This window comes from Actinacidiphila sp. bgisy145 (genome assembly GCF_057708125.1).
The window spans coordinates 1-41556 of record NZ_JBYIRL010000058.1 but is presented as its reverse complement, the minus strand read 5'-3'; the positions used below and the strand labels follow the sequence as shown (position 1 = coordinate 41556).

39 protein-coding genes are annotated in these 41556 nt (G+C 72.4%); 27 read left to right on the top strand and 12 right to left on the bottom strand.

Features of this window, described 5'->3' with window-relative positions:
• The first annotated feature begins 76 nt into the window (after positions 1-76).
• From AC3ERT_RS33890 to AC3ERT_RS33855, 8 genes are all read left to right on the top strand, one after another.
• Positions 77-724 (top strand): HAD family hydrolase, encoded by a 648-nt coding sequence (locus AC3ERT_RS33890; RefSeq protein WP_435125524.1) that lies wholly within the window; start codon positions 77-79, stop codon positions 722-724.
• A 103-nt stretch (positions 725-827) separates the two neighbouring features.
• On the top strand, positions 828-2060 hold the full coding sequence (locus AC3ERT_RS33885) for an MFS transporter (RefSeq protein WP_335978510.1): 1233 nt from the start codon (positions 828-830) through the stop codon (positions 2058-2060).
• Positions 2029-3216: an acetoin utilization protein AcuC gene (locus tag AC3ERT_RS33880; protein WP_435125518.1), complete on the top strand. Its 1188-nt coding sequence runs from the start codon at positions 2029-2031 to the stop codon at positions 3214-3216. Before AC3ERT_RS33885 ends, AC3ERT_RS33880 begins: the two co-directional genes overlap by 32 nt.
• A 90-nt stretch (positions 3217-3306) precedes the next feature.
• A complete protein-coding gene (locus AC3ERT_RS33875) occupies positions 3307-4107 on the top strand; it encodes a phosphatase (RefSeq protein WP_435125516.1) in 801 nt (266 codons plus the stop codon).
• 129 nt (positions 4108-4236) lie between these two features.
• Positions 4237-4449 carry a helix-turn-helix domain-containing protein gene (locus AC3ERT_RS33870; protein ID WP_202235362.1) on the top strand — a complete coding sequence of 71 codons (213 nt, stop codon included), beginning with the start codon at positions 4237-4239 and terminating at the stop codon, positions 4447-4449.
• A 29-nt stretch (positions 4450-4478) separates the two neighbouring features.
• On the top strand, positions 4479-4694 hold the full coding sequence (locus AC3ERT_RS33865) for a 30S ribosomal protein bS22 (RefSeq protein ID WP_435125512.1): 216 nt from the start codon (positions 4479-4481) through the stop codon (positions 4692-4694).
• 172 nt (positions 4695-4866) lie between these two features.
• Entirely contained in the window at positions 4867-5955 is a 1089-nt protein-coding gene (locus AC3ERT_RS33860; protein ID WP_435178794.1) for an NAD-dependent epimerase/dehydratase family protein, read from the top strand.
• Positions 5952-7193, top strand: a complete 1242-nt coding sequence (locus tag AC3ERT_RS33855) for a lysophospholipid acyltransferase family protein (protein WP_435178792.1) — start codon at positions 5952-5954, stop codon at positions 7191-7193. The genes AC3ERT_RS33860 and AC3ERT_RS33855 overlap by 4 nt, the downstream gene beginning before the upstream one ends.
• Before the next feature lie 25 nt (positions 7194-7218).
• On the opposite strand, the gene AC3ERT_RS33850 is transcribed toward AC3ERT_RS33855, so the two are convergent.
• The 3 genes from AC3ERT_RS33850 to AC3ERT_RS33840 all read right to left on the bottom strand — a co-directional run bounded on the left by AC3ERT_RS33850 (position 7219) and on the right by AC3ERT_RS33840 (position 10912).
• Positions 7219-8541, bottom strand: a complete 1323-nt coding sequence (locus AC3ERT_RS33850) for a DUF5667 domain-containing protein (protein WP_435178790.1) — start codon at positions 8539-8541, stop codon at positions 7219-7221.
• A gap of 198 nt (positions 8542-8739) precedes the next feature.
• Positions 8740-9537, bottom strand: a complete 798-nt coding sequence (locus AC3ERT_RS33845; RefSeq protein WP_335978498.1) for an ECF subfamily RNA polymerase sigma factor, BldN family — start codon at positions 9535-9537, stop codon at positions 8740-8742.
• 448 nt (positions 9538-9985) lie between these two features.
• A complete protein-coding gene (locus AC3ERT_RS33840) occupies positions 9986-10912 on the bottom strand; it encodes an HAD family hydrolase (protein ID WP_335978496.1) in 927 nt (308 codons plus the stop codon).
• An 83-nt stretch (positions 10913-10995) separates the two neighbouring features.
• Here AC3ERT_RS33840 and AC3ERT_RS33835 point away from each other — a divergent pair, with 83 nt between their 5' ends.
• The 8 genes from AC3ERT_RS33835 (at position 10996) to AC3ERT_RS33800 (ending at position 18947) form a co-directional block, all read left to right on the top strand.
• Complete coding sequence (locus AC3ERT_RS33835) at positions 10996-11241, top strand: glutaredoxin family protein (RefSeq protein ID WP_435178788.1); 246 nt, start codon at positions 10996-10998, stop codon at positions 11239-11241.
• 192 nt (positions 11242-11433) lie between these two features.
• Positions 11434-12108, top strand: a complete 675-nt coding sequence (locus AC3ERT_RS33830; RefSeq protein WP_435125499.1) for a 3'-5' exonuclease — start codon at positions 11434-11436, stop codon at positions 12106-12108.
• A 131-nt stretch (positions 12109-12239) separates the two neighbouring features.
• Complete coding sequence (locus tag AC3ERT_RS33825; RefSeq protein WP_335978491.1) at positions 12240-12950, top strand: redox-sensing transcriptional repressor Rex; 711 nt, start codon at positions 12240-12242, stop codon at positions 12948-12950.
• Between the two features lie 67 nt (positions 12951-13017).
• A complete protein-coding gene (locus AC3ERT_RS33820) occupies positions 13018-14382 on the top strand; it encodes a glutamyl-tRNA reductase (RefSeq protein WP_435178786.1) in 1365 nt (454 codons plus the stop codon).
• Positions 14375-15496 (top strand): hydroxymethylbilane synthase, encoded by a 1122-nt coding sequence (gene hemC, locus AC3ERT_RS33815; protein WP_435125491.1) that lies wholly within the window; start codon positions 14375-14377, stop codon positions 15494-15496. The genes AC3ERT_RS33820 and hemC overlap by 8 nt, the downstream gene beginning before the upstream one ends.
• Positions 15493-17172, top strand: a complete 1680-nt coding sequence (locus tag AC3ERT_RS33810; RefSeq protein ID WP_435178784.1) for a bifunctional uroporphyrinogen-III C-methyltransferase/uroporphyrinogen-III synthase — start codon at positions 15493-15495, stop codon at positions 17170-17172. Before hemC ends, AC3ERT_RS33810 begins: the two co-directional genes overlap by 4 nt.
• Positions 17173-17368: 196 nt before the next feature.
• On the top strand, positions 17369-18355 hold the full coding sequence (gene hemB, locus AC3ERT_RS33805; RefSeq protein WP_435178782.1) for a porphobilinogen synthase: 987 nt from the start codon (positions 17369-17371) through the stop codon (positions 18353-18355).
• A gap of 43 nt (positions 18356-18398) precedes the next feature.
• On the top strand, positions 18399-18947 hold the full coding sequence (locus AC3ERT_RS33800) for a L,D-transpeptidase (RefSeq protein WP_335978482.1): 549 nt from the start codon (positions 18399-18401) through the stop codon (positions 18945-18947).
• Positions 18948-19034: 87 nt separating this feature from the next.
• Here AC3ERT_RS33800 and argS read toward each other — a convergent pair whose 3' ends face one another.
• Positions 19035-20810, bottom strand: a complete 1776-nt coding sequence (gene argS / locus AC3ERT_RS33795) for an arginine--tRNA ligase (RefSeq protein ID WP_435178780.1) — start codon at positions 20808-20810, stop codon at positions 19035-19037.
• A gap of 267 nt (positions 20811-21077) precedes the next feature.
• Here argS and lysS point away from each other — a divergent pair, with 267 nt between their 5' ends.
• On the top strand, positions 21078-22808 hold the full coding sequence (lysS, locus tag AC3ERT_RS33790) for a lysine--tRNA ligase (protein ID WP_435178778.1): 1731 nt from the start codon (positions 21078-21080) through the stop codon (positions 22806-22808).
• 107 nt (positions 22809-22915) lie between these two features.
• On the opposite strand, the gene AC3ERT_RS33785 is transcribed toward lysS, so the two are convergent.
• The 3 genes from AC3ERT_RS33785 to AC3ERT_RS33775 all read right to left on the bottom strand — a co-directional run bounded on the left by AC3ERT_RS33785 (position 22916) and on the right by AC3ERT_RS33775 (position 26504).
• Positions 22916-24577 carry a DUF2637 domain-containing protein gene (locus tag AC3ERT_RS33785; protein WP_435178776.1) on the bottom strand — a complete coding sequence of 554 codons (1662 nt, stop codon included), beginning with the start codon at positions 24575-24577 and terminating at the stop codon, positions 22916-22918.
• Positions 24578-24753: 176 nt separating this feature from the next.
• Positions 24754-25500, bottom strand: a complete 747-nt coding sequence (locus tag AC3ERT_RS33780) for a DUF3558 domain-containing protein (protein ID WP_435125479.1) — start codon at positions 25498-25500, stop codon at positions 24754-24756.
• 89 nt (positions 25501-25589) lie between these two features.
• Complete coding sequence (locus tag AC3ERT_RS33775; RefSeq protein WP_435178774.1) at positions 25590-26504, bottom strand: DUF3558 domain-containing protein; 915 nt, start codon at positions 26502-26504, stop codon at positions 25590-25592.
• 228 nt (positions 26505-26732) lie between these two features.
• Between AC3ERT_RS33775 and AC3ERT_RS33770 the strand changes: the two genes are divergently transcribed.
• Positions 26733-27926 (top strand): RtcB family protein, encoded by a 1194-nt coding sequence (locus tag AC3ERT_RS33770; RefSeq protein ID WP_435178772.1) that lies wholly within the window; start codon positions 26733-26735, stop codon positions 27924-27926.
• A gap of 51 nt (positions 27927-27977) precedes the next feature.
• Here AC3ERT_RS33770 and AC3ERT_RS33765 read toward each other — a convergent pair whose 3' ends face one another.
• From AC3ERT_RS33765 to AC3ERT_RS33750, 4 genes are all read right to left on the bottom strand, one after another.
• Entirely contained in the window at positions 27978-28742 is a 765-nt protein-coding gene (locus AC3ERT_RS33765; protein ID WP_335978470.1) for an SDR family NAD(P)-dependent oxidoreductase, read from the bottom strand.
• 48 nt (positions 28743-28790) lie between these two features.
• The gene (locus AC3ERT_RS33760) at positions 28791-29321 is read right to left on the bottom strand and encodes a hypothetical protein (protein ID WP_435178770.1); all 531 of its coding nucleotides are present in this window, start codon (positions 29319-29321) and stop codon (positions 28791-28793) included.
• Between the two features lie 139 nt (positions 29322-29460).
• Positions 29461-29853: a group I truncated hemoglobin gene (locus tag AC3ERT_RS33755; RefSeq protein ID WP_435125468.1), complete on the bottom strand. Its 393-nt coding sequence runs from the start codon at positions 29851-29853 to the stop codon at positions 29461-29463.
• 147 nt (positions 29854-30000) lie between these two features.
• Positions 30001-30612 carry a hypothetical protein gene (locus tag AC3ERT_RS33750; RefSeq protein WP_335978464.1) on the bottom strand — a complete coding sequence of 204 codons (612 nt, stop codon included), beginning with the start codon at positions 30610-30612 and terminating at the stop codon, positions 30001-30003.
• Between the two features lie 106 nt (positions 30613-30718).
• On the opposite strand from AC3ERT_RS33750, the gene hemL reads away from it, so the two are divergent.
• The 7 genes from hemL to ccsB all read left to right on the top strand — a co-directional run bounded on the left by hemL (position 30719) and on the right by ccsB (position 38587).
• Complete coding sequence (gene hemL, locus AC3ERT_RS33745) at positions 30719-32026, top strand: glutamate-1-semialdehyde 2,1-aminomutase (protein WP_435125464.1); 1308 nt, start codon at positions 30719-30721, stop codon at positions 32024-32026.
• The gene (locus AC3ERT_RS33740; RefSeq protein WP_435125461.1) at positions 32023-32700 is read left to right on the top strand and encodes a histidine phosphatase family protein; all 678 of its coding nucleotides are present in this window, start codon (positions 32023-32025) and stop codon (positions 32698-32700) included. Before hemL ends, AC3ERT_RS33740 begins: the two co-directional genes overlap by 4 nt.
• A 199-nt stretch (positions 32701-32899) precedes the next feature.
• Complete coding sequence (locus AC3ERT_RS33735) at positions 32900-34258, top strand: polysaccharide deacetylase family protein (protein ID WP_335978458.1); 1359 nt, start codon at positions 32900-32902, stop codon at positions 34256-34258.
• 93 nt (positions 34259-34351) lie between these two features.
• The gene (locus AC3ERT_RS33730) at positions 34352-34963 is read left to right on the top strand and encodes a TlpA family protein disulfide reductase (RefSeq protein WP_335978456.1); all 612 of its coding nucleotides are present in this window, start codon (positions 34352-34354) and stop codon (positions 34961-34963) included.
• Between the two features lies 1 nt (position 34964).
• Positions 34965-35732, top strand: coding sequence for a cytochrome c biogenesis CcdA family protein (locus AC3ERT_RS33725; RefSeq protein ID WP_335978454.1), 768 nt, complete (start codon positions 34965-34967; stop codon positions 35730-35732).
• Positions 35733-35735: 3 nt separating this feature from the next.
• Positions 35736-37508, top strand: a complete 1773-nt coding sequence (resB, locus tag AC3ERT_RS33720; RefSeq protein WP_435125454.1) for a cytochrome c biogenesis protein ResB — start codon at positions 35736-35738, stop codon at positions 37506-37508.
• Positions 37505-38587, top strand: coding sequence for a c-type cytochrome biogenesis protein CcsB (gene ccsB / locus AC3ERT_RS33715; protein WP_335978453.1), 1083 nt, complete (start codon positions 37505-37507; stop codon positions 38585-38587). Before resB ends, ccsB begins: the two co-directional genes overlap by 4 nt.
• A 55-nt stretch (positions 38588-38642) precedes the next feature.
• On the opposite strand, the gene AC3ERT_RS33710 is transcribed toward ccsB, so the two are convergent.
• Entirely contained in the window at positions 38643-39035 is a 393-nt protein-coding gene (locus tag AC3ERT_RS33710; protein WP_335978451.1) for a PLD nuclease N-terminal domain-containing protein, read from the bottom strand.
• 132 nt (positions 39036-39167) lie between these two features.
• Here AC3ERT_RS33710 and AC3ERT_RS33705 point away from each other — a divergent pair, with 132 nt between their 5' ends.
• Both AC3ERT_RS33705 and mqnP read left to right on the top strand, forming a co-directional pair.
• Complete coding sequence (locus tag AC3ERT_RS33705; protein ID WP_435178767.1) at positions 39168-40619, top strand: menaquinone biosynthesis decarboxylase; 1452 nt, start codon at positions 39168-39170, stop codon at positions 40617-40619.
• Positions 40616-41533 carry a menaquinone biosynthesis prenyltransferase MqnP gene (mqnP, locus tag AC3ERT_RS33700; protein ID WP_435178765.1) on the top strand — a complete coding sequence of 306 codons (918 nt, stop codon included), beginning with the start codon at positions 40616-40618 and terminating at the stop codon, positions 41531-41533. Before AC3ERT_RS33705 ends, mqnP begins: the two co-directional genes overlap by 4 nt.
• Positions 41534-41556: the final 23 nt, after the last annotated feature.

Sequence of the window (41556 nt, the reverse complement as noted above, 5' to 3'; positions counted from 1 at the left end):
TTTCAGCTCGGGTTCCCCGGATTTATTCGGGGGACCCGAGCTTTTTTGCGTTGTACCGTCCGGGTAGCGTGAGCCCGTGCAGTACGACCTGGTGATCTTCGACAACGACGGCGTCCTCGTGGACAGCGAGCCGATCTCCAACCGCATCCTCGCGGAGCGCCTGACCGCGGCCGGGCACCCCACCACGTACGAGGACTCGCTCCGCGACTTCATGGGTGCCGCGATGCACCGGGTGCACGACCTGGTGCGTGAGCGGTCGGGGGCCGTGCTGCCGGCGGACTTCGACGACGCGTTCCACGCCCAGGTCTTCGCCGCCTTCGAACGGGACCTGGAGCCCGTTGTCGGCGTCGCCGCGGTGCTGGACCAGCTCGCCGCGGACGGGGTGCCGTACTGCCTCGCCTCCTCCGGCGGGCATGACCGGATTCGGGTCGCGCTGCGGAAGACCGGCCTGTACGAGCGGTTCGGGGAGGAGCGGATCTTCTCCGCGCAGGACGTGGGGCGTGGCAAGCCGGCCCCCGACCTGTTCCTGCACGCCGCCCGGGAGATGGGTGTCGCGCCGGGCCGCTGTGCGGTGGTGGAGGACAGCCGGCTGGGCGTACAGGCGGCGGTCGCGGCCGGGATGGACGTGTACGGGTTCACCGCGATGACGCCGCCCGGGAACCTGGCGGGGGCGACCGCGCTGTTCGAGCGGATGACGGAGCTGCCCGCGCTGCTGACCGGCTGAGCTGCCGACCGACCGAGCTGCCGACCCGCCGACCGGCTGACCGTGCGGAATCGTCCGCACAGACCCTACTCATCCGTAGCTCCCGCGCTTAGCCTGCTCGCTTATGGATGTCGCTCGCCCGCAGGCTCTGCGGCAAGGCCGAGCTGCCCTCGCGGTCAGCTTCTTCGCGCAGGGCGCGCTCTTCGCGCTGCTCGTGACCCGTATCCCCGCGATCCAGGACCGCTACGGGATCAGTGACGGGCTGCTGCCGGTGTTCCTGGCGGCCGTGCCGATCCTGGCGGGCGTCGGGAGCGTGCTGACCGAGCAGTTGGTGAAGCGGGTGCGGCCGAGCGTGGTGCTGCGCTGGGTGCAGCCGGTGGTGGGGCTGGTGCTGGCGGGGCTGGGCGCCGGGGACCGGGTGTGGACGGCGGCGGTGACGCTGGCGTTGTTCGGGGTGTGCGTCGGCGGGCTGGACGCGTCGATGAACATGCTGGGCGTCAGCCTCCAGCGGGAGTGGGGCCAGAGCATCATGCTGGGCTTCCACGCGGCTTACAGCCTGGGCGGCATCGTCGGTGCGTCGCTTGCCTGGTCGGGCGCGCACTGGCACTTCGCGCTGTTCTCGCTGTACGGGCCGGCGGTGCTGGTGCTGATCCCGCTGACGCTGACGGCGAGCCGCTGGTACCGCGACCAGCAGCCGGGCGGTGTGTCGGCCGACGTGGCGGAGGGACGCAGCCCGGATGGGGGCGGGGCCGCCCAGCAGGTCGTCATGCGGATGCTGCTGCCGCTGTGCCTGGTGATGGCCTTCGCGTACATCGGCGACTCGACGGTCTCCAACTGGAGTGCGAAGTACCTCCAGGACACGCTGCACAGCTCGGACCAGCTCTCCACGGTGCCGTACGCGGTGTACATGGTGACCACGCTGGTCGGGCGGGCGGTCGGGGACCAGGGGGTGCGGCGGTTCGGGGCGGTCGCGGTGGTGCGGGTGGGCGCGGTCGTCGCCATGGCCGGGTTCGCGGTGGTGGCGGTGGCTCCGGGGCCGTGGGTGGGCATGCTCGGCTTCACCCTGCTCGGGTTCGGGCTGTGCGTGATCGTGCCGCAGACGTTCGCGGCGGCCGGGCGGATGTTCCCCGAGGCGTCGGACTCGGCGATCGCGCGGCTGAACATCTTCAACTACGTGGGGTTCCTGGTCGGATCGCCGCTGGTCGGGGCGCTCGGCGACGCGTGGAGCTACCGCGGTGCCATGGTCGTACCGATGGTCCTGGTGGGAGCCACGCTGCTGTACGCGCGATCTTTCGCGGCGGGTCCCGGCGGGTACGGTGTCGGCCATGAGCGGCCGCGCGCAGTTGATGTGGGATGACCGGGTAACGGCGTACGACTTCGGGGACGGGCACCCGATGGACCCGGTGCGGCTGAAGCTGACCTGGGCCCTGGTGCGGGCGTTCGGCCTGGACGCGGGGCTCAAGGTGGTGGCGGCTCCGGCGGCGGGGGAGTCGACGCTGGAGCTGGTGCACCGGTCGGACTACGTGGCGGCGGTGCGCCGCGCCTCGGCGGACCCGGCGGCGGCCCAGGCCGGGACCGAGGCGGCGTACGGCATCGGCAGCATGGACAACCCGGCGTTCGCGGCGATGCACGACGCCTCCGCGCTCATCGCCGGGCAGTCGGTGGGCGCGGCGGAGGCGGTGTGGCGGGGCGAGGCCGACCATGCGGTCAACTTCGCCGGCGGGCTGCACCACGCGATGCCCGGCCAGGCGGCGGGGTTCTGCGTCTACAACGACGCGGCGCTCGCGGTGGCGCGGCTGCTGGAGCTGGGCGCGGAGCGGGTGGTCTACGTGGACACGGACGTACATCACGGGGACGGTGTGCAGACGGCGTTCTGGGACGACCCTCGGGTGCTGACGATCTCGCTGCACGAGACGCCGCGCACGCTCTTCCCGTACGCCACCGGGTGGCCGGAGGAGACCGGCGGGGCGGACGCGGAGGGCGGCGCGGTGAACGTGGCGCTGCCGGCGGGCACGGGGGACGAGGGCTGGCTGCGGGCGTTCCACGCGGTGGTGCCGGCGCTGGTGGCGGCGTTCCGGCCGCAGGTGCTGGTGTCGCAGCACGGCGCGGACAGCCATGTGGAGGACCCGTTGGCGCACTTGGCGGTGTCGCTGGACGCGCAGCGGGTGGTGGCGGAGGCGTGCCACCGGCTGGCGCACGAGCACGCGCAGGGGCGTTGGGTGGCGCTGGGCGGTGGCGGGTACGCCGTCGCCGACGTGGTGCCGCGGGCGTGGGCGCATCTGGTGGGCATTGCGGCGGGGACGCCGGTCGAGCCGCGGACGGCGGTGCCGCGGGAGTGGCAGGACCAGGCGTACGCGCTGACGCGGACGTCGGTGTCGGCGCGGATGACGGACGGTGCGCCGGGGCGGTGGGCGGAGTTCGACGACGGGGGGTACGACCCGGCGTCGCGGTTGGACCAGGCGGTGCTGGCGACGCGGCGGGCGGTCTTCCCGTTGCACGGGCTGCTGCCGTAGGGCCGTGGCGGGGTTCGACGGCCCACCCGTGGGGGTGATTTCGGAAGGTTCGTTATGTACCGGCCGCGGGGCCCGTGCAGGATCGGGCGCGTGGTGAGTGTGGGTGCGCTGCGCGCACATCTGGTGGCGGTGGGGCTCGCAGGCGAGGTGGCCACGGCGCGGGAGCAGAGCCTGGTGAACTACGGGTTGTTCGCGGCGCGTGATCCGCGGCAGACCTGCGGACTGGAGCCGGAGGGGGCGTGGGACCGGGCGGAGTTGCTGCGGTTGATGGCGGACCGGTGCGGGGTGTCGGCCGATCCGTGCCGGACGTCGGGGCCCGACGCGATCGATCCGGACCGCACGGTGGCGGCGCTGGACGCGTTCGCGGAGCGGTTGGCGCGTGCGGCGCATGACCGGCTACCCGTCCTGTTGGGCACAGGACATCCACATCGTCTCCTTGGTTTCTACGCAACTTTGGCCGCCGCGCTGTCGGCGGCCGGGTGCCAGGTGCTCACCCCGCACTACGACCACTGCATGCGGATGCCCACTCATTTCGGCGTACGCGTACACCGCCTCGGCTACGTCGGCGGGGTCGCGGTGGTGCGGGCGGAGGGGGCCGAGCGGGGCGCGCACACCCACTCGCCGCTGCCGGTCAGGGCGGCCCTCGCGGCGGCCGCGCAGCAGGCGGGAATTCTGCCGAAACTCGTGGTGGGGGACCATGGATTCGTCTGCGGGGCAGGGCAGTTGGGCATCGAGGCGATCGGTATCGGGGACTGCGACGACCCGGCGGTTTTCGTGGCGGAGGCGGAGGGCAGAGTGTCGGTGGCCGTACCACTCGACGACACCGCTCGGTCGGATTACTACCGGCCGGTCACCCGTTACGTCCTGAAGAGCGCATGGCTCGGGCAGTAATCCTCCCTTCGCAACTCCTCTTCCCCACTTGCATCATCCGCCCCTAATCTGAGGGGGAGCGCACATGCCTGTTTGGAGTCGCCGGAGGGGAAGCCGGTGGCCGTCATGTGCGGAAGGTTCAGGTGTGTCATGGCTGTAACTGAAAGTCGGCCTCTCAACGAGGTCGTGTTCCTCACTGTCGCCGAAGTAGCGGCGGTCATGAGGGTGTCGAAGATGACCGTGTACCGCCTGGTGCACAGCGGTCATCTGCCGGCGATTCGCGTGGGTCGGTCCTTCCGGGTTCCGGAGCAGGCCGTGCACGAATACCTGCGGGAGAGCTATGTGGGGGTGGAGTCTGCCTGAGCTGCCGTGAGCGGTCCGGTAACGGGCCGGTGACGGGCCGCGTGGGCCTCGGTTACGTTCGTCCGCTCGGGGCGGGTAGGCTAGGCCGACGTAGGTCGTGTGGGCTCGGACGCCCCGCACCGAGTGAAACCGAAGCGAGGGTTGTCGTGGGCTCTGTCATCAAGAAGCGGCGCAAGCGTATGGCGAAGAAGAAGCACCGCAAGCTTCTGAAGCGGACGCGTGTCCAGCGCCGCAACAAGAAGTAAGCGGGCTGCTTGCCGCTCTCCTGCCCCCTTCGACCGCCCGATCCAGGGTGGTGGAAGGGGGCAGTGGCGTGTCCGGGCCGTTCGGCGGCCGCCCGCGGGCGGGGGCGTTGCGTCACCGCGGTGACACGGCGGCGGGGTACGGTGACAGCATTCCCTCAGGAAGGCGCTGAACGTGGGCAAGGTGGTGCTCGTCACCGGAGTCGCGCGGCAGCTCAGCGGGCGGTTCGTCCGGCGGGTGCAGCGCGAGCCCGAGGTGGACCGGGTGGTCGCGGTCGACGTGGTGCCGCCCGACCACGACCTGGGGGACGCGGAGTTCGTCCGGGCCGACATCCGGCAGCCGGTGATCGGAAAGGTGCTGGCGCGGCACGCGGTGGACACCGTGGTGCACCTGGACGTCAGCGGCACCCCGCTGGGCGCCGGCGGTCGTACCCAGGCCAAGGAGACCAACGTCATAGGCACCATGCAGCTGCTGGGCGCGTGCCAGAAGGCGCCGACGGTCCGGCGGCTGGTGGTGAAGTCCACCACGAGCGTCTACGGTTCCGCGCCGCGCGACCCGGCGGTCTTCACCGAGACCACCCCGGTCAAGTCGCTGCCCAGCGGCGGCTTCGCGAAGGACGCGGTCGAGGTCGAGGGCTTTGTGCGCGGCTTCGCCCGGCGCCGGCCCGACGTGGCGGTGGCGGTGCTGCGCTTCGCCAACATCCTCGGGCCGCGCGCGGACACCCCGCTCGCGGAGTTCTTCGACCTGCCGGTGCTGCCCACGGTGTTCGGATACGACCCCAGGCTCCAGTTCGTGCACGAGGACGACGTCGACGAGGTGCTGGTGGTCGCGGCCACGGAGCCGCGGCGCGGGACGCTGAACAGCGGCACGTTCAACATCGCCGGGGACGGGGTGCTGCTGCTGTCGCAGACCGCGCGGCGGCTGGGGCGCCCGACGGTGCCGGTGCTGCTGCCCGCGGTGACCTGGGTGGGGCGGATGCTGCGCACCGCGGGTGTGACGGACTTCTCCGCCGAGCAGATCCGGCTGCTCACCCACGGCCGGGTGGTCGACACCCGGCAGATGCGGGAGACGCTGGGCTTCCACCCCGTCCACACCACCGCGGAGACCTTCCAGGACTTCGCCCGCTCCCGGGCCGGCGGCCTGCTGCCGCCGGCCCGGCTGGCGGCAGCGGTCGACGGGGTGGCGGCGCGGGTGCGGCGGGCGGCGGCCGCGGGGCCGGGAACGAAGCGGGGGCCGGAGCGGCAGGAGGAACGGCAGTCATGACGGACGCGAAGGTCATCCCGTTCGGGGACGACGGCCGCCGCCGCGGCGCGGGTGCCGGCGGCGCCGGCAGCAGCAGCGGCAGTGGTGGCGCGCGGCGGTCGCGGGGCCGGGAGCGCAAGGCGGGTGCGGCGGGGTCCGGGCAGAAGGCCGCGGGTGCCGCCCAGGCGCCGCTGGCGGCCGTTCCGGAGGACGGTCCGGGCATTCCGGCGCAGGCGGACGGAACACCGCCGGCAGGCGCCGGACAGGGCCCGCACGGCGGCGGTGGAGGCGCCGCCGACGGTGTCCGCCCGGAGGCGGCCGGCGATCCGGCGGCGGAGGGCGGCGGCCCGGGCGGTGCGGAGGACCTCGGGGCGTCGCTGTCCGCGGCGTTCGGCGCTGTCGCCGACCGGCTGCTCGGCGGCCCGTGGGAGCGGAAGGTCGCCGGCGGCCTGTCCTTCCTGCGGCGGCGGGTGACCGGGGACTACGACGTCGACGAGTTCGGCTTCGACGCCGAGCTGACCGACCAGGTGCTGCTGTCGCTGCTGCGCCCGCTGTACGAGGGGTACTTCCGGGTCGAGGTCAGGGGCATCGAGAACATTCCCGCCGAGGGCGGCGCCCTGGTGGTGTCGAACCACTCCGGGACGCTGCCGATCGACGCGCTGATGACCCAGGTCGCGGTGCACGACCACCATCCGGCCGGCCGCCACCTCCGGCTGCTCGCCGCGGACCTGGTGTTCATGATGCCGGTCGTCAACGAGCTGGCGCGGAAGGCCGGCCACACCCTCGCCTGCGCGGAGGACGCGCAACTGCTGCTGGAGCGGGGCGAGGTGGTCGGGGTGATGCCCGAGGGCTTCAAGGGCCTGGGCAAGCCCTTCTCGGAGCGGTACAAGCTCCAGCGGTTCGGGCGGGGCGGGTTCGTGGCGACGGCACTGAAAACGAAGGTGCCGATCGTGCCGTGCTCGGTGGTGGGCGCCGAGGAGATCTACCCGATGGTGGGCAACTCCCGCACCCTCGCCCGGGTCTTCGGCTTCCCGTACTTCCCGCTCACCCCGACCTTCCCCTGGCTCGGCCCGCTCGGACTGGTTCCGCTTCCGACGAAGTGGACGATCCAGTTCGGCGAGCCGATCCCCACGGACTCCTACGCTCCGGAGGCCGCGGACGACCCGATGCTCGTCTTCAACCTGACCGACCAGGTGCGGGAGACCATCCAGCACACGCTGTACGAACTGCTGGTGGAGCGCCGCTCGGTGTTCTTCTGACCGGGCGGCGCCGCACGGTGCCGCGTCAGCTGTCGTCGGTGCTGCTGGTCAGGCCGAGGCCGGGGAGCAGCCCGGGGAGCAGCGGGGGCAGCTCGACGGAGTGCTGGGTGGGGCTGGGGGTCGGCGTCGGGGTCGTCTCCGGCAGGTCCGGGAGCTTCGGCGCGGTGCCGAGCAGGTTGCCCGAGCCGCCGATCAGTCCGTCGGCGGTGCTGCCCGAGGGCGAGGGGCTGGGGCTCTGCCCGCTGTCGTCTCCGGCCGTGTCCTTCGACGTGGCCGTCGCGGACGGGCCGCTCGAGGGGGAGCCGCCGCGCGGGCCGCCGTCGTGACCGGTGCCGGAGTCCGCGCCATGGGTGGCGGAGGCGCCGGAGTGGTCCTTCTGCGGCAGCGACAGCGGCGCGACCTCCGCGTCTATGGCGTCGAAGAGCGAGGTCACCTGGTCGGAGACGTCGGTGAGCTGGCTGGGCAGCTTGCCGCTCAGGTCGGTCCAGCCCTGGCGGTGGCTCTCCGCGAAGCTGTTGAGCAGCTCCATCGGCTGGAGCGAGCCGTTCTTGCGGTAGGCGTCGGTGAGCAGACGGTGCCCCTCGGCCACCTCCTGGTGCATCCCGGACAGCGCCCTGCGCACCTCGGCGACGGACTCGGGGTCGAGCTGCCCGCCGCGGCCGCGGTCCATCAGCCGGCGCGCCTCCTGCATGCGGGTGGACGCCATGTCGAGGTAGACCTTGCCCCGGGAGGCGTCGCTGCCCGCCATGTCCAGCTTGATGTCCTCCATGCTGCGCTTGAGGCCGTACAGGCTGTCGCCGGGCAGGGCGTTGGTGCTCGCCGCGGCGACACCGCCCAGGGCGCCCGCGGCGACCCCCATCGTCAGCCCGCCGACCGCGAGCCGGCGGGACAGCCGGGAGCGCGGGGCGAACCGGCGCAGGGCGGCGGCCGGTGCGAGCCGGCCGCTCTCACCGCGCTGCTCGGGCACGCGGGTGGCGGGGCGGAAGCTGCCGTCGGCGATCGCCTGCTCCATGGCGGCGATCAGCTGGGCGCGCTGCACCGTCTTGCGCGCGGGGTCCATCGCGGGGCGCGGGCGCCGGCCGATGGCACCGGCGAGGGCGACCATCGCACCCTGCTCGGGGTCGGCGTGGCGGTCGGCGGCGTGCGTGCCGTGCGTCTCGCCGGCGCTGTGCGCACCGCTGGACGCGCCCCCGGGCGTACCGCCGCCGCGGCTGTCCGCTGCGCCGTCCGTGCCGGCACCGGCGCCGTGTCCGCCGGTGCTGTCCTCGCGGCCGCCGTCGAGCCCGGCGTCCTCGACCGCCTGGGCGAAGGCGTTCGCCCGACGGTGTGCCGTTGCCTGTCCGATCACGGGCGGCACCTCCTCTCGTCTCCACACTCGACTCCACCCGCCGTCCGGAAGGTTGCCCTCTCCGAAGCCGTCCACCCGATCGGGTGAAAAGCGGTGAGCGGCGTGCGGCGCGGAAGTGTCTGCATGTGTTGCAACGAGTGCCGGTCCGGTTGGGTTACGCAGGTCTGATGATCGGGCAGCGTACGCCCTGGGCGCCACTCATCGGGCGTCTTCGGGCAGCAGCCGGGCCAGGGTGCGCACCGCGCGGTACTGGAGCGTCTTGATGGCGCCCTCGTTCTTGCCCATCACCCGGGCGGTTTCGGCCACCGACAGGCCCTGGAGGAAGCGCAGGGTGATGCACTCCTGCTGCTGCGGGTTGAGCTTGCGGACGGCGGTGAGCAGCGCTTCGTTGGAGAGCTGTTCGAGCACCGATTCCTCGGGGCTGCGGGCCACTTCGTTGGCGTCCAGCATTTCACCGGTGGTCACTTCGAGCCGGAACCTGCTCGACTTGAAGTGGTCGGCGACCAGGTTGCGGGCGATCGTGACCAGCCAGGCGCCGAAGTCGCGGCCCTGCCAGGTGAAGGTGCCGATACGGCGCAGGGCGCGCAGAAACGTCTCGCTGGTGAGGTCCTCGGCCGTCGCCTTGGAGCCCACCCGGTAGTAGATGTACCGGTAGACGGTGTCGCTGTAGTGGTCGTAGAGCCGGCCGAAGGCTTCGGTCTCGCCGCTCTGCGCGGCTTCGACCAGGTCCATCATGCGGCCGCTGTCGGTGTCCGACGCGGGCCGTCGGGCCGGGGCGGCCTTGTCGGCGGCCTGGCCGCGCTGCGGGCTGCTGTTGCGGGTGCGTCTGCCTGCGGCGGTGCTGATTTCGGCCAGGGCGTAGGCGGGGCCGGGGACGGTGGGACCGGACGTGGCGAGGGCGGGCGCGGCGTACGCGGGGACACGCGGCAACTGGTCGGTGACCAGAGCGCGCAGCGCAGCCAGGCCGGAGGTGACAACCCCGTCGTGTGGGTACACGGGACTCCCAGAGGCAGAACTTCCATCACGTGCAGTACGGGACCGTTCACCCGTCGTGGCGACGTGCGGGTACCGGAATGCGTCTGAGGAGAATAACGCTTCGTACAGGCGGCGCTACACCGAGTTGTGGAAATCGCCGTTTCCGGCACTTCCTGTGCGGAATCGTGATCGACCAATTATCGAACGGGGCGCCCGAGTTGACCACTTCGAGTCGTGAAGCGCTCGTGTGAAGCGCGTGTTGTGCTCGTGTCGAAGTCGCGGATGCGAGCCGCTCGTCCGGCCGAACGAGCCGTGCGCGCCGTGCGGGGCGCGTGTTCCGGTGCACCGGCGCGAGCCGTCCGCGCGGGCGGGCGCGGGCGCGCGGAATCGTACGGAGCGCGCCGCACGCGCTTCCGTACAGCGCCGCGCGCCTCTCCGCCGTGTCGGGGTGTTGGGCTCGCCCGGGCGGCTAGCGGTAGCGCCTGCGGGCGGCCAGGGCCGCCAGGACGCCGCCGGCCACCGCACCCATGCCCGCGGCCGCGGGAATCCCGATCTTCGCGGCCTTCCGCCCGGTGCGGTAGTCGCGCAGCCGCCAGCCCTCGGCCCGCGCGTGCTTGCGCAGCCCGCTGTCGGGGTTGATCGCGTAGGGATGGCCGACCAGCGAGAGCATCGGGATGTCGTTGGTGGAGTCGCTGTAGGCCGCGCACCGCGACAGGTCGAGGTCCTCGGCCGTCGCCAGCGCCCGTACCGCCTCGGCCTTGGCCGGGCCGTGCAGCGGCTCGCCGACCAGCCGGCCGGTGTAGACGCCGTCGACCGACTCCGCGACGGTGCCCAGCGCCCCGGTCAGCCCGAGCCGGCGGGCGATGATCGCGGCGGTCTCCACCGGCGCGGCCGTCACCAGCCACACCCGCTGCCCGGCGTCGAGGTGGGCCTGGGCGAGGGCGCGGGTACCGGGCCAGATCTTCCCGGCCATGTACTCGTCGTAGATCTCCTCGCCGATGGCCGTCAGTTCCGCCACCCGGTGCCCCTTGACGATGGACAGCGCGCTGTCGCGGGCGTCCTGCATGTGCTCGGGGTCCTCGGCGCCGGCCAGCCGGAAGTACGCCTGCTGCCAGGCGAACCGCAGCAGGTCGCGCTTGTCGAAGAACTTCCGCTTGTACAGGCCGCGGCCGAAGTGGAAGAGCGCGGCGCCCTGCATCACGGTGTTGTCGAGGTCGAAGAAGGCGGCGGCCCGCGGGTCGCCCGCCACCGGGAACTGCTGCTCCGCCGGTTCGGCGGCCGCGTCGCCGGCCTGCGTCCGGTGGTCGAGCGCGGCCTCCGCGGCGGCCTCTCCTGCCAGCACGCTCCGCTCGGTGGCGGACTGCCTACGGGGGGTGAGCCATTTGAGAGCGGCCATGCCGCGAGCATAACGAGGTCCGGGGGCGGGCCCGCTGCGGCCGGGATGCGGGCGCGTGAACGGAGCGGGACACAATGGCGGGCATGACGACGACCCCGAAGACGGTGACCCTGATCGGCCGGCCCGGCTGCCACCTCTGCGACGACGCCCGCGCCGTGATCGCGAAGGTCGCGGCCGAGACCGGCGCGGTCGTGACCGAGCAGGACATCACCCAGGACGCCGCGTTGCACGACCGCTACTGGGAGCAGATCCCGGTGGTGCTCGTCGACGGCGAGCAGCACACGTTCTGGCGGGTCGACGAGCGGCGGCTGCGGGCGGCACTCGCCTGACCTGATCGGAATGTGACCGCCGCCCGACCTCGGCGCCCCACCTTGGCGCCTGACCGTCGCCGGCCCGTCCGGCGGTGCCCACGGCCCGGCGGCGGTGGGTGCTTTTGGGCGGATTGCCTGCGTAGCCGCGTGTTCGACTACCATCGGGGGCGTTTTGTACACCCGGGGGCGATGCGTGAGGAGCGTGGGCGCGTGCTTCCGGGCCGGAGCCAGGGTTCGTACGGCTATGCCGTCGTGGACGTGGAGGCGACGGGCTCGTCCTCGCACCGGCACCGGGTGGTCGAGCTCGCGGTGCTGCTGCTGGACCGGGACCTGGTGCCGCAGGGCGAGTTCACCACGCTGATCGACCCGCAGGGCCCGGTCGGCCCCACGCACATCCACGGCATCGAGGCGGAACACCTGGCCGGAGCCCCGCGGTTCGCCGCGATCGCGGCGCGGCTGCTGGCGCTGCTGCGCGGCCGGGTGCTGGTCGGCCACAACGTCGGCTGCGACCGGGCCTTCCTGGCCGCGGAGTACGCCCGGCTGGGACTGCGGCTGCCCGCGGCGCCCGAGGTGTGCACCATGCGGACCGCGGCGGCGCTGGGCCCGTCGGCGCCGTACGGACTGTCGCTGCGCGCTTGCGCGGCGCGCATCGGCGTCACCGACTGGAGCCCGCACACCGCGCTCGGTGACGTCCGCGCCACCGCCGCGCTGTTCGCCCACCACGCCCCGCAACTGCCGGGCCTGTCCGACCTGCTGGCGGCCGCGGCCGGGCTGCCCTGGCCGGAGCCGTCCGGCCTGCTCGCGGCGGCGGACGGCCTGTGGCTGCGGCGCGGCAACGATTCGGCCCGCCGAACAGTGCCGCATGCCCGCCACGGGCACGCGTGATGCCCATCACTTCCGCCGGGCAAATCGGACACCATCTTTGTGCACGCGTTCACAAAGACATAGCCTGGCGTCCACGGGGCGTCCCCAAAGACCGCGGTCGCCCTCAGCCCAGCTCTACCCGCAGGAGCACCGTGGCAACTGGCCGAACACACCGACCGGCGACCCGCGGCCGAGGAATTCCCGAGGCCACCGTCGCCAGGCTTCCGCTGTATCTGCGGGCACTGACAGCACTCTCGGAGCGCTCGGTGCCCACCGTCTCCTCGGAAGAACTCGCCGCCGCCGCCGGAGTCAACTCCGCGAAGCTGCGCAAGGACTTCTCCTACCTGGGCTCCTACGGGACCCGGGGAGTCGGATACGACGTGGAGTACCTCGTCTACCAGATCAGCCGTGAACTCGGCCTCACCCAGGACTGGCCCGTGGTCATCGTCGGTATCGGCAACCTGGGCGCCGCACTCGCCAACTACGGCGGGTTCGCCTCCCGCGGCTTCCGCGTCGCCGCGCTGCTGGACGCCGACGCGGCCCTGGCCGGCCGGCTGGTCGCGGGCCTGCCGGTGCGGCACATCGACGAGCTCGAGACGATCGTCGCGGACAACCAGGTGTCCATCGGCGTGATCGCCACCCCGGCCGGCGCCGCCCAGGAGGTCACCGACCGCCTCGTCACGGCCGGTGTGACCTCCATCCTCAACTTCGCGCCCACGGTGCTGTCGGTGCCCGACGGCGTCGACGTGCGCAAGGTCGACCTCTCCATCGAGCTGCAGATCCTCGCCTTCCACGAGCAGCGCAAGGCCGGTGAGGAACGCCAGGACCCGGACGGCGACGTACCCGCCGTGATGCCGGCATGAACGAGCGCAGCGCCATGCGGCGAGGTGGGTCCGGCGCCGTCCGGTCCGCGGGCGACGGGGAGTGTTCATGAGTCTTCTGGTCGTCGGGCTGAGCCACCGCACCGCCCCCGTCAGCGTGCTGGAGCGCGCCGCCCTGCCCGAGGGCGCGCGGCCCAAGCTGCTCCAGGACACCGTCGCCTGCGAACCGGCCGCCGAGGCCGTGGTGCTGGCCACCTGCAACCGGATAGAGCTGTACGCCGACGTCGACAAGTTCCACGCCGGGGTCGCCGAACTGTCCACGCTGCTCGCCCAGCACAGCTCGGCCGGCCTGGACGAGCTGACCCCGCACCTCTACGTGCACTACGAGGACCGCGCCGTCCACCACCTGCTGTCGGTGGCCTGCGGGCTGGACTCCATGGTGGTCGGCGAGGGCCAGATCCTCGGCCAGATCAAGGACGCCCTGGCCCTCGGCCAGCAGCAGCACACCGCCGGCCGCCTGCTCAACGACCTGTTCCAGCAGGCGCTGCGGGTCGGCAAGCGCGCCCACTCCGAGACCGGCATCGACCGAGCCGGGCAGTCCCTGGTCACCTTCGGGCTGTCCCAACTCGCCCCGGCCACCGGCCCGCTCGCCGGCCGCCGCGCCCTGGTGGTCGGCGCCGGCTCGATGTCCTCGCTGGCCGCGGCGACCCTCGCCCGCGCCGGGGTGCGCGAACTGGCCGTCGCCAACCGCACCGTCGAGCGCGCCCAGCGGCTGGCCGCCATGCTCGGCGAGCAGCACCCCGGGCTGAGCGCCCGCGCCCTGACCATCGACGAGGTGTCCGGCACGGTCGCCGACGCCGACCTCGTCGTGTCCTGCACCGGCGCCACCGGCCTGGTGCTGACCGCCGACGACCTGCGCGGCGCCGTACGCCGCCGCACCGCGGACGGGCCGCTGGCCGTACTGGACCTGGCGATGCCGCGGGACGTGGACGCGGCCGCCCACCACATCGACGGGCTGCACTTCGCCGACATCGAGTCGCTCGCCGCGGCCTCCGCCGACGCGCCCATGGCCGCCGACGTCGACCAGGTCCGGGCGATCGTCTCCGAGGAGGTCGCCGCCTTCGGCGCGGCCCAGCGGGCGGCCCGGATCACCCCGACCGTGGTCGCGCTGCGCGCGATGGCCGCCGATGTCGTGGCGGGTGAACTCGCCCGCCTCGACGGTAGGCTGCCCGGCCTGGACGACAAGCAGCGCGCCGAGATCACCCAGACCGTCCGCCGCGTGGTGGACAAGCTCCTGCACGCGCCGACCGTGCGGGTCAAGCAGCTGGCCGGCGAGCCCGGCGGCGCCGGGTACGCCGACGCGCTGCGCGAACTCTTCGACCTCGACCCGCAGGCGGTCGCCGCCGTCAGCCGGGCCGACACCCGGCCGCCGACCCGGGTGGCACCGAACCGAATCGAGGCGGGCAATGAGTAACCCTGCGGGGCCGGAGCCGGAAACGGTGCGGCCGCCGGCCGCGGCCCCCGGAACGACCGGCGCGGACCAGCCGCCGTCGCCGACGGACCAGCCGTCGGACCAGCTCTCGGACCAGCCGGCGGACCCGGCCGCACGCGCCGCGCGGCGCGGCTCCACCGACAGCGCGGCGCCACTGCGGTTGGGCACCCGCCGCAGCAAACTCGCGATGGCGCAGTCCGGCATGATCGCCGACCAGGTCCGGCAGCTGACCGGCCGGGCCGTCGAACTCGTCGAGATCACCACCTACGGCGACGTCTCCAAGGAGGAGCTCGCCCGCATCGGCGGCACCGGGGTCTTCGTCTCCGCGCTGCGCGACGCGCTGCTCGCCGGTGACATCGACTTCGCCGTGCACAGCCTCAAGGACCTGCCCACCACGGCGCCCGACGCCCTGGTACTCGCCGCGATCCCGGTCCGCGAGGACCCGCGCGACGCGCTGGTGGCCCGCGACGGGCTCACTTTCGCCGAACTGCCGCCCGGCGCCAGGGTCGGCACCGGCTCGCCGCGCCGGATGGCCCAGCTCAACGCGTGGGCACGGTCACACGGACTGGAGATCGAGACGGTCCCGATCCGTGGCAATGTTGACACCCGAATCGGGTACGTTACTTCAGGCGAACTCGACGCGGTCGTCCTGGCCGCCGCCGGGCTGAACCGTATCGGCAGACTCGCCGAGGCGAGCGAGCTCATCGACACCGGCGTCAGCCTGCCCGCTCCCGGGCAGGGCGCGCTCGCCGTCGAATGCGCCGCCTCCAACCAGGAGTTGGCCGCACAGCTCGCCGAACTCGACGACCCGTTCACCCGGGCTGCCGTGACCGCCGAGCGATCCCTGCTCGCCGCCCTTGAGGCCGGTTGCTCCGCCCCTGTGGGCGCGCTGGCCGACCTCGTGGCCGACGGGCAGTTTACCGAGCTGCGCCTGCGCGGCGTCGTCGGCACCACCGACGGCACCACGCTGGTGCAGATGTCCACCACCGGTCCCGTACCGGCGTCGGACGACGAGGCGCGGGCCGTTGGCCGCGAACTCGCCGTGGCGATGCTCGCCAAGGGCGCGGCCGGTCTTATGGGGGAGCGCACATCTTGAACCCCGCCGCCGTCGTTACAACCAACCCGGCCGGCACCGCCGCCGGTCCGGCCGCCCCAGCCGCCGGGCACGTGACCTTCCTCGGCGCCGGGCCCGGTGACCCGGGCCTGCTGACCCTGCGCGCCGTCGAGGCCCTGGGCCTCGCCGACGTGCTGATCGGTCCCGGCGACGTGCTCGACGTCGTCCGCGGCCACGCCCGCGCCGACGTGGGCACGGCCGAACCCTCCCCCGGAGCTTCGCCCGGGAGGGACCCCCAGGACGGCGAGGTGTTGGACGCCGCCGCTGCTGCGACACAGCTTGTCATGTCGTCCGCGCGCACCGGTAAGCGGGTGGTCCGCGCGATCGCCGGCGACCCCGGACTGGACGCCTCCGCGGCCGAGGAGATGCTCGCCTGCGCCCACGCGGGCATCCCGTTCGAGGTCGTCCCCGGCGTCGCCGCCGCGCTCGGCGTGCCCGCGTACGCCGGTGTGCCGCTCAGCGGCGACGTCCGGTTCGTGGACGCGGCCACCGCCTCCGACCAGTGCTGGGGCGAGGTCGGCGCCAGCTCCGCGACGCTGGTGGTCTCCACCACCCTCCAGACAGTCGCCTCGGCCGCCGCCGAACTCGTCGCCGCCGGGCGCAAGCCCGACACCGCGCTGACCGTCACCGTGGCCGGCACCACCACCCGTCAGCGCACCTGGAGCGCGACCCTGGCGACCATCGCGGCCGAGCTGAAGGCGACCAAGGCGCTGCCGACGCCGGAGGGCCCGATCGCCGCGATAGCCGTCGTCGGCGAGCCCACCGCGCACAGGCGGCAGCTGTCCTGGTTCGAGACCAAGCCGCTCTTCGGCTGGCGGGTGCTGGTGCCGCGCACCAAGGAGCAGGCCGCGTCCCTGTCGGACCAGCTGCGCTCTTACGGCGCGGTGCCCCACGAGGTGCCGACCATCGCGGTCGAACCCCCGCGCACCCCGCAGCAGATGGAGCGCGCGGTCAAGGGCCTGGTCACCGGCCGCTACGAGTGGATCGCGTTCACCTCGGTCAACGCGGTCAAGGCGGTCCGCGAGAAGTTCGAGGAGTACGGCCTCGACGCCCGGGCGTTCGCCGGGATAAAGGTCGCCGCCGTCGGCGAGCAGACCGCGCAGGCGCTGGTCGAGTTCGGCGTCAAGCCGGACCTGGTGCCCAGCGGCGAGCAGTCCGCCGCCGGGCTGCTGGAGGACTGGCCGCCCTACGACCCGGTCTTCGACCCGATCGACCGGGTGTTCCTGCCGCGCGCCGACATCGCCACCGAGACGCTCGTGGCCGGTCTGGTCGAACTCGGCTGGGAGGTCGACGACGTGACCGCCTACCGGACGGTGCGCGCCTCGCCGCCGCCGGCCGAGACCCGCGAGGCGATCAAGGGCGGCGGGTTCGACGCGGTGCTCTTCACGTCGTCCTCGACGGTGCGCAACCTCGTCGGGATCGCCGGGAAGCCGCACAACGTGACGGTCATCGCGTGCATCGGGCCCGCGACGGCGAAGACGGCGGAGGAGCACGGGCTGCGGGTGGACGTGATGGCCCCCGAGCCGTCCGTGCACGCGCTGGCGCAGGCGCTGGCGGAGTTCGGGCGGGCGCGGCGTACGGCGGCGGAGGCGGCGGGCGACCCCGTCACGCGGCCCAGCGAGCGCCGTCCCGGGGCGCGCCGCCGCTCCCGGGTGTAGCCGGCGCGGAAGTGCCGGGGGCGGGTGGTCCTGTCGGTTCGGGGGCCGCCTGCCGAGGGGTCCGGGGCGTGGCGCCGGGGGTGCCCGGGGGCGCCTGAGGGTACCTGGGGCACCGACTGATCGTCGGCAACTGCACCCTGTGCGCGGGCGTACCGTGGAAAACGGCCCTGTTGTCCACAGAAAGGCGGCGCAGCCGATGAGCAGCCGGTACGGCGAGTTCCCCGGAGCGCGGCCGAGGCGCCTGCGCACCTCACCCGCGATGCGCCGCCTGGTCGCCGAGACCCGCCTGGACCCGGCGGAGCTGATCCTCCCGATGTTCGTCCGCGAGGGCATCAGCGCCCCCGTCGACGTCGCCTCGATGCCCGGTGTGGTGCAGCACACCCGCGACACCCTCCGCAAGGCCGCCGTGGAGGCGGCCGCGGCCGGCGTGGGCGGCCTGATGCTCTTCGGCGTCCCGGAGACCAAGGACGCGGTGGGCAGCGCCGGCACCGACCCCGACGGCATCCTCCAGCAGGCGATCCGCGACGTCGTCTCCGAGGTCGGCGACGACGTCATCGTGATGTCCGACCTGTGCCTGGACGAGTTCACCGACCACGGCCACTGCGGTGTGCTGGACGACCAGGGCCGGGTCGACAACGACGCGACGCTGGAGCGCTACGCGGAGATGGCCCAGGTACAGGCCGACGCCGGTGTCCATGTGGTCGGCCCGTCCGGGATGATGGACGGCCAGGTCGGTGTGGTGCGCGACGCACTGGACGAGATCGGCCGCCAGGACGTGGCGATCCTCGCCTACACCGTGAAGTACGCCTCCGCCTTCTTCGGCCCCTTCCGGGAGGCCGTCGGCTCCTCGCTCAAGGGCGACCGCAAGACCTACCAGCAGGACCCGGCGAACCTGCGCGAGTCGATGCGCGAGCTGGCGCTCGACCTCGCGGAGGGCGCGGACATGGTGATGGTCAAGCCCGGCTTGCCGTATCTTGACGTGCTGAGGAAGGTCGCGGACACCGTCGACGTGCCGGTCGCGGCGTACCAGGTCTCCGGGGAGTACGCGATGGTCGAGGCCGCCGCCGAGAAGGGCTGGATCGACCGGGACCGTACGATCATGGAGACGCTGACGTCGATCCGGCGGGCGGGCGCGAACATGATCCTGACCTACTGGGCCACGGAAGTCGCCCAGCGGCTCTGACGGCCGCCGGGCGGGTGCTTGTTGAGGAAGGGGAGGGGGTCCGATGAGTCGGGGCATACCCTCGTGGGCCACGGTCAGTGGCCTGACGGCCGGGGCGATGGCCGTGGTGTCGGTGCTGGCGATCCAGGCCAGCGGATCGGCCCCGGGCGGCAAGCCGGCCACGGCGGCGCCCGCGCCGCACCCCTCGGCGAGCAAGCAGTCCCCGCAGACCCCGCCGCCGGTGCCCGCGCACTCCGACACCGGTAAGCGGATCGTCTACTCGATCTCCCAGCACCGCGTGTGGGTGGTCCCGCGCTCCGGGCCCACCTCCACCTTCCTGGTGCAGCCCGGCACCGTGCCCGCCCAGGTCGGCACCCACTACGTGACCGGGCGCAACGCCACCGGCACCGGCTCCGACGGCGTCCACGTCGAACACGTCGTCTTCTTCGAGTACACCGCCGAGACCTGGGTGGCCTTCTCCGCCCCGATCGACGACAAGGTCACCGCCCCCTCCTCCGCACTGCGTACCGGCGCCATCCGCGTCCACCGCGCCGACGAGACCAAGATCTGGAACAACACCGTCATCGGCTCCACGGTCGTGGTCCTGAAGTAGCACCGGCCGCCCGGAGCGGAGCATCACAAGCGGGGCCGTCCACCGGGACGGCCCCGCTTGTGCCGCTGGTGGGAGCGGCGGGAGGGGTCAGAGGCGCTCGGGGCTGCGGATGCCGAGGAGTTCCAGGCCCTTGCTGAGGGTCCGGCCGGTCAGCTCGCACAGCAGCAGGCGGTTCTCCACCTGGGCCGGGCCGCCGTCGGCGGTCAGCACCGGGCACTGCTCGTAGAACGTGGTGAACAGCGAGGCGAGCTGGAAGAGATACGAGGCGAGCCGGTGCGGTTCGTAGCTCTCGGCGACCTCCGCCAGAGCGTCCCCGAAGGCGTCCAGGTGCAGCCCCAGCGCCCGCTCGGCCGGCTCCAGGGCCAGCTCGGGGTGGGCGACGGGGCGCTGGCCGGCCACCGCCTTCCGGAAGATCGACCGGGTCCGGGCGTAGGCGTACTGGAGGTAGACGCTGGTGTCGCCGTTGAGCGAGACCATCCGGTCCAGGTCGAAGATGTAGTCCCGGCCCAGCGACGTGGACAGGTCGGCGTACTTCACCGCGCCGATGCCCACCTGCCGGCCGTTGTCCACGATCTCCTGCTCGGACAGGCCGATCTTCTCGCCCTTCTCCCGCACCACCGCGGTGGCCCGCTGGACCGCCTCGTCGAGCAGGTCCTCCAGCTTGACGCTGGCACCGGCCCGGGTCTTGAACGGCTTGCCGTCGGCGCCGAGCACGGTGCCGAACGGCAGGTGGCGCGCCACCACGCCGTCGGTGAGCCAGCCGGCCCGCCGCGCGGTCTCGAAGACCATCCGGAAGTGCAGCGACTGCCGGACGTCCACCACGTAGAGCAGGGTGTCGGCGTGCAGGTCGCCGGTGCGGTTCCGGATCGCGGACAGGTCCGTCGCCGCATACCCGAAGCCGCCGTCGGACTTGCGGACGATCAGCGGTACCAGCTCGCCGTCCTTGCCCTTGATGTCGTCGAAGAAGACGCACAGCGCGCCCTCCGAGCGCACCGCCACCCCGGACTTCTCCAGCAGCTCGCACGTCTCGACCAGCATGTCGTTGTACCCCGACTCGCCGACGATGTCCTCGTCGGCGATCGCGATGTCCAGCTTGTCGTAGACGGAGAAGAAGTAGATCTTCGACTCGTCGACGAAGCGCTGCCAGGTCGCCAGGGTCTCGGGGTCGCCGGCCTGGAGGTCGACCACCCGGCGCCGCGCCCGCTCCTTGAACGCCTCGTCGGTGTCGAAGAGCGCCCGGGACTCCTTGTAGAGCCGGTCGAGCCGGGACATGGACGCCTCACCGGCGTCCGTGCCGGCCGCCTCGGTGTGGTCCAGCGCGTGCGGGTGCTCCAGCAGGTACTGGATCATCATGCCGAACTGGGTGCCCCAGTCGCCGATGTGGTGCCGCCGCACCACCTTCTCGCCCTCGAACTCCAGGATCTTCGCGATCGCGTCGCCGATCACCGAGGACCGCAGATGGCCGACGTGCATCTCCTTCGCCACGTTCGGCTGCGCGTAGTCGATGACGGTGGTGCCCGGGGCGGCCTTGCCGGGCACGCCGAGCCGCTCGTCGGCCGCGCGCAGGGCGAGGTTGGCGGTGATCGCCGCGTCCGGCACCGTGATGTTCAGGAAGCCGGGGCCGGAGACCTCGACCTCGCCGACCACCTCGTCCGCGGGCAGCGCGGCGACCACGGCCGCGGCCAGCTCCCGCGGATTGGCCTTCGCCCGCTTGGCCAGGCCCAGCACCCCGTTCGCCTGGAAGTCCGCCCGGTCGCTTCGTCGCAGCAGCGGGTCGGCGTCGACGGCCGACGGCACCGCGGCCGCGAGGGCTGCGGAGACGCGCTGCTGGAGCGAGGCGGAGAGGGAAGCGACCGAGGCCATGGAGGTGCCGTTCCGTGTGTCGGGAGATCGGACGTGCCACGCGACCGTGGCGACATCATTGTCCCACGGGCCCCGCGACCCCCTCACCGGGTTATCCACAGGCGGAAGCGGCCGCGCCGGGTTGTCCACAGGCGGATTATTCGCTGGCCGCCGCACGCGCCGGGTCTGGGAGAATGAAGGTGCCGGGCAGGTCCCGGCCCGCCGGTCCCGCGGACGCTTCGCGGCCGGCGGCGAGCACCGTCGAAGGCCCCCAGGAAGAAGAGGACCGTGGCAGCAAGCACCGAGGCCGACTGGGTCTCCCGTTTCGCGGACGACGTCATCGCCGAGTCGGAGCGCCGCGCCCCCGGGAAACCCGTTGTCGTCGCGTCCGGGCTCAGCCCCTCCGGCCCGATCCACCTGGGAAACCTCCGCGAGGTCATGACCCCGCACCTGGTGGCCGACGAGATCCGGCGCCGCGGCATCGAGGTGCGCCACCTCATCTCCTGGGACGACTACGACCGGTACCGCAAGGTGCCCAAGGGCATCCCCGGCGTCGACGACTCGTGGGCCGAGCACATCGGCAAGCCGCTGACCTCGGTGCCCGCCCCGGTCGGCTCCCCGTTCCCGAACTGGGCGGAGCACTTCAAGTCCGCCATGGTCGACGCCCTGGGCGCCCTCGGCGTGGAGTTCGACGGCATCAGCCAGACCGCGCAGTACACCGCGGGTGCCTACCGTGACCAGGTGCTGCACGCCATGCGGCACCGCGCCGACATCGACGCGATCCTCGCGCAGTACCGCACGAAGAAGGCCGCCCCCGCCGCCAAGCAGGGCCAGAAGCCGGTCGACGAGGCGGAGCTCGCCGCCGCCGAGGGCTCGGGCGCCGCGGCGGAGGACGACGGCAGCGGCGCCGGCGCGGAGTACTACCCGTACAAGCCGTACTGCGCGCGCTGCGGCAAGGACCTCACCACCGTCACCAGCTATGACGACGAGAGCACCGAGCTCAGCTACACCTGCGCCTGCGGCCACTCCGAGACGGTCCGGCTCAGCGAGTTCAACCGCGGCAAGCTGGTCTGGAAGGTCGACTGGCCGATGCGCTGGGCGTACGAAGGCGTGGTCTTCGAGCCCTCCGGCGTCGACCACTCCTCGCCCGGGTCGTCCTTCCAGGTCGGCGGGCAGATCGTCGGACCGATCTTCGGCGGCAAGCAGCCGATCGGGCCGATGTACGCGTTCGTCGGCATCTCCGGCATGGCCAAGATGTCCTCGTCCAAGGGCGGCGTGCCCACCCCCGGCGACGCCCTGCGGATCATGGAGCCGCAGATCCTGCGCTGGCTGTACGCCCGCCGCCGGCCCAACCAGTCCTTCAAGATCGCCTTCGACCAGGAGATCCAGCGGCTGTACGACGAGTGGGACGCGCTCTCCCGCAAGGTCGCCGACGGCACCGTGCTCCCCGCCGACGCGGCGGCGTACGCCCGGGCGGTCGGCACCGCCCGCGGTGAACTCCCGCGCACCGTCCACCCGCTGCCGTACCGCACCCTCGCCTCGGTCGCCGACGTGACCGCGGGCGCCGAGGAGCAGACGCTGCGCATCCTCTCCGAGCTGGACCCGGAGCACCCGCTCACCTCGCTCGCCGAGGTGCGGCCGCGGCTGGACCGCGCCGAGGACTGGATCGCGACGTACGTCCCGGCCGAGCAGCGCACCGTGGTGCGCGACCAGCCCGACACCGACCGCCTCGCCGCGCTCGACGACGCCGACCGCGGCTCCCTGAAGCTGCTGCTGGACGGCCTGGACAGCCACTGGTCGCTGGACGGCCTGACCACCCTGGTCTACGCGGTCCCGAAGATCCGGGCCGGCCTGACGCCCGACGCGAAGCCGACGCCCGAACTCAAGGCGGCCCAGCGGTCGTTCTTCGTGCTGCTGTACGAACTGCTGGTCGGCCGGGACACCGGTCCGCGGCTGCCGACCCTGCTGCTGGCCGTGGGCCAGGACCGGGTGCGGTCGCTGCTGGGCGGCGGTTCCTGACTGTCTGCTGACGGCCGGCTCCCGGCCGCAGGAGCGGGGCGCCGTGCGGCAGTGCGGCGCCCCGCCGGATCGGCATCAGGGGCGGGGCGGGCCGGATCGGCGCCCGATCAGGGGATGTACTCGGCCTCTGCCTCGGAGGTGTAGCGGTAGCGCAACTCGCGGTGGGCGGCGACCAGTTCGCGCTGCTCGGGTGCGTTGCCGCCGTACGCCTCCTCCAGCAGCCGGGCGAGCTGGCGGGTGTTGGGGAAGCTGCCCTGCTCCCGTACGTACTGGCGGTAGGCGGCGAAGTAGGCGTCGGCGACCGGCACGTCGTCGGGCAGGCGCAGGGTGCCGGACGGGTAGGTGGCGAGGTCGGACTCCGGTTCCGGTGCGGGGGCCGCCTCGGCCGCCGGCTCGGGAGTGGGAGCGGCAGCGGGCGCCTCGGTGCGCTGGCCGGGCAGCGCGATGCCGCCTTCGCCCTGGACCGGGGTGCCGTTCGCACCGTTGAGTGCCTCGGGCGGCACCTCGCCCTCGGTGCCCACGGTGCCCAGCGGTCGGGTGCGGTTGGGCCCGGCGGGCACCATCACCTGCGGTTGCTGCGGTTGCTGCGGCTCGGCGCCCGGCACCGGAGCCTGGCCCTGCTGAGCCGCGAATCCCTGCTGAGCCGCGAATCCCTGTTGGGCCTCGTCGTACTCCGGCCCGCCGTACGGCCCGGGGTAGGGGTGGCCCGGGAACTCCGCCTGGGCGGCGGCCCGCTGCGCGGCGAACCACGGACTGTGGTGGGGCGCGCCCTGCCAATCGCCCTGCTGGTACCCCTGCTGCTCCAGCAGCTGGCGCTCGTACAACTGCCGTTCGTACTCCTGCGCCTGGGCCAGTGCCAGGTCGAAGTCGTCGTCGAGGTCGCTCACCGGGCCGTTCGGCACCGGTCCGGCGGACCCGTTCTGGCCGCCCGGCCCGCCCGGGCCGGCCTGGCCCGCGGCCGCAGCCCTGCCCGCGGTACCCGCCCGCTCGTCGGCGGCCTGCCCGCCGTCCGCCGCGTCACCCGTGGCGAGCGCGTCCGCCCCACCGCTCCCGGCCGTCAACTGCTTGGCCGCGGGCAGCAGTTCGATGCCCGCCGCCTCCAGCCCCGCGTCGGCCGTCTCGGACAGCGGCACCCCGTAGCGGGCCAGCCGCAGCGGCATGATCGCCTCGACCGGGGCGCGGCGCCGCCACGCGATGCCGTACCGCGCCCGCAGCCGGGCCCGGTAGACCAGCCGGTCCTGCTCGCGCCGGATGACCTCCTCGTAACTGCGCAGCTCCCACAGCTTCATCCGCCGCCACAGCCGGAAGGTCGGCAGCGGGGCAAGCAGCCAGCGGGTGATGCGCACGCCCTCCATGTGCTTGTCGGCGGTGATGTCGGCGATCCGGCCGATCGCGTGCCGGGCGGCCTCGACCGACACCACGAACAGCACCGGGATGATCGCGTGCATGCCGACGCCGAGCGCGTCCGGCCAGGCCGCGGCGCCGTTGAAGGCGATGGTGGCGGCGGTGAGCAGCCACGCGGTCTGCCGCAGCAGCGGGAAGGGGATGCGCAGCCAGGTCAGCAGCAGGTCGAGCGAGAGCAGGACGACGATCCCGGCGTCCACACCGATCGGGAAGACGTTGGCGAACCAGCCGAAGCCCTTGTGCAGGGCGAGCGTGCGCACGGCGGCGTACGAACCGGCGAAACCGATCCCGGCGATCACCACGGCACCGGAGATGACGATGCCGACCAATATCCGGTGTGTCCGGGTCAAACGTATCGCGGCCACCCGCGGCCCCTCCTGCTGCTCGGCACCTCTTCCCCTGAACTGGCCGCCCCAGACTGCCACATACGGGTGGCGTCGTGAGGATCGGTTGACGCCCGGGCCCGCTCGCGGTCGGACAAACGTACGGATACGGGGCCGGGTGAGGCCGAGTTGTTACGCGGAGCCCGGTGGTGGCGGTGCTACGCGTTGGCGGCCGCGACCGCGGCGACGACGTCCTTCGCGGCGCGCTTCGCGTCGCTGTCCACGGACTTCGCGCTCGGGTTCTTCTTGCCCTCCAGGCCGGCGCCGTCGTACTCGACGAGCACCACGACGTTGCCGGTGCGGACCACCACGGAGTCGTTCTGCGACTTGACCTTCGACACGATCGTCCAGCCGCTGATCGACCGGGCCTCGTCGCCGAGCCCGGTGATGCCGGTGGCGGTGGTGCCCGCGTCCTTCTCCGCCGAGGCGACCTGGTCGGTGAACTGCTTGTGCGCCTGGAGGTCGGCGGCGCCGAGGTCGGCCGAGGAGTCGTAGCGCTCCAGGCTGACCGACAGCCAGCGGTACTGGTAGCCGTCCTTGCCGTTGCCGGTCCAGGAGCAGCCGCTGCGGGTGTTGCTGGCGCCGGCGGTGTCCGTCGCGGTGCCGCCGCTGTGCTTGGCCTTCGGGACCAGGTCGCTGATGGTGGCCTTGGTGATCGTCTTGCAGGACGACGGCAGCGTCTGGAACCGGGCGGCGGCGAGCGGGGCGGTGGTGGTGGCGCTCGGCGCGGCCGAACCGCCCTTGCCGCTGCCGTCGTCCGCGGACGAGCCCGAGGCGGACGCGGTGGAGGAGCCGGACGAGCCGGACGAGCCGCCGGAGCAGCCGGCCACCAGCAGGGCGGGCACGGCCGCGCAGGCGAGCAGCACGGTCAGGCGGCGCTTGGAGGGGCGTCGACGTCGTTCCATGGTCTCGGGTCCTTCGGCAGCGGGGTGGTCGGGCCGGTTCGGCCCACCACCCTAAGGGGTCGAGGGCCGGCCCCGGTCCGCCCGCCGGGTCAGCCCTCGACCCTGTGCTGGAGGTCGCTGGCCACCTTCTCGGCGTCCTTTTGCAGGTCAGCGCTGTCCGGTGGCTGTGCGTCGCTGGTCGAGGACTGCGTGTACGTGACGGTGGCCAGGACGTTCGCGGTGCGGAAAACCAGCGTCACCGTGCGGCTCGCGCCCTTTCCGGCGGTCGAGGCGACGTCGTTGATGAATGCGGCGTTTCCCACACCCGACAGCAGGCGCGGGGCGAGGCTCGCGGCACTCGTGCCGGTGCTGTCCGTGCCGTTTGCCGCGTTCGTCCCGGTGGAGCTGTCGGCCGCGTTGCCGCTCGAACTGCTGCCGGTGCCGCCGGAGCTGGTGGAGCCGCCGGACGACGACGAGGACGACGACGAGGACGACGAGGTGCCGGACGCCGTCGAGGAGGCGGTCGGGTTCGTCGACGACCCGTCGGCCGGGGTGAGCGGGATGGACGCCGCCTGGGCCTTCTTCTCGAAGTCCGACGTCGCCTGCGCCTCGTCACTGACGGACGGGTCGTACGACACCACGCGGACCATGCTCAGCTTCAGCGAGCGGGAGGCGCCGTCGGCCGCCTTGGCCTGCCACGAGCAGCCCACCAGCCGGTCGGTGTCGTAGGTCAGCGCCTCCGTGCCGGAGTAGTCGGCCAGGCCCGGCACCAGCCGCTTCAGGGAGTCCGCGTCCACCGCGGAGCAGGGCTGCGGCAGCGTCTGGTACTTGCCGGGCGCCGCGGAGGCGGCGGCGCCCCCGACCGGTCCGGCCGTCCCGTCCTTGTCCGCGCCGTCGGACGAGCCGGGACCGGTGCACGCGCCCAGGACGGCGACCGCGACCGCGGTCAGGACGGCTCCGGCGGCGAGCGGCAGCCTTCGTGTCGACGGCAACGTGGACCGCACCGGCCGGACCCCTTTCGTCATTCCTCGCGGTAATTCCTTGGCGCATACGAGCGAGCCTTGGACACAATGTCTACCGCACCGGGGGCGGAAACCGCCCGTCGGGGCGGGCGCACCGGACGGCTCGCACGAGCTCGCGGGTGCGACCGGACCGCCATGCCGCACGTGCCCTTGCGGGCCGGCGCGGAGCATGGCTCGCATCCATTCTTCGTATTGTCGCTCCATTATCCGTACCGCCATCGGGGGGAATCCATGTCGTACACCGAGTTGCCGGGCGTGCGCGTACCGATCCGGATGTGGGCCGACCCCGCGTCCGTCGAGCAGGGCGCCATGCAGCAGCTGCGCAACGTCTCCTCGCTGCCCTGGATCAAGGGCCTGGCGGTCATGCCCGACGTGCACTACGGCAAGGGCGCGACGGTCGGCTCGGTCATCGCCATGCACGGCGCGGTCTGCCCGGCCGCGGTCGGCGTCGACATCGGGTGCGGCATGAGCGCGGTGAAGACCTCGCTGCGCGCCGGCGACCTGCCCGGCGACCTCTCCCGGCTGCGGACGAAGATCGAGCAGGCCATCCCGGTCGGCCGCGGGCTGCACGCCGACCCGGTGGACCCGGGGGCGATCCACGGGTTCCGCACCGCGGGCTGGACCGACTTCTGGTCCCGCTTCGACGGACTCGCCGACGAGGTCAAGTTCCGCGCGGAACGCGCGGCCCAGCAGATGGGCACGCTGGGCTCGGGCAACCACTTTGTTGAAGTTTGTATCGATACGTCCGACGCGGTATGGCTCATGCTGCACTCCGGGTCCCGCAACATCGGCAAGGAACTGGCCGAGCACCACATCGGGGTCGCGCAGGGCCTGCCCCACAACAAGGGCCTGGTCGACCGGGATCTCGCCGTCTTCGTCGCCGACACCCCGCAGATGGCGGCATACCGCAGTGACCTGTACTGGGCGCAGGAGTACGCGAAGTGGAACCGCGCGGTGATGATGACCCTGCTCCGCGAGGTCATCCGCAAGGAGTTCAAGAAGGCGAAGCCTGTCTTCGAGCCCGAGATCTCCTGCCACCACAACTACGTGGCCGAGGAGCGCTACGACGGGATGGACCTGCTCGTCACCCGCAAGGGCGCGATCCGCGCGGGCAGCGGCGAGTACGGCATCATCCCCGGTTCCATGGGCACCGGTTCGTACATCGTGCGCGGCTTGGGCAACGTCTCGGCGTTCAACTCCGCGTCCCACGGCGCCGGCCGCCGGATGAGCCGGGGCGCGGCGAAGAAGCGCTTCACCGTACGGGACCTCGCGGACCAGACCCGCGGGGTGGAGTGCCGCAAGGACGCCGGCGTCGTGGACGAGATCCCCAGCGCGTACAAGCCGATCGAGCAGGTCATCGACCAGCAGCGCGACCTGGTCGAGGTGGTGGCGAAGCTCAAGCAGGTCGTCTGCGTCAAGGGCTGAGGGGGCCGCTGCCGCACCCCGCCCCCCGCACGTCCGGCGGGCGGGCGGGGGCTACTGCTCGCGGTGGACCTTGGTGTTGCTGGCCTGGGCGCGGGGGCGCAGGACCAGCAGGTCGACGTTGACGTGGGGCGGGCGGGTGACGGCCCAGGCGACGGTGTCGGCGACGTCGTCGGCGGTGAGGGGCTCGGCCACCCCCGCGTAGACGGCGGCGGCGCGCTCGGCGTCGCCGTGGAAACGGGTGAGGGCGAACTCCTCGGTTTTGACCATGCCGGGGGCGATCTCGATCACCCGCACCGGTCGGCCGTTGAGCTCCAGGCGCAGCGTCTCGGCGATGACGTGGGCGCCGTGCTTGGCGGCCACGTAGCCGCCGCCGCCCTCGTACGGTGCCAGGCCGGCGGTGGAGGAGAGCACCACCACGGTGCCGTCGCCGGAGCCGGTCAGCGCGGGCAGCAGCGCCTGGGTGACGTGGAGCACGCCGAGCACGTTGACCTCGTACATGGTGCGCCACTCGTCCGGGTCGGCGGTGGCGACCGGGTCGGTGCCGAGCGCGCCGCCCGCGTTGTTGACCAGGACGTGCAGCGGGGGCAGGGCACCGAGGTCGGCGGCGAAGGCGTCCACCGCGGCCCGGTCGGTGACGTCCAGGGCGTGCACGGAGGCGCTGCGGCCGGCGTCGGTCAACTCCTTGGCCAGCGCGTCCAGCCGGTCGGTGCGGCGGGCGGCCAGCGCGACGTGGTAGCCGGCCTCGGCGAGCCGGCGGGCGGTCGCGGCGCCGATGCCGCTGCTCGCACCGGTGACCACTGCGGTACGGGAAGTCATGTCGCGCTGCCTTTCGTACGGGGCTGCCGCTCAGCATAGGTGCGGGCGCTACGCGCTCGCGCACCTGTCCGAGTTCAGCGCCCGCAGCATGACCCGCTGGTCGAAGGCGAGCAGGGCGACCGTCGTCGCGCACATCAGTCCCGCGAACACGGTGTGCGCGACCGGCGAGGCCGCCTCGGCCCCGACCATGCCGAGCGCGAAGTGCGCGCCGACGCGGAGCGCGAGCAGCCCGACGGCGAGCAGCCGGGTCTGGCGGCCGCGCAGGATCGCCTTCGCCGTCTTCAGCCGGCCGCGCAGCACGGTCCTGGCCAGCACGATGTTCACCGCGACCGCGACCGCGACGACGACCCAGCCGTAGCGGCTGGTCCGCAGGACGTCGTAGGAGGCGCCGATCAGGCCCTCGAAGGCGAAGAACCAGACGGGGACGGGCTGGTACGCACAGGGGTCCGTGGTGCCGGTGCCGGTGCCGGTGCCGGTGGCGGTGCCAGCGCGGGTGTCGGTGTCCGGGCCGCGGTCGGGGCCGGTGGGCGGGGGCGCCGTGCGGCTGGTGGTCTGCGGGACTGCCTCGGTGGTTGCCATGCGTCCAGCGTCCCGGTCGCGGGGTGGCCGGCGGCAGAGCCGGACGTCCGCGGTCGGCGGTGACATCTGTCATGTCCGGGGCCGCCGGATGTCACCCGGGCCCGGCCCGACCCCGGGCGCCGGTCATACCCTCACGCCGTCACGCCGTCACGATCTCCGGCTTCAGCGGCCCCAGCACCCCCGCGATGGTGCCGATGGTCTCCTCGTCCACGCCCGCCTCCGCGAGCGAGGCCGCCAGGTGCGCCACGACCTTGTCGAACGCGCCCGAGGTGATGGCCAGTTGCTCGTGGGCGCGCCGCATCGTCCGCCCCGAGTAGGGCCGCCGGGCGCCCAGCGCCTGGCCGACGAAGTTCCGCTGGTGGCCCTTGATCCGCTCGATGTCCTGGCCCTCGAAGTACCCGACCAGGTCCGGGTCGGCCAGCACCCGGTCGTAGAAGAGGTCGACCACGGCCGCCACCGCGTCCGCTCCGCCGATACGGTCGAAGATCGTGGGTTCGGCCGCAGTGGCCCCTGCCGATGTCGTGTCCGTCATGGCCCCGATGATTCGGCGGCCGCTTTCCACCGCGGTGACCCGCCGGTTATCCGGCCGTCAAGTCCCGCTGACAGCATGCGGGTTGCGAGTGTGAGCGGCCGTACACACGGCGGTCACACGGGAGGGGGTCCGGGCGGGCGCCAGGCCCTACGGCCAGACCAGGCAGTAGAGCTGGTGGCCGGACTCCTCGCAGCGGCGGGCGAAGTCCTGCCATTCGTGGAGCATCTGGTAGATGACGAACGCGTCGCGCGGGCCGCGCCGGTCGGGCACCGTGGACCAGATGAAGGCGGCGGCGCCGAGCGACTCCTCGTTGGCGGTGCGCAGCGGGTCCACCACGGACGCGGGCAGCCGGACGACCGCGTAGTCCGGGTGCAGCACGACGAGTTCGAGCGGCGGGACCTTGGAGGGAGGTATGCCCTCGATGCCGGTGAGCACCATCGCGGCCATGGTCTCCGGCTTGACCTTGGTGTACAGGCCCTGGCCGAGTTCGTCGCCCCCGAGTTCCTCCGGGCGCATGGAGATGGGGACGCGGGCCGCCGTGGCCCCGTCGGGCGCGCCGAAGTACTTGTAGGTCACCCCCACTCGGCCACCCCTGCTCCTGCCCTCTGCGGTCGGTCGCTGCTCCGGTCGGTCGGCCCCGGAGCCGGTGTTGTCCTGCGGCGCGCGATCGGCGGGCCGGCGCCGCCGGCCGGTGGGACGGGGGTTTTCAGGCTCGCGATCGCCCGGCACGTCGCCCGGTTCACCACCGCGCTGCTGCATTCCACTACCCGACCATCCGTCGACCCAACCATGCAACCCGATCATCGTCTCAGATGCGAGGTCGAGACGTTGCGGCGCAACGCCCGTCGTTTGAGAGCATGTGCCTGTGAGCTATCCGTACGAAGCACCAGTGTCCCAGGAACTCTTCGACCGCGCGGCGGCCGTGACCCCAGGTGGCGTGAACTCCCCGGTGCGCGCGTTCCGCGCGGTGGGCGGTACGCCGCGGTTCATGGTCTCCGGTGCCGGTCCGTATCTGACCGACGCCGACGGGCGCGAGTACGTCGACCTCGTCTGCTCGTGGGGACCGATGATTCTCGGCCACGCGCACCCCGAGGTGATCGCGGCCGTGCAGGCGGCCGTGGCGGGGGGCACCTCGTTCGGGACGCCCACCGAGGGCGAGGTCGCGCTCGCCGAGGCGATGGTGGCGCGGGTCGAGCCGCTGGACCAGGTGCGCCTGGTGTCCTCGGGCACCGAGGCCACGATGTCGGCGATCCGGCTGGCCCGCGGCTTCACCGGCCGCGCGAAGGTGGTGAAGTTCGCCGGCTGCTACCACGGTCATGTGGACGCGCTGCTGGCGGCGGCCGGTTCCGGGGTCGCCACGTTCGGGTTGCCGGACACCCCGGGGGTGACGGGCGCGCAGGCCGGCGACACCGTGGTGCTGCCGTACAACGACATCGAGGCCGTACGGGCCGCGTTCGCCGCCCACCCGGGCGAGATCGCCTGTGTGATCACCGAGGCGTCGCCCGGCAACATGGGCGTGGTGCCGCCGCGGGACGGCTTCAACGCCCAGCTCAAGGAACTGTGTACGGCCGAGGGCGCCCTGTACATCTCCGACGAGGTGATGACCGGCTTCCGGGTCAGCGCCGCGGGCTGGTACGGGATCGACGGGGTGCGCCCGGACCTGATGACCTTCGGCAAGGTGATGGGCGGCGGCTTCCCCACCGCGGCCTTCGGCGGCCGCGCGGACGTGATGGCCGCGCTCGCCCCGGCCGGGCCGGTGTACCAGGCCGGCACGCTGTCGGGCAATCCGGTCGCCACCGCCGCCGGGCTGGCCCAGCTGCGGCTGCTGGACGCGGCCGCGTACGCGCGGCTCGACGCGGTCTCCGCGCAGATCCGCGAGCTGGTGAGCGCGGCGCTGGACAAGGAGGGCGTCGCACACCGGGTGCAGACCGCGGGCAGCATGTTCTCCGTCTTCTTCACCGACGCCGAGGTGCGCGACTTCGCCGACGCGAAGCGGCAGGAGGCGTACCGTTTCACCGCTTTCTTCCACGCGATGCTGGCGCAGGGCGTCTACCTGCCGCCGTCCGCGTTCGAGTCCTGGTTCGTGTCGACCGCACACGACGAGCAGGCGGTGCAGCGGATCGCCGCGGCGCTGCCCGCCGCCGCACGTGCCGCAGCGGAGGCCCACGCATGAGTGCCGAACACCCTGAGCTGACCGTGGTGCACCTGATGCGCCACGGCGAGGTGCACAACCCCGAGGGCGTGCTGTACGGGCGCCGGCCCGGCTACCACCTCTCCGAGCTCGGCCGGCAGATGGCCGAGCGGGTCGCCGAGCACCTGGCGGGGCGTGACATCCGCCACGTCGTCGCGTCGCCGCTGGAGCGGGCGCAGGAGACCGCGACGCCGATCGCGAAGGCGCACGGGCTGGACCTGGCGACCGACCCGCGGCTGATCGAGGCGGAAAACATCTTCGAGGGCAAGACGTTCGGCGTCGGCGACGGCGCGCTGAGCCGCCCGGCGAACTGGAAGTACCTGACGAACCCGTTCCGGCCGAGCTGGGGCGAGCCGTACGTCGACCAGGTGGTGCGGATGATGGCCGCGCTGGGCGCCGCGCGGGACGCCGCGCGCGGGCACGAGGCGGTCTGCGTCAGCCACCAGCTGCCGATCTGGATCGTCCGGTCGTACGCGGAGAAGCGGCGGCTGTGGCACGACCCGCGCAAGCGGCAGTGCACGCTGGCGAGCGTGACGAGCTTCACGTTCCAGGGCGACGAGATCGTCTCCGTGGGCTACAGCGAGCCGGCGATCGACCTGGTCCCGGCGCGGTTGCGCGCGGGAGCCAAGCCGGTCCGCGGCTCGGTCGGCGCGTAGGCGTTCCGGCCGGGCCGGCGCCCGGTCCAGGTGGCTCCGGCCTCTGCCCCGGCCGTTGGTGCATATGCCCGAAATGGGCCTCTTTTAAGGTGATCTGATTAGTCCATAAGTGCCCTATCTGTCGGCGAGTCTCCGTTTCGTGCTGCCCGCGAGGAAGTGGTGAGGGGCAACGACGCAGCCGCCGAGAGACGGGGATCGCATGAGTGCCATGACCCGAAGGGCCCTGTTGACCACGACCGCCGGAGCCGCCGCGGGTGTCGCGGTGGCGGGGTGCGGCGGAAAGGACGGGGGCTCCTCGGGTGCCGCGCCACGGTCCCGCAGCACGGGGGAGCACCAGGGGGCGAGCGGGCCGAAGGCGCCGCCTACCGTGCGGCTGATCGGCGACGGCTCCACCGCCGACACCGGGCCGCAGCCCGGCCAGCCGGTGGTGGACCGGCTGGAACCGGGCCAGACGCCCCCGCAGTTCGTGGTCTTCTCCTGGGACGGCGCGGGCGAGATCGGCAACGGCCTCTTCCCCCGCTTCCGCAAGCTCGCCGACGACCACGGCGCCAAGATGACCTTCAACCTCTCCGGCCTGTACCTGCTGCCGGAGAGCAAGAAGCTCCAGTACGCGCCGCCGAACGGCCCGCTGGGCGCCTCCGACATCGGCTACCTCGCCGACGACCACATCAGGATGACGCTGGACAACCTGCGGCAGGCGTGGACCGCGGGCCACGAGATCGCCACCCACTTCAACGGCCACTTCTGCGCCGGCGCCGGCAGCGTCGCCCGCTGGACGCCGGCGGACTGGAAGAGCGAGATCGACCAGGCCGTGTCGTTCGTCACCCAGTGGAAGACCAACACCGGCTGGCACGACGAGGAGCCGCTGCCGTTCGACTACGAGAAGACCCTGATCGGCAGCCGCACCCCCTGCCTGCTCGGCCAGAACAACCTGCTGCCCACCGCCGCCGCGCTCGGCTGGCGCTACGACACCAGCAACCCCGGCGGCAACCAGACCTGGCCGGACAAGATGCAGGGCCTGTGGAACTTCCCGCTCCAGCTCATCCCGTTCCCCGGGCACACCTTCGAGGTGCTGTCCATGGACTACAACATGCTCGCCAACCAGTCGCACGCCGCCACCAAGTCCGACCCGCGCAACTACCCGTACTGGCGCAGCCAGGCGACCGCCTCGTACATCGCCGGGTTCGAGCGGGCCTACGAGACCAACCGCGCGCCCTTCTACATCGGCAACCACTTCGAGGAGTGGAACGGCGGCATCTACATGGACGCCGTCGAGGGCGCGTTGCAGCACATCGCCTCGCTCGGCTACAAGGACGTGCGGCTGGTCTCCTTCCAGCAGCTCGCCGACTGGCTGGACGCCCAGGACCCGGCGATGCTGGCGAAGCTGCGCGAACTGGAGGTCGGGGAGCAGCCGGCCGGCGGCTGGAAGCGGTTCACCGGCCAGGTGCCGGCGTCCGACGCGACCGGCGCCGGGCCCTCCGCAGGGGGCTCCGCCGGCGGGTCGGCCGACAGCCCGGTCGGGGCCGGCGCATCGCCGGAGGTTCCTTCGGCGACCTGACCCCACGCATCCTTACTTGGGGCAATTGCCGTCTTTGGGGTTGCCGGTGGGGGGTGGGGAAGATCGCGCGGGGGCTCATGCGAAACTTTTCACATGAGTTCTCCGCGCGCCTTCGGCCGCCACCTGCTCCGCCGCGCCGCCGCGCCGGCCGGAGCCGTGGCGCTGGCGCTCACGCTCGCCGCCTGCAGCTCGTCCTCCTCGTCCTCCAGTGGCGGCAACGCCAACTTCGTCAGCGGCAACGGCAACATCACGGTGGTCAAGGCCGGCCAGCGCAAGGCCGCCCCGGCGCTGTCCGGTGAGACCGTGGCCGGCGGGAAGACCAGCCTGGCCGCCTACAAGGGCAAGGTCGTCGTCGTCAACATCTGGGGGTCGTGGTGCGCGCCCTGCCGGGCCGAGGCGCCCAACCTCGCCAAGGTCTCCAAGGCCGAGGCCGGCAAGGACGTCCAGTTCCTCGGCATCAACACGCGTGACCTCAACCGCTCCAACGCCGCCCGGTTCGACAAGCGCTTCGGCATCACCTACCCGAGCCTGTACGACCCGTACGGCAAGCTGATCCTGAAGTTCCCCAAGGGCAGCCTCAACCCGCAGAGCCTGCCGGCCACGCTCGTGATCGACCGGCAGGGCCGGGTCGCTGGCCGGGCGCTGGCCGCCCTGACCGAGGACCAGCTGCACAAGCTGGTGGACCCCATCGCCGCGGAGAAGTGACGTGGCGGGCGGCTCCCTCCTGCTGGCCGGCAGCGCGGACACGGTGACGTCCGGCGCGCTCGTCGCGGCCATCCCGATCGCGATGTTCGCCGGGCTGGTCTCCTTCGCGTCGCCCTGCGTCCTGCCGCTCGTGCCCGGCTACCTCTCCTACGTGACCGGGGTCACCGGCAGCGACCTGGGGGAGGCCCGGCGCGGGCGGATGTTCGCCGGCTCGCTGCTGTTCGTGCTCGGCTTCAGCGCCGTGTTCGTCTCCGGCGGTGCCCTGTTCGGCAACTTCGGCGCCGAACTGCAGGTGCACCGGCAGGTGCTGGTCCGCGTCTTCGGGTCGCTCACCATCGTGCTCGGGCTCGCCTTCATGGGGCTGATCGGCGGCATCACCCAGCGGGAGTTCCGCTTCCACTTCCGGCCCGGGGTCGGGCTGGCCGGCGCGCCGCTGATCGGCGCGATGTTCGGGCTGGGCTGGACACCCTGCGTCGGGCCGACGCTCGGCGCTGTGCAGTCGCTCGCCTTCAGCAACGCCAGCGCCGGGCGCGGCGCGCTGCTGATGGCGTTCTACTGCCTGGGCCTCGGGGTGCCCTTCATCGTGGCCGCCGTAGCCTTCCGCCGTACGCTGGGCGCCTTCGGATGGGTCAAGCGGCACTACGCCTGGGTCATGCGGATCGGCGGCGGCATGCTCGTGGCCGTCGGGGTGCTGCTCGTCACCGGCGTGTGGGACCACATCACCTACCAGATGCAGATCTGGTCCAGCGGCTTCTCCACAGGGGTCTGAACCGTGAGCATCACGCACAAGCCAAGCGACGGCCGCGTCCCCGGCCAGGGTTCCGGGCCGAACGCCGAGGGCCCGGACGCCCCTGACGTGCCGCAGGACGGCACCGGCGGCGAGGACGGCATCGGCGCCGCGGGCGCACAGCTGTCCACCCAGCCGGTGGACACCCTCTCCAGCGGGCCGTCGCTGGGCGTGCTCGGCTGGCTGCGCTGGATGTGGCGGCAGCTGACCTCGATGCGGATCGCGCTGATCCTGCTCTTCCTGCTGTCGCTGGCCGCGATCCCCGGCTCGCTGATCCCGCAGCGCAGCGACGAGTTGAAGGTCGCCGCGTTCAAGAAGGCGCACCCGGACATCAGCCCGCTGTACTCCCGGCTCGACCTCTTCCACGTCTACGGCTCGCCGTGGTTCTCGGCGATCTACATCCTGCTGTTCGTCTCGCTGGCCGGCTGCATCGTGCCGCGCACCTGGCAGTTCGTCGGCCAGCTGCGGGCGAAGCCGCCGGCCGCGCCGCGCCGGCTGGACCGGCTGCCGGCGTACAGCACCTGGCACACCGACGCGAGCCCGGAGCAGGTCGCGCAGGCCGCCCGCAAGGCGCTGCGCGGGCGGCGGTTCCGGGTCGACGCCACCGGCACCTCGGTGGCCGGTGAGAAGGGCTATCTGCGCGAGGCGGGCAACCTGCTCTTCCACGTGGCCCTGTTCGGCCTGCTGATCGGCTTCGCCTGGACCTCGCTGAACGCGGCGTCCGGCGGCAAGCTGGTGGTCGAGGGCCAGGACGGCTTCGTCAACAACCTCACGCAGTACGACGACTTCTCCGGCGGCACGCTCTACGGCGCGGACGACCTCAAGGCGTTCGGCTTCACGCTGGACAGCTTCGAGGACAAGTACGCCACCTCCGGCCCCGAGCGCGGCACCGCGCTGAAGTTCCAGGCGGACATCCACTACTGGAGCGGCACCAGCAGCGCGCACCCGACGAAGGGCACGATCTCCACCAACCACCCGCTGAGCATCGGCGGGGAGAAGGTGTACCTGATCTCGCACGGCTACGCGCCCGTGGTGACCGTCAAGGACGCCCAGGGCAACGTCGCCTACCAGGGCCCGGTGCCGTTCCTGCCGCAGGACGCCAACCTCACCTCGACCGGTGTGATCAAGGTCCCCGACGCGATGGGCAAGAACGGCAAGCCCGACCAGCTCGCCTTTGAGGGCTTCTTCACGCCGACCGGTGACACCTCCAGCGGCCCGGTGTCGCTCTTCCCGGACGAGTTGCAGCCGATCCTGTGGCTGAACGCCTACCACGGCGACCTCGGCCTGGACTCCGGCATCGCGCAGAACGTCTACCAGCTCGACACCACCCACATGAAGCAGTACAAGCTCAACACCAAGACCGGGGTCAACGGTGTCGCGCTCGGCGTGGGCGACTCGATGCAACTGCCGAACGGTGCCGGCAGCCTGGAGTTCGACGGGGTCAAGCGCTGGGCCAGCTTCACCATCTCCCACCAGTCCGGCAACGAACTGGCGCTGGTCAGCGGCATCATCGCGATCCTCGGCCTGATGGGGTCGCTGTTCATCCAGCGGCGCCGGATCTGGGTGCGCGCGGTGCCGTCCGACCAGGGCTCCGTGGTCGAGCTGGGCGGCCTGGGCCGCAGCGAGTCGGCGCGGATCGCCGACGAGCTGGGCAGCCTCGTCGACCAGCTGCAACCCGACGCACCGGTCAGAGCCGCCCCAGCGGACACCCCCGACGAACCGCCATCCCCGCCCGACGACGAAGGAGCCCGCGCGTGAACCTCGCGGCCGCGGTCAACGAGAACTTCGCGAACTACAGCAACTACCTGATCCGCTCGGCGATGTTCGTGTACGCACTCGCCTTCCTCGCGCACCTCGCGGAGTGGGTCTTCGGCGGTCGCAGCAAGATCGCCGTGCAGTCCGCCGCGCTCACCGCCGACGCGCCGGCGGGCGCGGCCGCACCCGCGGTGGCGGTGCGCTCCGCCGGCGGCACCACCACCCTGGAGCGGCCCAAGGTCGTCACCCGCGCCTCCGCCAGCGACCGCGACATGGCCGACGGCCCGGGCGCCGCGGGCGACGACGCGCGGGGCGACCTGTACGGCCGGATCGCCATCTCCTTCACCGCCCTGGCCTGGGTGCTGCACGTCAGCGGCGTCGCCTTCCGGGCCGCCTCGGTGCAGCGCGCGCCGTGGGGCAACATGTACGAGTTCTCCACCACGTTCGGCGCGGTGGCGGTCGGCGCGTACCTGCTGCTGCTGGCGCTGCGGAAGAACGTCCGCTGGATCGGGCTGTTCCTCACCACGTCGGTGCTGCTCGACCTGGGCCTGGCGCTGTCGGTGCTCTACACCTCCAGCGAGCAGCTGGTGCCGGCGCTGCACTCGTACTGGCTGTGGATCCACGTGTCGTGCGCGATCATCTCCGGCGCGGTGTTCTACCTCGCCGCGGTCGGCACGCTGCTCTACCTGTTCCGCGACCACTACGAGGTGGCGGTGCTGGCCGGGGCGGCGCAGAGCAACCGGTGGGGCAACATCATGCGGCGGCTGCCGTCCGCGGCGAGCCTGGACAAGTTCGCCTACCGGATGAACGCGCTGGTCTTCCCGCTGTGGACGTTCACCATCATCGCGGGCGCGATCTGGGCGCAGGCGGCCTGGGGCCATTACTGGGAGTGGGACCCGAAGGAGACCTGGTCGTTCATCACGTGGGTGGTGTACGCCGGTTACCTGCACGCCCGCGCGACGGCCGGGTGGAAGGGCCGCAAGGCCGCCTACCTGGCGCTGGTCGCCTTCGCGTGCTTCCTGTTCAACTACTACGGCGTGAACATCTTCGTGACCGGCAAGCACTCCTACGCCGGGGTGTGACGAAGACCGCGGCGCCCCCGGCGCCGCGGCGCCGGGCTCATCCAGGCGGTACGGCTCACTCGCCCTCGGGCGAGGGGGTCGTGCCGTCCTCGCGCTTCTGCCGGTTCAACTCGGCGAGCGAGCGCAGGAACTCCGGGTTGTCGTCCGGCGGTATCCAGTCCTCGCGCGGCGCCTGGAGCACATCGCCGGCCTGCGGGCGCTCCTGCTCCCGGCGCCCGGCCGGCCGGGACAGGTCCGGCCCCCATCCGGCGCCGAAGCCGCCGCGCGGGCCCGCCACCCGCCGCTTGCCCAGCGCCAGCCAGGCCAGCGGGCCGATCAGGATCTCGCCGAAGAAGAGCACGATCAGCAGCCAGACCACCTTCGGCAGCCCGCGCACCTGCCGGTCCGGGGTGCCCAGGCAGTCCACGAAGGCGTATATCCATACCGCGATGACCAGTAGGAACGGCATGTAGCGCGACATTCGAAACCCCGGCCCCCAGGTTGACCAATCCTTGACCCCACCCAGGTTACGACCTGGCCGCGGTGCGCCGGCGGCCCGGCCGCGGGTGGGCGGCGCGGTGCGGGGTGGAACACTGGCCGTATGGCTTACGACGATCTCCGCTCGCTGCTGAGGGCACTGGAGAAGGACGGCGACCTCAAGCGGATCACCGCCGAGGTGGACCCCCACCTCGAAGTGGGGGAGATCACCGACCGGGTGAACAAGGCCGGCGGCCCGGCACTGCTCTTCGAGAACGTCCGCGGCTCGATCGCGCCGCTGGCGACGAACGTCTACGGCACCGACCGGCGGCTGCTCAAAGCCCTGGGCCTGACGTCGTACGCGGACATCGGGGAGAAGATCGGCGGGCTGCTCAAGCCCGAGCTGCCGCACGGGTTCGTCGGGGTGCGCGAGGCGTTCGGGAAGCTCGCCGGGATGGTCCACGTGCCGCCGAAGAAGGTGAAGGACGCCCCCGTGCAGGAGGTCGTGCTCACCGGCGACGACGTGGACCTGGACCGGCTGCCGGCGCTGTTCACCTGGCCGCAGGACGGCGGCTCCTTCTTCAACCTCGGCCTGACCCACACCAAGGACCCCGAGTCCGGGGTGCGCAACCTCGGCCTGTACCGGCTCCAGCGGCACGACCGGCGCACCATCGGCATGCACTGGCAGATCCACAAGGACAGCCGCAACCACTACCAGGTCGCCCAGCGGCGCGGTGAGCGGCTGCCGGTGGCGATCGCGTTCGGCTGCCCGCCGGCCGTGACGTACGCCTCGACCGCGCCGCTGCCCGGCGACATCGACGAGTACCTGTTCGCCGGCTTCGTGCAGGGCAGGCGGGTCGAGCTGGTCGACTGCAAGACGGTGCCGCTCCAGGTGCCCGCGCACGCCGAAGTGGTGCTGGAGGGCTGGCTGGAGCCCGGGCGGACCCTGCCGGAGGGCCCGTTCGGCGACCACACCGGCTTCTACACGCCGCAGGAGCCCTTCCCGGCGCTGACCATCGACTGCGTCACGATGCGCAAGCGGCCGCTGTTCCAGTCGATCGTGGTCGGCCGGCCGCCGACCGAGGACGGGCCGCTGGGCCGGGCCACCGAGCGGTTCTTCCTGCCGCTGCTGAAGATCATCGTGCCGGACATCGTGGACTACCACCTGCCGGAGGCGGGCGGCTTCCACAACTGCGCGATCGTCTCGATCGACAAGAAGTACCCCAAACACGCGCAGAAGGTGATGCACGCGGTGTGGGGGGCGCACATGATGTCGCTCACCAAGCTGATCGTGGTGGTGGACGCCGACTGCGACGTGCACGACCTGCACGAGGTGGCCTGGCGGGCGTTCGGCAACACCGACTACGCCCGGGACCTCACGGTGGTGGAGGGCCCGGTCGACCACCTCGACCACGCGTCGTACCAGCAGTTCTGGGGCGGCAAGGCCGGCATCGACGCGACCCGTAAGCTGCCGGAGGAGGGCTACACGCGGGACGGCGGCTGGCCCGAGATGGTGCTCGCCGATCCGAAGACGGCAGAGTTGGTGACCAAACGGTGGAGGGAGTACGGCCTGTGAGCGCCACGACGCCGGACCTGTTCGAGTCGGAGCCGCGGCCCGACAGCAAGGTCCGGGCCTTTCTGCGGCTGGTGATGATCGAGCACTCGGTCTTCGCGCTGCCCTTCGCCTACATCGCCGCGCTGACCGCGATGTTCCGCGACGACCGCAGCGTGCACTGGGGCGAACTGCTGCTGGTGACCGTGGCGATGGTGGGCCTGCGCACCTTCGCGATGGCCTGCAACCGGATCATCGACCGGGAGATCGACGCCCGCAACCCGCGCACCGCGAAGCGTGAACTGGTCACCGGCGCGCTGTCGGTGCGCTCGGCGTGGGCCGGCGCGCTGGTGGCGGTGGTGATCTTCCTCGGCGCCGCCGCGCTGCTCAACCCGCTGTGCCTGGCGCTGGCGCCGGTCGCGGTGGTGCCGATGGTGGTCTACCCCTACGGCAAGCGGTTCACGAACTTCCCGCACGCCATCCTCGGCCTCGCCCAGGCGATGGGCCCGGTCGGCGCGTGGCTGGCGGTGACCGGCTCCTGGGACTGGCACGCGGTGGTGCTGGGCCTGGCGGTCGGGGTGTGGATCGGCGGCTTCGACCTGATCTTCGGCAGCCAGGACGTGGCCGCGGACCGGGCGCACGGCGTGATGTCGGTGCCGGCCCGCTTCGGGGTGCCCGCGGCGCTGTACGGGGCGCGGGCCTGCCATGTGGTCACCACCGCGCTGCTGGTCTGGTACGGCGCCGCGACCGACGCGAGCGGCTTCTGGTGGGTGGGCATGGCGATCGTGGCCGGCGCGTTCGTCTACGAGCACTCGATCGTGAAGCCGCACGACCTGAGCCGGCTGAACCGGGCGTTCTTCACGGTGAACGGTGTCATCGGGATCACCCTGTTCGTCTTCGCGCTGCTCGACCTGATCGCGCGCGGCCTGAGCTGGTAGCGCGCGGCGCGGCCCGACGGCAG

Coding starts and splice junctions, on each gene's coding strand:
- hemC (WP_435125491.1), top strand. CDS start 14,375: ATGAGTAACCCTGCGGGGCCGGAGCCGGAAACGGTGCGGCCGCCGGCC.
- AC3ERT_RS33705 (WP_435178767.1), top strand. CDS start 39,168: ATGGCTTACGACGATCTCCGCTCGCTGCTGAGGGCACTGGAGAAGGAC.
- AC3ERT_RS33735 (WP_335978458.1), top strand. CDS start 32,900: ATGAGTGCCATGACCCGAAGGGCCCTGTTGACCACGACCGCCGGAGCC.
- AC3ERT_RS33770 (WP_435178772.1), top strand. CDS start 26,733: ATGTCGTACACCGAGTTGCCGGGCGTGCGCGTACCGATCCGGATGTGG.
- AC3ERT_RS33740 (WP_435125461.1), top strand. CDS start 32,023: ATGAGTGCCGAACACCCTGAGCTGACCGTGGTGCACCTGATGCGCCAC.
- AC3ERT_RS33760 (WP_435178770.1), bottom strand. CDS start 29,321: ATGGCAACCACCGAGGCAGTCCCGCAGACCACCAGCCGCACGGCGCCC.
- AC3ERT_RS33750 (WP_335978464.1), bottom strand. CDS start 30,612: ATGCAGCAGCGCGGTGGTGAACCGGGCGACGTGCCGGGCGATCGCGAG.
- AC3ERT_RS33800 (WP_335978482.1), top strand. CDS start 18,399: ATGAGTCGGGGCATACCCTCGTGGGCCACGGTCAGTGGCCTGACGGCC.
- AC3ERT_RS33775 (WP_435178774.1), bottom strand. CDS start 26,504: ATGACGAAAGGGGTCCGGCCGGTGCGGTCCACGTTGCCGTCGACACGA.
- AC3ERT_RS33755 (WP_435125468.1), bottom strand. CDS start 29,853: ATGACGGACACGACATCGGCAGGGGCCACTGCGGCCGAACCCACGATC.
- AC3ERT_RS33710 (WP_335978451.1), bottom strand. CDS start 39,035: ATGCCGTTCCTACTGGTCATCGCGGTATGGATATACGCCTTCGTGGAC.
- argS (WP_435178780.1), bottom strand. CDS start 20,810: ATGGCCTCGGTCGCTTCCCTCTCCGCCTCGCTCCAGCAGCGCGTCTCC.
- AC3ERT_RS33870 (WP_202235362.1), top strand. CDS start 4,237: ATGGCTGTAACTGAAAGTCGGCCTCTCAACGAGGTCGTGTTCCTCACT.
- AC3ERT_RS33730 (WP_335978456.1), top strand. CDS start 34,352: ATGAGTTCTCCGCGCGCCTTCGGCCGCCACCTGCTCCGCCGCGCCGCC.
- AC3ERT_RS33880 (WP_435125518.1), top strand. CDS start 2,029: ATGAGCGGCCGCGCGCAGTTGATGTGGGATGACCGGGTAACGGCGTAC.
- AC3ERT_RS33765 (WP_335978470.1), bottom strand. CDS start 28,742: ATGACTTCCCGTACCGCAGTGGTCACCGGTGCGAGCAGCGGCATCGGC.
- AC3ERT_RS33840 (WP_335978496.1), bottom strand. CDS start 10,912: ATGGCCGCTCTCAAATGGCTCACCCCCCGTAGGCAGTCCGCCACCGAG.
- AC3ERT_RS33885 (WP_335978510.1), top strand. CDS start 828: ATGGATGTCGCTCGCCCGCAGGCTCTGCGGCAAGGCCGAGCTGCCCTC.
- hemB (WP_435178782.1), top strand. CDS start 17,369: ATGAGCAGCCGGTACGGCGAGTTCCCCGGAGCGCGGCCGAGGCGCCTG.
- AC3ERT_RS33780 (WP_435125479.1), bottom strand. CDS start 25,500: ATGGAACGACGTCGACGCCCCTCCAAGCGCCGCCTGACCGTGCTGCTC.
- AC3ERT_RS33820 (WP_435178786.1), top strand. CDS start 13,018: ATGAGTCTTCTGGTCGTCGGGCTGAGCCACCGCACCGCCCCCGTCAGC.
- AC3ERT_RS33835 (WP_435178788.1), top strand. CDS start 10,996: ATGACGACGACCCCGAAGACGGTGACCCTGATCGGCCGGCCCGGCTGC.
- AC3ERT_RS33855 (WP_435178792.1), top strand. CDS start 5,952: ATGACGGACGCGAAGGTCATCCCGTTCGGGGACGACGGCCGCCGCCGC.